Here is a 56,157-nt window from a genome sequence, read left to right as displayed (position 1 = left end):
GCGCTGCGTGAGCACGCGATCGCCCGGGCCCAGGAAGGCCTGGCACAGCATCTGGAGGATGTCCTCCGAGCCGTTGCCGATCACCAGTTCCGACGGCTGCGCGCCGCAGCGTTCGGCGATCGCGGCGCGCAGCGCGGTGCAATGGGCATCGGGGTAGGTGCCCGCGCGCGCCGCCAGGTCGACCAGCGCGCGCGCCACCGCGGAGCTCGCGCCGTAGGGGTTCTCGTTGCTCGCGAGCCGCGCGATTTCGTCGACGCCGTAGCGCGCGCGCACGGCCTCCGAGGACAGGCCGGCGTTGTAGGCCGGCAGCGGCGCGACTTCGGGCCGCGCGAGGGCATGGATGGCGGTCGTGTTCACAGGTCGAATACCTTGCCGGGGTTGAGCAGGTGGAGGGGATCGAGCGCCTGCTTGATGGCGCGCATCGCAGCGAGTTCGTCGGGGCTGCGGCTTGCGCCCAGGTAGGGCTTCTTGTGCAGGCCGATGCCGTGCTCGGCCGAGATGCTGCCGCCGCGGGCCTCGACCTGCGCGTAGACCATGCGCTCGAAGGCCTCGGCCTCGCCGCCGATGGCCTGGCCATCGGTGGTCACGTGCAGGTTGCTGTCGCCCACATGGCCGAAGAACAGCGAATGGTGCCCGGGCCAGCGTGCATCGAGCGCCGCGCGGCAGTCGTCGGCGAAGCGGCCGATGGCGGCCATCGGCAGGCTCACGTCGAGGTTGATCGGCGGATGCATGTGCACCGGCAGCTCGGCCGTGGCCTCGCGGATCTTCCAGAAGGCGCGCGCCTGCGACTGCGACTGGGCGATGGCGGCATCGACCGCCGCGCCCTCCTCCATCGCGCCGGCCAGCGCCGCCTCGAGCGCCTCGCGCAGCGCGGCCTCGTCCTCGCCGGTCACGTCGACCAGCGCCACCAGCGGATGCACCGCGTCGAAGGGCTCGCGCAGCTGCTGCCAGCGCAGCGAGGTCTGCACGAAGTCGCGCCACATCAGCTCGAAGGCCGCCAGCGCGCCCGGAAAGCGCGCGCCGAGCCGGCGCAGCAGCACCAGCGCGGCCTCGAAGTCCGGCAGCGCGACCAGCGCCGTGGCCTTGGCGCGCGGTGCCGGATGCAGCCGCAGCAGCGCGCGCGTGATCACGCCCAGCGTGCCCTCGGCGCCGATGAAGAACTGCTTGAGGTCGTAGCCGGTGTTGTTCTTGAGCATGGGCCGCAGCATCGGCAGCACGCGGCCGTCGGCCAGCACCACCTCCAGGCCCAGCGCCTGCTCGCGCATCATCCCGAACTGCAGCACGCCGTTACCGCCCGCGTTGGTCGACAGCGCGCCGCCGATCTGGCACGAACCGCGCGCGCCGAAGTCCACGCCGAACAGCAGGCCCTGCGCGGCGGCCGCCTCCTGCACCGACTGCAGGGTCGCGCCGGCCTGCACGGTCAGCGTGCCGGCGGCGGCATCGAGCGACTCGATGGCGTTCATGCGTTCGAGCGAGAGCGCGATCGCATCCGCGCACGGCACCGCCGCGCCGGCCAGCCCGGTGAGCCCGCCCTGCGGCACCACGGGCACGCGGTGCTCGCTGCAGAGGCGCAGCACGGCCGCCACCTCGCGCGTGTCGCGCGGGCGCACCAGTGCCAGCGGCAGCACCGGCGCCACGCCGCTCCAGTCGCTGCGGCGGCGCTCGGCGATGGCCTCGCCGCGCAGCACCTGGCCGGCGCCCAGCGCCTCGCCGAGCGCGGCGAGAAAGGCCTCCTCGCTCATTGCCGGCTCACCCGCGGCCTTCGACGAAGTCGAGCACCGCCTCGAGCATGCGGCGCACCTGCGGCTGCACACCGGCCGCCACCTGGGGCAGGTAGGCGAAGGGCAGCGTTTCCTGCATGTAGCTCGACTGCGTCATCTCGAGCTGCACCGCATGCACGCCACCCGCGGGGTTGCCGTACTGGCGCGTGATGTGGCCGCCCTTGAAGCGGCCGTTGAGCACGCCGGTGTAGCCGGGATTCGATGTCGCGATGCCCAGCAAGGTGGCGGCGAGCGCGGGGTCGCAGCTCTTGCCGTCGGCGGTGCCGAGGTTGAGGTCGGGCAGCTTGCCCTCGAAGAAGCGCGGCAGCACCGAGCGGATCGAGTGCGCGTCCCACAGCGCGATGGTGCCGTGCGCGGCCTGGAGCCGGGCCAGCTCGGCCGCGAGCTGCGCGTGGTAGGGCTGCCAGATCGCCTCGCGCCGCGCGGCGATCTCGGCCTCGCCGGGCAGGTCGCCCGCGGCGTACAGCGGCGTGTCGTCGAAGGTGTCGACCGGGCACAGGCCGGTGACGCTCTGGCCCGGGTAGAGGCTGGCGCCGTCGGGCGGACGGTTGAGGTCGATCACGTAGCGCGAGTGCGTGGCCACCAGCACCGAGGCGCCGAGCGCGTCGGCGAAGTCGTAGAGCTGCTCGAGGTGCCAGTCGGTATCGGGCACATGGCGCGCCTCCTCGGTGAAGCGCGCGAGCAGCGCGCCCGGCACGTGGGTGCCCACGTGCGGCATCGAGATCAGCAGCGGGCGCGTGCCCTGGCGGAAGCGGAAGGCCGGTTCGGTGGTGGTGAAGCTCATGGCGTGGGTTCCTCAGTCTTGAAGCAGTTGGGTGCGCGCGGCCACGAAGGCGGACGCGGCCTCGGCATGCAGCGCATGGCGCCCGGCGGCAACGCGCGGGCGGCCCGCCACCCATACGGCGTCGATGGCGCGGGTGCGGTGGCTCGCGAAGACGTGCGCCGACAGCATGTCGGGCGCCGACAGCCCCTGCAGCGCGAGCCGTTGCGCATCGAGCACCACGAAGTCGGCCTGCTGGCCCGCCGCGAGGCCGCCGATGGCGCGGCCCGCGGCCTGCGCGCCGCCCTGCACCGCCTGCAGGGTGAGCGCGGTCGCCACCTGCGGCTGCGCCGCGGTCGCGCCCACGTTGCGCTGGCGCGTGCGCAGGCGCTGGCCGTACTCGAGCATCAGCAGCTCCTCGGCCGCATCGACACAGGCGTGGCTGTCGGAGCCCAGGCCCCAGGCGCCGCCGTGCTGGCGCCAGGCCGCGAAGTCGAACAGGCCGTCGCCGAGGTTGGCCTCGGTGGTCGGGCAGAGGCCGGCGACCGCGCCGCTGCGGGCACCGCGCCGGTATTCGTCGGCGTCCATGTGCGTGGCATGCACCAGGCACCAGCGCGCGTCGATCGGCGCATGGTCGAGCAGCCACGCCACCGGGCGCTGGCCGCTCCAGGCGACGCAGTCGTCGACCTCCTTGGTCTGCTCGGCGATGTGGATGTGGACCGGCGCGCCGGCCTCGATCGCATCGAGCCCCGCGAGCGCCTCGCGCAGCGCGTCGGGCGGCACCGCGCGCAGCGAGTGCGGCGCGAGGCCGAGCCGCGCGCCCTGCGCGTCGCAGGCGGGCTTCAGCGCCTCGAGCAGCCGCAGCATCGAGTCGGTGGAACGGATGAAGCGCCGCTGCCCCTCGTTGGGCGGCAGGCCGCCGAAGCCGCTGGTCTGGTAGAGCACCGGCAGCAGGGTGAAGCCGATGCCGGTCTTGTGCGCGGCGCGCAGCAGCGCGCGGCTCAGCGTGGCGTCGTCGGCATAGGGCTTGCCGTCGGCGTCGTGGTGCACGTACTGGAACTCGCAGACGCTGGTGTAGCCGGCCTCGAGCATCTCGGCATAGAGCCAGGTCGCGATGTCCTCCATCTGCCACGGGCCGAGGCGCGCGGCGAAGCGGTACATCAGCGTGCGCCAGCTCCAGAAGCTGTCCTGCTGTTCGGCGCGGTGCTCGGTCAGGCCCGCGAAGGCGCGCTGGAAGGCGTGCGAATGCAGGTTGGGCATGCCGGGGATCACGGGACCGTTGGCCGTGTCGGCATCGGCGGGCTTGTCGGCGCCGGCCCTTGCCTCGACGAGCTGGCCGGCCGCGTTCCATGCCAGCAGCACGTTCTTCGCCCAGCCGGTGGGCAGCAGCGCGTCGGCCGCGAACAGCGCGCGGGTCATGCCGAGGCTCCCACGGCTTTGACGGCGATATGGCCCTGCCGCACCACGGTGCGCACGGGCCGCTGGCCGAACCAGTAGGCGAGCTCGGCCGCGTCGCGCACCGACCAGAGCACGAAGTTCGCGGGCCGGCCCGCGGCGATCGCGCCGTGCGTGGCCTCGAGGCCGAGCGCGCGCGCCGCATGCACGGTGACGCCGGCCAGCGCCTCGGGCACGGTGAGGCGGAACAGGGTGCAGGCCATGTTGACCATCAGCAGCAGGCTCAGCGCGGGCGAGGTGCCGGGGTTGTGGTCGGTGGAGATCGCCATCGGCACGCCCGCGGCGCGCAGCGCCTCGATCGGCGGCAGGTGGGTGTCGCGCAGCGTGTAGTAGGCGCCGGGCAGCAGCACGGCCACGGTGCCGGCCGCGCGCATCGCCTCGATGCCCTCGGCCGACAGGTGCTCGATGTGGTCGCAGGACAGCGCGCCGTAGCGCGCGGCCAGCGCGGCGCCGCCCATGTCCGAGAGCTGCTCGGCATGCAGCTTGACCGGCAGGCCCAGCGCCCGGGCGGCCTGGAACACGCGCTCGGTTTCGTCGAGCGAGAAGGCGATGCGCTCGCAGAACACGTCGACCGCGTCGACCAGCCCCTCGGCCGCGAGCGCCGGCAGCATTTCGCGGCAGACCAGTTCGATGTACTCGCCGCTGCGGCCCGCGTATTCGGGCGGCAGCGCGTGGGCGCCGAGGAAGGTGGTGCGCACCGTCACGCCGTAGTGCTCGCCGAGCCGCCGCGCCACGCGCAACTGCTTGCGCTCGTGCGCGAGCGCGAGGCCGTAGCCCGACTTGATCTCGATCGCGCAGACGCCGTCGGCCAGCAGTGCCTCGAGCCGCGGCGCGGCCTGGGCGAACAGCGCGTCTTCGTCGGCCTCGCGCGTGGCGCGCACCGAGGAGACGATGCCGCCGCCGGCCTTCGCCACCTCCTCGTAGCTCGCGCCCGCGAGCCGCATCGCGAACTCGTTGGCGCGCTGGCCGCCGTAGACCAGGTGGGTGTGGCAGTCGACCAGGCCCGGCGTGGCCAGCGCGCCGCCGCCGTCATGCACGGGCAATGCGGCGTACTCGGCCGGCAGCGCCGCGCGCGCGCCGACCCAGCGGATCGTGCCCTGCGCGACGACGAGGGCGGCATCGTCCGATTCGATGCCGGGTGCGGCGCCCGGCGCGAGGCGCAGGCCGGTCCAGAGGCCGTCGGCGGAAGGATGGGAGAGGGTCATGGGTCTGTGGTCTCGGGTTGCGGCCTCAGGCGGGAACGATGCGCACGGCCACGAGGCGTGCCGTCGCGTCCTCGGGCTCGAGCTGCCAGCCGCGCGGTGCATCGGACCAGCACAGGCCCTCGCCCTCGCGGCACGCCGCGCCGCCGGCATCGAGCCGCCAGCCGCCGCGCAGCGCGAGCAGCACGCCGTGCGGCGCGGCCTCGAGCGCCGTGGCGCCCTCGAGCACGCGCACCTCGGCGCGCCAGGCGCCGCGGCGGGTCATCACGTTGAAATCGCTCGAGGCGCCGCCCAGCAGCGTGCAGTCGAGCGCGATGTCGCCGCTGAAGGCGAAGGGCCGGTGCGGCGCGTCGAGCCGGTGGTCGATGGCGCCGTCGGCCGAGCGCAACCGCACGCCGTCGCCCTCGAGCAGCATGATGCTGCGGTCGATGCCCGCGAAGCGCGAGAACGGCCCGGCCTGCGCGATGCTGGCGATGCTCACGCGCCAGCCGAAGTCCTCGAGCCCGGCGCCGGCCGGCCAGCAGGCGATCTCCTGCGTGGTGCCGCCGCCGTTCTTCCACGGCGTGACGGGCAAGTTGGCGCGCGAGAAGCGCTGCGTGCCGCCGGCCATGCTCAGCCCTTGATCATCGGCAGCTTCAGGCCCTGCTTCTTCGCGGTGGCCACGGCGATGTCGTAGCCCGCGTCGGCATGGCGCATCACGCCGGTGGCGGGGTCGTTGAACAGCACGCGTTCGATGCGTTTGGCGGCGGCGTCGGTGCCGTCGCAGACGATCACCACGCCCGAATGCTGCGAGTAGCCCATGCCCACGCCGCCGCCGTGGTGCAGGCTGACCCAGGTGGCGCCGCCCGCGGTGTTGAGCAGCGCGTTGAGCAGCGGCCAGTCGCTCACGGCATCGGTGCCGTCCTTCATCGCCTCGGTCTCGCGGTTGGGGCTGGCGACCGAGCCGGTGTCGAGGTGGTCGCGGCCGATCACGATCGGGCCCTTGAGCTCGCCCGACTTCACCATCTCGTTGAAGGCCAGGCCGGCCCTGTGGCGCTCGCCCAGGCCGAGCCAGCAGATGCGCGCTGGCAGGCCCTGGAAGCTGATGCGCTCGCGCGCCATGTCGAGCCAGCGGTGCGTGTGGGTGTTCTCGGGGAATAGCTCCTTGATCTTGGCGTCGGTCTTGTAGATGTCTTCCGGATCGCCCGAGAGCGCGACCCAGCGGAACGGGCCCTTGCCCTCGCAGAACAGCGGCCGGATGTAGGCCGGCACGAAGCCCGGGAAGTCGAAGGCGTTCTTCACGCCCTCGTCGAAGGCCACCTGGCGGATGTTGTTGCCGTAGTCCACGGTCGGGATGCCCATGGCCTGGAAGTCGAGCATGGCCTGCACGTGCACCGCGCACGACTGCGCGGCCGCCTTCTTGAGCGCGGCATGCTGCGACTCGTCCTTCATCGCGGCCTGCCATTGCGCCACGCTCCAGCCCGCGGGCAGGTAGCCGTTGATCAGGTCGTGCGCCGAGGTCTGGTCGGTCACGAGGTCGGGCTTGAGACCGCCGGCCTTCGCGCGCTTCACCAGCTCGGGCAGGATCTCGGCCGCGTTGCCCAGCAGCGCGATCGACACCGCTTCCTTGGCGTCGCAGTGCTGCTTGATCAGTTCGAACGCATGGTCGATGTCGCGCGCCTGCTTGTCGACATAGCGGGTGCGCAGGCGGAAGTCGATGCTCGACTGCTGGCACTCGATGTTGAGCGAGACCGCGCCCGCGAGCGTGGCCGCGAGCGGCTGCGCACCGCCCATGCCGCCGAGGCCGGCCGTGAGGATCCACTTGCCCGCGAGACTGTTGTCGTAATGCTGGCGGCCGGCCTCGACGAAGGTCTCGAAGGTGCCCTGCACGATGCCCTGGCTGCCGATGTAGATCCAGCTGCCGGCCGTCATCTGGCCGTACATGAAGAGGCCCTTGCGGTCGAGCTCGTTGAAGTGCTCCCAGTTGGCCCACTGCGGCACCAGGTTCGAGTTGGCGAGCAGCACGCGCGGCGCGTTCTCGTGCGTCTTGAACACGCCCACCGGCTTGCCCGACTGGATCAGCAGGGTCTCGTCGTCCTCGAGCTCCTTCAGCGAGGCGAGGATCTGGTCGAAGCATTCCCAGTTGCGCGCGGCGCGGCCGATGCCGCCGTAGACCACGAGGTCCTGCGGCCGCTCGGCCACTTCGGGGTCGAGGTTGTTCTGCAGCATGCGGAACGGCGCCTCGGTGAGCCAGCTCTTGCAGTTCAGCTGGCTGCCGCGCGGGGCGCGGATCACACGCGTGGGGTCGTGGCGCGGATCGGCGCCGGTGGCAGCGTTGGCGGCGATGAATTTGTCGGGTGCGTTCATGGCGGGAGTCCTTTCGATGGCAAGGAAGGTCGGACGAAGAATCGGGGAAGGTTCAGGCGCGGCTCGGCAGCACGGCGGCCAGCGGCGCGGCCCAGTCGCCGCGGCGGGCCCACAGGCGCATGGCTTCCACGTCGGGCGCCATGAAGCGGTCCTGCTCGATGAAGGCCACGCGCTCGCGGATGGCGGCGAACTCGGCCTCGACCAGCGCGGAGCTGCGCGGGCTGTCGGCGTTGCGCTTGAGCTCGATGCCCTGGCAGGCGCCCATGGCCTCGATGCCGACCACCACCGCGGTGTTGTCGACCATCTCGGCCAGGCGGCGGCCCGCGAAGGTGGCCATCGACACGTGGTCTTCCTGGTTGGCCGAGGTCGGCAGGCTGTCGACGCTGGCCGGATGGGCCAGCGACTTGTTCTCGGAGGCCAGCGCCGCGGCCGTGACCTGCGCGATCATGAAACCGGAGTTGACGCCGCCGTCGCGCACCAGGAAGGGCGGCAGGCCCGAGAGGCCCGAGTCGAGCAGCAGCGCGAGCCGGCGCTCGGAGATGGCGCCGATCTCGCTCACCGCCAGCGCGATGATGTCGGCCGCGAAGGCCACGGGCTCGGCGTGGAAGTTGCCGCCCGAGATCACGTCGCCGGTGTCGCTGAAGACCAGCGGGTTGTCCGAGGCCGCGTTGGCCTCGATGCGCAGCACCCGCGCCGCATGCGCGAGGTTGTCGAGGCAGGCGCCCATGACCTGGGGCACGCAGCGGATCGAGTACGGATCCTGCACGCGGCCGCAGTCGGCGTGCGAGGGCACGATGTCACTGCCCTCGAGCAGCGCGCGCACCGCGCCCGCCACCGCGATCTGGCCCGGCTGGCCGCGCGCGGCGTGGATGCGCGCGTCGAAGGGCTTGATCGAGCCCTGGATCGCCTCGAGCGAGAGCGCGCCCGCCATCAGGCCGGCCGCGAACACGTCCTCGGCGCCGAACAGGCCCGCCAGCGCGAGCGCGGTCGACACCTGCGTGCCGTTGAGCAGCGCCAGGCCTTCCTTGGGGCCGAGCACGAAGGGCGCGAGGCCGATGCGGCGCATGGCCTCGGTGCCGCCGATGGTCTCGCCCTCGGGCGTGCCGACCTCGCCCTCGCCGATCAGCACGCAGGCCATGTGGGCCAGCGGCGCGAGGTCGCCCGAGGCGCCGACCGAGCCCTTGCTCGGGATGCGCGGCAGCAGGCCCGCGTTGAACAGCGCGAGCAGCGCGTCGACGATCTCGGGCCGCACGCCCGAATGGCCGCGCGCCAGGCTCACGGCCTTGGTGGCGAGCACCAGCCGCACCACGCCGTCGGGCAGCGGCACGCCGGTGCCCACGCTGTGCGAGAGCACGAGGTTGCGCTGCAGCTCGGCCAGGCGCTCGGGCGGAATGATGGTCTGCGCGAGCTTGCCGAAGCCGGTATTGATGCCGTAGACCACCTCGCCGGCCTCGACGATGCGGCGCACGGTGGCCTGGGCGGCCAGCAGGCCGGCGCGCGCGGCGCCGGCGAGCTCGAGCCGCGCGCCGCCCGCATGGATGCGGCGCAGCGCGGGCAGGTCGACCTCGCCGGGCGAGAGCACGAGCGGTTCGGTGGCGGCGTGGGGAGCAAGCTTCATGGTGCGATCCTGTATATACAAGTAGGTGCGAAAAAAATCGAAGGCCGGTATGGCGAGCGTGGGTTCAGCCGAAGGCCTGGTTGCCGTCGACGCGGAAGCGGCTGCCGAGCCGGTAGCGCGAGGCCGGGTGCAGGCAGCGCACCAGCGTCACGGGCAGGTCGCGGGTCCAGGTGCGGCGGGTCAGCAGCAGGCAGGGGTCGGCCGGCGGCATGTCGAGGCGCTCGGCCTGTTCGGCGGTGGGCAGCACCGCGTCGACCACGTGCTCGATCTGGTCGAAGGGCACGTTGCGCACCAGGTACTCGCCGGGCGAGACGACCGAGAAGTCCTGGTCGAGGAACTCGGGCACGGCGCGCGGATTGACGTAGCGGTCCTCGATCTGCACCGGCGTGCCGTTCTCCAGGTGCAGGCAGACGGTGTGGAACACCGACTCGCCGGGCCGCAGGTCGAGCCACACGGCGATGTCGGGCGAGGCGGCGATGCGCTCGAGCGCGATGAACTCGCAGTGGTAATCGTGGCCGCGCTGGCGGATCTCGCTCGCGATGTTGGCGATCTGCAGCAGCGTGGACTGCGGCTTGTTCTCGGCCACGAAGCTGCCCACGCCGGCCACGCGCACGATGCGGCCCTGCTCCGAGAGCTCGCGCAGCGCGCGGTTGGCCGTCATGCGCGAGATGGCGAACTGCGCCACCAGCTCGTGCTCGGACGGCAGCCGATGGCCGGGCGGCCAGGTGCCGTCCTGGATCTTGCGCGAGATGTGGTCCTTGACCTGCGCATAGAGCGCGAGCGACGGCGCGGCCGCAGGGGCGCCGGCGGGGTTCGGTGCGGAGGACGGCAGGTCGCGCTTCATGGTCTCAATGCTCCGCCGCCGCCATCGATTCGGCGCGGATCTCCTCGGTCAGCCGGGCCTTGATCTCCATGAACTCGGGCGAGGTCTTGATCGTGTAGTGGCGCGGATGCGGGAAGTCGACCGCGATCTCGGTCTTGATGCGGCCGGGCCGGGCGCTGAACACGGCCACGCGGTTGGCCATGAAGATGGCCTCGTCGATGTCGTGCGTGACGAACAGCACCGTCTTCTGCGCCGACTCCCAGATGCCCAGCAGCAGCTCCTGCATCAGCACGCGGGTCTGGTTGTCGAGCGCGCCGAAGGGCTCGTCGAGCAGCAGCATCTTGGGGTCGTTGGCCAGCGCGCGCGCGATCGCGGTGCGCTGCTGCATGCCGCCCGAGAGCTGCTTGGGATAGTGGTGCTCGAAGCCGCGCAGGCCGACCTTGGCGATGAAGAACTCGCTGCGCTCCTTCTGCTCGGCCTCGCTCATGCCGCGCTCGCGCAGGCCGAAGCGGATGTTCTGCGCGATCGTGAGCCAGGGGAACAGGGTGTAGCTCTGGAACACCACGCCGCGGTCGGCGCCCGGGCCCTCGATCGGCTGGCCGTCGAGCAGCACCTCGCCGGTGGTCGGGAAGTCGAGCCCCGCGACGATGCGCAGCAGGGTGGACTTGCCGCAGCCCGAGGGGCCGAGGATGGTGACGAAGTCGTTCTCGCGCACCTCGAAGTCGACCGGCAGCAGCGCCTGCGTGCGCTGGCCACGCGTGCCGGTGAAGGTGCGCGAGACGCCGCGGATCGACAACTGGGCCGGCTTGACGATGGTGCTCACAGCGTGCTCCAGGCGAAGAGGCGGCGGTTGACCGCCTTGAAGGCGAAGTCGGACACGAGGCCGATCACGCCGATGACGATGATCCCGAAGATGATCTGGCCGGTGTTCAGGAGCGCCTGGCTGTCGGTGATCATGTGGCCGATGCCCGAGGAGGAACCGATGAGCTCGGCCACGATGACGTAGGTCCAGGCCCAGCCCAGCACCAGGCGCAGGGTCTCGGCGATGCCGGGCGCGGCGCCCGGGATCAGCACGCGGCGCACGATGCCCCGGCTGCTGGCGCCCAGCGTGTAGGCCGCCTCCACCAGGTCCTTGCGCGCGCTGCCCACGGTCACGGCCACCATCAGGATCACCTGGAACACCGAGCCGATGAAGATCACCAGCAGCTTCTGGCTCTCGCCGATGCCGGCCCAGAGGATCAGGAGCGGAATGAAGGCCGAGGCCGGCAGGTAGCGGCAGAACGAGACGAAGGGCTCGAGGAAGGCCTCGATCGGCTTGTAGGCGCCCATCGCGATGCCCAGCGGCACCGCGATGACCGAGGCCAGCACGAAGCCGCCGACCACGCGCCACACCGTCATGCCGATGTCCTGGATGAAGTTGTACTCGGTGAACAGCAGCCAGCCTTCGCGCAGCATCGTGACCGGGCTGGCCAGGAAGGTCGGCGAGACGAAACCGCCGAGCGTGAAGAAGGCCCAGACGGCGAAGAACAGCACGAAGAAGCCGACGCCGAGCATCCAGCGCGCGCGCGGGCTCACGGGTTCGAGCGGCGCCATCGCGCGGCGGCGCCGCGCGGCGGCGGGCACGGCGGCGGGGAGCACGGCGGCGGGGGGAACGGAGGCCGCCGCGGGAGCGGCTGGCGCGGAGGGGATGACGGTCGTCGCTTCCATGGCGGGCGATGCGTGGCGCTTCGTCGTTGTGGCTGGGTGGCTTACTTGATGAAGCTCGCGTCGAAGGTCACGGCCAGGTCCTCGGGCGCCTTGCGGATCACGCCGGCCTCCAGCAGGATCGGCACCGACTCCTTCATGAACTGGGTCAGCTCGGCGCTGAAGAACTTCTGGTTCGCCGCCTTGTCCTGCCAGCGCAGGTAGGCCGAGGACTTGGCGAACTGCTCGCCGCTCTGCTTGACCGCGCTGCCCATCAGCTCGTTGGACTTGGCCGGGTCGGACTTGATCATCTCGAGCGCCTCGAAGTACGAGTCGGTCAGCGCCTGCGCGGCCTTGGCGTTGGCCTTGAGCCAGGTCGGCGCGCAGCCCACGGTGTCCATCACCATCGGGTAGTCGAGCGTGGTCGCGAGGATCTTGCCGGCCTGCGGGTTGGCGCGCACGGTCGACAGGTAGGGCTCGTAGGTCATGGCGGCGTCGTTCTGGCCCGCGACGAAGGCCTGCGCGGCCGGCTGGGGCTCGAGCGAGACGGTCTTCACGTCCTTGATGCTCATGCCGTTCTTCGACAGCATCCAGGCCAGGCCGAAGTAAGGCGCGGTGCCGGGCGCGCTCACGCCCACGGTCTTGCCCTTGAGGTCGGAGAAGCTCTTGACGTCGTTGCGCACCGCGATGCCGTCGGCGCCGTAGGACTTGTCCATCTGGAAGATCTGCACGATCGGCACGCCGTTGGCGTTCCAGGCCACGTGCGTCTCGATGGTGGTGGCGGCGCACTGGATCGCGCCCGCGGCCAGCGCCAGGTGGCGGTCCTTCTGCGGAATCATCTTGAGCTCCACGTCGAGCCCGTTCTTCTTGAAGATGCCGGCCTTGTCGGCCAGCGACAGCGGCGCGAAGCCGGTCCAGCCCGACATGCCGAGCGTGATCTTGGTCTGGGCGGCGGCGCCCCCGGCCGCGCCCGCGATGCATGCACCGGCTGCCAGCAGCGTGGCGATCTTTGCGACTGTCTTGGCCATCGAGGCCCTCCTGTTCGTGTGAAGCGTCAATTGAATCGGCTGGCAGCGCCCGTCGGAGCTTTCCGTGGTGCGCGGCCGCAGTGTCATTCGCCTGAACACCCCTGTATATACAGGATAACCCGAAAAAGCCGCGGCGAGAACGGTGCAAGCCGGCGCGGAGCGCACCTTGTATTGGTGCGAACCGCCCGACGCATGCACCAGTATGCTGTCTATACAGGCGTTTCAGGCGAATGCCGACCGCTTGCAAACGGCGTGCCAGCCGGGCTTGGCACCCAGGCCGACGGGCGGTCGCGCCCGGCCCCGCGACCGCGGCGGCGCGCGTGCTGCGCTGCGGCGACAATCGACCCCTTCCGTCGCCACCCAGCCCGCCGCCTTGTCCAATTCACCTTCCGCCGACCCCGCGCAGATCCTGCACGAGGTCTTCGGCTACGCCGCCTTCCGCGGTCCGCAGGCCCCGATCGTCGACCACGTGACCGGCGGCGGCGACGCCCTGGTGCTGATGCCCACCGGCGGCGGCAAGTCGCTGTGCTACCAGATCCCCGCGATCGCGCGCCAGCGCGCCGGGCACGGCATCGCGGTGGTGGTGTCGCCGCTGATCGCGCTGATGCACGACCAGGTCGGCGCGCTGCACGAGGCCGGCGTGGACGCCGCCTTCCTCAATTCCACGCTCGACTGGCAGCAGACGCAGGACGTCGAGCGCCGCATGGCGCGCGCCGAGGTCACGCTGCTGTACGCCGCCCCCGAGCGCGTGACCACGCCGCGCTTCCTCGAGCTGATGGATGCGCTGGCCGCGCGCGGCAAGCTGTCGATGTTCGCGATCGACGAGGCGCATTGCGTGAGCCAGTGGGGCCACGACTTCCGTCCCGAGTACCGCGCGCTGACCGTGCTGCACGAGCGCTACCCGGGCGTGCCGCGCATCGCGCTGACCGCCACCGCCGACGCGCTCACGCGCGCCGACATCGTCGAGCGGCTGCAGCTCGAGCAGGCGCAGCAGTTCGTCTCGAGCTTCGACCGGCCGAACATCCGCTACACCATCGTCGAGAAGAAGGAAGCCACCACGCAGCTGCTGCGCTTCATCGAGCGCGAGCACGAGGGCGATGCCGGCGTGGTCTATTGCCAGTCGCGCAAGCGCGTGGAAGACGTGGCGGTGGCGCTGCGCGACGCGGGCATCAACGCCCTGCCCTACCACGCGGGGCTCGACGCCTCGGTGCGCCAGGCGCACCAGGACCGCTTCCTGCGCGAGGAAGGCATCGTGATGTGCGCCACCATCGCCTTCGGCATGGGCATCGACAAGCCCGACGTGCGCTTCGTGGCCCACCTCGACATGCCCAAGAACATCGAGGGCTACTACCAGGAGACCGGCCGCGCGGGCCGCGACGGCGAGCCGGCCCAGGCCTGGATGGCCTACGGCCTGCAGGACGTGGTGAACCAGCGCCGCATGATCGACGAGAGCCCGGCCGGCGAGGAATTCAAGCAGGTGATGCGCGGCAAGCTCGATGCGCTGCTCTCGCTGGCCGAGGCCAGCGACTGCCGGCGCGTGCGCCTGCTGGGCTACTTCGGCGAGCAGAGCACGCCCTGCGGCAACTGCGACAACTGCATCGCGCCGCCGCAGGTCTGGGACGGCACCGACGCGGCGCGCAAGCTGCTGTCCACCGTCTACCGCGTGCAGCAGCAAAGCGGCATCAGCTTCGGCGCCGGCCACGTGATGGACATCCTGCGCGGCAAGGAGACCGAGAAGGTCAAGCAGTTCGGCCACGAGCGCATCAGCACCTTCGGGCTCGGCGCGGAATTCAGCGAGGTGCAGCTGCGCGGCGTGCTGCGCCAGCTGATCGCGATCGGCGCGGTGGCGGTCGACGCCGAGGCCTACAACACGCTCAAGCTCACCGAGGGCTCGCGCGCGGTGCTGCGCGGCGAGACCACGGTGTCGCTGCGCGAATCGATCTCCTCGCCGACGACGCGCGGCGGCAAGGCACGGCGCGAGAAGACCGCGCGCGGCGCGCCCTCGCCGGCCGCGGCCACGCTCGACGCGCAGGGCCAGTCACGCTTCGACGCGCTCAAGGCCTGGCGCGCCGAGGTGGCGCGCGAGCACAACCTGCCGGCCTACGTGATCTTCCACGACGCCACGCTGGCCGCGATCGCCGAGCGGGCACCGGCCACGCTCGAGGACCTGAAGGGCATCAGCGGCATCGGCACGAAGAAGCTCGAGGCCTACGGCAGCGAGGTGCTGCGGGTGTGCTCGGCCTTCTAGCCGGCCCACCCACCGCGCGCTACGGCCTCAGTTCGTGACCGGCAGCTTCACCGGCACCGGCCGCGTGAGCAGGTCGACGTAGAGGTCGTAGAAGCGCGCGTTGTCGAACTTCTTCACCACCTTCATCTTCTGCAGCGGCACGCCCGCGGGCGGCGTGGCATAGCCGACCGAGCGGCCGTTCTCGGGATCGCCGGGCTTGGCGATCACGTCGACGTACTCCTCGCTGACCTCGGTCGCGTAGCTCGGGTCGAGCAGGTAGGCGATGGTCAGCGTGTCCCAGATGTTCGAGGTGTAGCCCGGCTTGGTCTCGAACGAGTCCGCGAACCATTCCTTGCGGAAGACCTCGGTGACCGGCGTGGGCGTGGCCGGGTGCGCGATCTTGTCGTAGATGGCCTTGGTCATCAGCACGGTGTCGGTCACGTCCAGCGGCAGCACCACCTGCGGGATCGGCAGCCGCACCACGTACTGCGCCGCGTCGGGATCGAACCACCAGTTGAACTCGGCCGTCTTGGTCGTGTTGCCGGCCACGTGGACCGCGCCGCCCATGTAGATGATCTCCTTGATCAGCGGCACGATCTCGGGCGCGCGCTTGGCGGCCAGCGCGATGTTCGTGAGCGGGCCGATCGCGAGGATGCTGACCTCCTTCGGGTTCGCCTTGATGGCGTCGATCAGGAAGTCGACCGCGCCCTTGGCCTGCACCTTGGTGTGGGTGGCGAAGCCGTCGGGGATCGGCACCAGGTCGGCGTCGCTCTTGGGCTCGGGCGAGCTCCAGGCGCCCAGGTAGCCGTCGCCGCCGGCACCGGCCTTCATCTCGGCGTCGATGTCCGCCTTGGTGTGGTTCAGCGCGTAGTTCTCGCCCACGTAGACGCCGATGCGCTCGCCCACGCCGAGCCGCTCGACCGACTTCAGCGCCTCGGCCACGCCCTGGCGCAGCCACTTGTTGCCCGACACCACGCTGATGCCCAGCACGTCGACCTTGCCCTCGGCCTGCAGCTGCGCGGCCATGGCGCCGAGCTGGCCGTCGTCGCTCATCGTGTTGTAGTCGCTGTCGATGATGATCTTGCGCGCCGGCGGAGGGGGTGGCGGCGGAGGCGGCGGGGGTGGGGGCGGCGGTGCGCTGCCTGTCGGCACGAACGCGAAGCCGTTGCTGCCACCGCCGCCGCAGGCGGTGAGCACCGCGGCCGACAGGGCCGACACGATCCATCGTCTTCTGGGCATCTGCATTTCTCTCTCTCCTTGGAATAGTGGTGTCTTTTCAGGGGGAAGCCGTCGAACGGACGCTCGAACGAAAACGTTTGCGCAAACGTTTGCCGAATTCTGGGCGCGAGGGCACGGCGCAGGCAAGGCCCGGGGCCTAGGGGTTTTCCGCGAGGCGGATGGCGCGCGGCGGGCGCGCTCGGACACGTGAAAACGGGCCCGTCGGGCCCGTTCTCGGTTCGGCAAGGAAGGCGCCGGTGAAGCGGCGCCAGCCGGTGGATCAGTCGGTCTCGATCAACCGGTTCTCGCGCAGCGGCGAGCGCAGCAGCAGCGTCGGACCCGCGTCCGGCGCCGCCTCCGCCTTCTCGAGCCCCGGTGCGGCGCGCGCCGCGGCCGCGACCGGCACCGGGCAACTGCCGGTGCTGCGCAGCGCGAGCGCGGCCGAGAAGCGGGCCTCGCTCGGGTCGCCCAGCGCATGCGCGAAGTCGTCGGCCACCGTGCAGTTGGGCGTGAAGCCGTCGCCGTAGTCGCCGAAGCCCTTGTTGTTCACGCCCTGGAACTGGATCGCGAAGTAGGTGGTGCCGCAGTTGTCCTGCGGATAGAAGCCATAGGGCTTGCCGCAGGTGGCGCCGCCCACGAGGTTGACCCGGACGTCCACGCCGCGCAGGCCGTTGATGACCGACTCGCTGGCCGAGCAGGTGTCGGGGCTGGTGAGCACCGTGACCTGCGACAGGCCGAGCTGCGGCAGCGGCTGGCTGTTGCGCGAGGTGCCGAGGAAAGGCAGCGGCGGCTGGAGGCCGAACGGGCTCTTGTTGTTGAAAGCCAGCCGCTCGAAGGTCTTGCCCGCGGTCGCGGCCGGCGAGGCCACCATGTAGGCGAGCCGGCTCGCGATGTTGAGCTGGCCGCCGCCGTTGTAGCGCATGTCGAGCACGAGGTCCTGCACGCCGTCGGCCTGGAACTTGTTCATGGCCGAGATCAGCTGCGCCTCGGAGGTCGTGATGTGGTCGTTGAACAGCAGGTAGCCGACGCGCCCGCTCGGCGTGTCGACGGTTTTCACGTTCTGCACCGGCGTGCGCGTGATCCGCGCCGAGGTCAGCGTGACGGTGCGCGTGGCGCCGCCGGCCTCCTCGAGCTTGAAGCTGTGCGACTCGCCGAGGTCGTCGGGCGAGAGCGCGTTGTTGATGGCGGTGGTGTTGGTGCTGTTGACCACGCTGATGCCGTCGACCTCGAGGATCTTGGCGCCGCGCGCGATGCCGGCGTTGGCGGCCGGCGAGTTCGGTTCGGTGAAGGCCACGCGCAGGTCGCGCGGACGCGAGTTGCGCACGAACGCGAACTCGATGCCGTAGCCGGCCGAGACCCCGGCCTCGGACAGCTGGCGGTAGACCTCGGTGTCGTAGATGTAGTGGAAGCGGTCCTTGGCCCGGCCCGAGGACGTGGTGAGCGGGGTCTTCAGCACGTTGAAGTAGGCCACCGGCGTCGCATAGTCGGCCGCCTTCAGCGTGGTCGGCACCTCGTTGTACCAGAGGTAGGTTTCGTCGATCCAGGCGCGCACCCAGCGCTTCTCGATCGCCAGCGAACCGGCGCGGTCGGGGTAGCCGATGCCGGTGGCCGGGTTGATGCCGCCGCGCGGCGCCGCGCACTGGCCGGCCACGCTCGAGGAGGCGACGATCGCGTCGTCGTCGCCGGGCGTGCCGCCGCCCGGGCCCGGAATGAACGGCAGGCCACCGCCTCCGCCGCCGCCCCCACCGCCGCAGCCGGCGAGCAGCCCCGCGAGAGCCAGGGCACCGGCCAGGGCCCAGGGGGTCAAAGCCCCGGCGTGTTGCCGCGCGCGGCCTGCGTTGCGAAACCTCATCGAACATCTCCCTCATGCGGGCCCGCGAACGCGGGCGGACGTCTGGAACCCGGAAGCGCGTGTCTCCCGGCCTGTTGGCGGCTTCCCCTCCGCCTTTTTTCTTGCTGCGCCCCGGCGGCGGCGCGGGGCCGCTACTGCACGAAGCCGATGCCGCGCGATTCGCGCACTTCGGGCTTGATGCGGTGCTCGGCCTCGAGCTGGTCGAGGAATTCGGCCGCCGAGAACTCGGTCGCCAGGATATCGGTCTGCCGTTTCACCGCCGCGAAATCGCCGGGACACAGCTGCGAAAGCTGCGCCAGCCGCGCGCGGACCTCGCCCGTGAGCAGCGACGCGTCGCCCGCGAGCGCCTCGGTCACGAACATGCGCTCGCGCTGCGCCGCGGTCAGCGGCATGAACTTGATCTTGAAGGTGAAGCGCCGCAGCGCCGCCTGGTCGAGCCGCTCGAGCAGGTTGGTGGTGCACACGAAGATGCCGTTGAAGCGCTCCATGCCCTGCAGCATCTCGTTGACCTCGGTGACCTCGTAGGTGCGCTGGGCGCCGCGGCGGTCCTGCAGGAAGCTGTCGGCCTCGTCGAGCAGCAGCACGGCCTTCTCGCTCTCGGCCTCGCGGAACATGGCGGCCATGTTCTGCTCGGTCTCGCCGACGTACTTGCTCATGAGGTCGCTGGCCTGGCGCACGATCAGCGGTCGCGCGATGGCCTTGGCGATGTGCTCGGCGAGCGCGGTCTTGCCGGTGCCGGGCGCGCCGTAGAAGCACAGCGTGCCGTGGCCGCGCGCCTTCAGCGCCTCGACGATGCGCGGAATCTCGAAACGGGTCTCGACGTTGAGCATGTCGAGGTCGTAGGTGGTCACGGTGCGGCGCTCGCCGCGGCCGGTGTCGCTGGTGCCCAGCGCAAGGTCGGCATTGCGCAGCTGGCGTTCGATCAGCGCCTCGACCGAGGCGCCGTCGGTCCGGGCCAGGCCCGCGAAGCGCACCGCGGTGCGGATCTGCGCCGGCGTCAGGCCCTTGCGTTCGGCCAGCTTGGCGGTGAAGGCCTCGGACACCGTCACGCCCTCGAGCGTCTTCTTCACGAGCTGCTCGCGCGCGCCCGGCGGCGGCGACTTGAGCTCGAGGTGGTAGGCGAAGCGGCGGCGGAACGCCGGATCGATCTGTTCGATGCGGTTGGTGACCCACAGCGTGGGCACCGGGTTGGCCTCGAGGATCTGGTTGACCCAGGCCTTGCCACTGACGCTGCCGTTGGCCGGCGCGGGAATCTGTTCGGCGCGCGCCATGTACTGCGCGGCCTCGGTACTGATCGGCGGGAACACGTCCTCGACCTCGTCGAACAGCAGCGCGGCCTGGGCGCTGCCCTTGAGGAACACCTGCGCGATCTGCAGCGAGCGGTAGCGGTCGCGGCCCGACAGCGAATTGCCGTCGCGGTCGGCGTACTCGACCTCGAACAGCTCGAGCCCCGCGGCCTGCGCCACCACCTTGGCGAGCTCGGTCTTGCCGGTGCCGGGCGGGCCGTAGAGCAGCACGTTCACGCCGAGCTCCTTGCGCGCGACCGCCGCGCGCAGCAGCGTGACGAGCACGCGCACCTCCTCGTCGACGAAGGAGAAGTCGTTCGGCAGCAGCGCGCTCTTGGCCGAGGGCCGCGTGAACACGGCCATCAGCTCGTTGTGGTCGCGGTACTCGCGCATCAGCACCGGCGGCAGCTTCTCGCTGACCTTCATCAGGTCGGCGAGGTCGGTGATGTTGTGTTCGGAGATCAGGTTCTCCACCAGCCCGATGCGCTCGAGCCGCGAGCCGGCGCGCAGCGCCTCGCCGACCTCGCTCGCGTTGACGCCCGCGATGTCGGCGATCGCGGCATAGGCCTCGGGCGCGTTGTTGACCTTGAACTCGACCAGCAGCGAGCGCAGGTCGCGCTGGTAACGCGCGAGCGTGCCGTACAGCAGCAGCGCGCGCTCGGCCTTGTTGAGCTGCAGCAGGCCCGCGAGCGCATCGATGTTCTTCTCGACCAGCGTGGACTGCTTGCGCAGCGCATGCGTGAGCCAGTCGCGCGTGACGGCCAGCACCGACAGCAGGTCCTTGGGCTGGTCCTTCGCGTACTCGTCGAGGTAGAAGAACAGCGTGCCTTCCTCGTACGGGCCGCGCCAGACGCCATGGCGCTCGAGCAGCGTGCGGCCGTCGAGGTTCTCGATGCCCTTCCAGGCCTCGTTGCCCGCGCAGCGGCGGCCGAGGAATTCGCGCAGCCGCTGCAGCACCGCGGCCGGCCACACCAGGTGGCGGCCGGTCAGCGAGAGCAGGCCGTTGATGTCGCGCCGCACGTTGAAGCGCGGCCCCTGCTTGGCGGCGAGCGTGAGCACGAAGTGCGAGCACATGAGCTCGAGCACCGGTGCTTCCTTGAGACCGGGCGACGGCAATGCCTGCCCGCGAACCGCAGCAGCCACTACATCGACACCCGCACGCTTGACCATCGGACGAACCTCCAGAGAGGGGAATTACCGGCCAGACCATAACGCAGACTTTTGGCTTCGGGAAGACGCCGAAAGGGTAAAAACCCTGGTGTCCGATTCCGTCCACAATGCGCGCCATGGTCGAAATCGAAGAAATACGCCGCGCCGCGGCACGCCTCGCGGGACAGGTGCTCGACACGCCCTGCGTGGAATCGCGCACGCTGTCGGAGATCGTGGGCGCGCAGGTGTTCCTCAAGTTCGAGAACCTGCAGTTCACCTCCTCCTTCAAGGAGCGCGGCGCCTGCAACAAGCTGGTCGACCTGTCGGAGAGCGGCACCCGCGGCGTGATCGCGATGTCGGCCGGCAACCATGCACAGGGTGTGGCCTATCACGCGCAGCGGCTCGGGCTGCGCGCGCTGATCGTGATGCCGCGCTTCACGCCCGGCGTGAAGATCGAGCGCACGCGCGGCTTCGGCGCCGAGGTGGTGCTGTACGGCGACACGCTCGACGCGGCGCGCGCCCACGCGGTCGAACTGGCGCAGCGCGAGGGCCTGGCCTTCGTGCATCCCTACGACGACGAGGCCATCATCGCCGGCCAGGGCACGGTGGCGCTCGAGATGCTCGCGGCCGAGCCCGAGCTCGACACCCTGGTGGTGTCGGTCGGCGGCGGCGGCCTGATCGCGGGCATGGCCGTGGCCGCGCGCGCGCTCAAGCCCGGCATCGAGATCGTGGGCGTGCAGACCACGCGCTTCCCGGCCATGGTCAACGCGGTCCAGGGCACGCAGCATCCGCAGGGCAAGAGCACCATCGCCGAGGGCATCGCCGTCGGCACGCCGGGCGTGCTGACGCGCGAGATCATCGCGCGCCATGTCGACGACCTGGTGCTGGTGGACGAAGGCGACATCGAGCAGGGCGTGCTGATGCTGCTCGAGATCGAGAAGACGCTGGTGGAAGGCGCGGGCGCCGCCGGGCTGGCCGCGCTGATCCGGCACCCCGAACGCTTCAAGGGCAAGCGCGTGGGCCTGGTGCTGTCGGGCGGCAACATCGATCCGCTGCTGCTCGCGGCCATCATCGAGCGCGGCATGGTGCGCGCCGGCCGGCTCGCGCGGGTGCGTGTCAGCGCGCGCGACGTGCCGGGCTCGCTGGCCCAGATCACGGCCACCGTGGCCGAAGCGGGCGCTAACGTCGACGAGGTCCACCACCAGCGCGCCTTCACCATGCTGGCGGCGCAGAACGTCGACATCGAGCTGGTGCTGCAGACCCGCGGCCGCGAACACCTGGCCAGCGTGCTGGAAGCGCTGGCCACGGCGGGCTTCGAGGCGCAGGAGCAGCACTGAGCCAGGCCGGGCCGGCTCGGCCGGTTACGTCTGGTTCCAGGGGTCTGGCAACCCCCTAGACCGCGGGCCTGCACCCCACCGGTAAAATGCCATCAGTTCGTGTCATTCAAAGTATCAGAGGTATTTCCGATGTCCCACCCCACTCCTGTCGAGCCCGCACACGGCGCCGCCGCCGAGCAAGACACGGTCGAGTCGATCGTTCACCTGATGCCGCTCGTGCTGCCGATCGCCGGCGGCGTGCTGATGCTGCTGCTGGCATCGATCGCCGTCTTCCTGGCCTGACAGGCATTTGCGCTTTCGTCCGCGGGTCGTGCGGCCCGCGCTGACGCATCCTCCTCTCCCGAGCCGAAACGTTTTCTCAAACGGACCTCCACGCCCCCCGCGGCGTGGCGCACCGTTCGGAAAGACGATTTTTCAACTTAGGAGATTTCCGATGAACGCACCCACGACGAAGGGCCTTGGCATTCAGGCGCCCGCCTACGTCAAGAACGCCAAGCTGATTGCCTGGGTGGCCGAGATGGCCGCGCTGTGCAAACCCGAATCCATCTACTGGTGCGACGGCAGCAACGAAGAGTACGACCGCCTCTGCCAGCAGCTGGTGGACGCCGGCACCTTCCAGAAGCTCAATCCCGCCAAGCGCCCGAACTCGTTCCTCGCCTCGTCCGACCCGAGCGACGTGGCGCGCGTCGAGGACCGCACCTACATCTGCTCCGCCAACAAGGAAGACGCCGGCCCCACCAACAACTGGATGGCCCCGGCCGAGATGCGTGCCACTCTGCAGCCTCTTTTTGACGGCTGCATGAAGGGCCGCACGATGTACGTCGTGCCCTTCAGCATGGGCCCGCTGGGCTCGCCGATCGCGCACATCGGCATCGAGCTGTCGGACAGCCCCTACGTCGCGGTCAACATGAAGATCATGACCCGCATGGGCAAGGCCGTGTACGAGGTGCTGGGCGCCGACGGCGAGTTCGTGCCTTGCGTGCACACCGTTGGCGCGCCGCTCGAGGCCGGCCAGAAGGACGTCGCCTGGCCCTGCAACAAGACCAAGTACATCGTCCACTACCCCGAGACGCGCGAGATCTGGAGCTTCGGCTCGGGCTACGGCGGCAACGCGCTGCTGGGCAAGAAGTGCTTCGCGCTGCGCATCGCCTCGAACATGGGCCGCGACGAAGGCTGGCTCGCCGAGCACATGCTGATCCTGGGCGTGACCAGCCCCGCGGGCAAGAAGCACCACGTGGCCGCCGCCTTCCCGAGCGCCTGCGGCAAGACCAACTTCGCGATGCTGATCCCGCCGGCCGGCTTCGACGGCTGGAAGGTCACGACCATCGGCGACGACATCGCCTGGATCAAGCCCCAGGCCGACGGCACCCTGCGCGCCATCAACCCCGAAGCCGGCTATTTCGGCGTGGCTCCGGGCACCAACGACCTGACCAATCCGAACTGCATGGCCAGCCTCGACCGCGACGTGATCTTCACGAACGTGGCGCTGACCGACGACGGCGACGTCTGGTGGGAAGGCATGGGCGACGCGCCCGCGCATTGCATCGACTGGCAGGGCAAGGACTGGACGCCGCAGATCGCCAAGGAAACCGGCGCCAAGGCCGCCCATCCGAACGCGCGCTTCACCGTGGCCGCCACCAACAACCCCGCGCTCGACGACGCCTGGGACGATCCGAAGGGCGTGAAGATCGACGCCTTCATCTTCGGCGGCCGCCGCTCGACCACCGTGCCGCTGGTGACCGAGGCCCGCAACTGGGTCGAGGGTGTCTACATGGCCGCAACCATGGGCTCGGAAACCACCGCCGCGGCCGCCGGCCAGCAGGGCGTGGTGCGCCGCGATCCGTTCGCGATGCTGCCGTTCATGGGCTACAACATGAGCGACTACTTCCAGCACTGGCTCGACCTGGGCAAGAAGCTGCAGGCCTCGGGCGCCACGCTGCCGCGCATCTACACCACCAACTGGTTCCGCAAGGGCGCCGACGGCAAGTTCGTCTGGCCCGGCTACGGCGAGAACATGCGCGTGCTCAAGTGGATGATCGACCGCATCGAAGGCAAGGCCGACGGCGTCGACCACATCACCGGCGTGAGCCCGCGCTACGAGGACCTCAACTGGACCGGCCTGGACTTCAGCGCCGAGCAGTTCGCCACCGTCACCAGCATCGACAAGGCCGCCTGGCAGGCCGAACTCAAGCTGCACGACGAGCTGTTCGAGCAACTGGCCCATCACCTGCCGAAGGAACTGCCCGCGACCAAGGCGGCGATCGAGCAGCGCCTCGCGGCCTGATGTCAAAGCGCCCCGCGAGGGGCGTTCCAGACGCAAAAAAGCCGCCCGAGGGCGGCTTTTTCGTGGGCGCGATCGCCCGCTCCGATCAGTAGTAGCGCGAGCTGTTCATGCGGCGCATCGCTTCGTACAGCGTGGGCATGCGGGCCGCTTGCGTACGGGCGGCGGCACCGGCCAGCGCGTCGATCCTGGCCACGTCGGCCACGCTCGCCGTGCCTTCGGACTGCTGGCGCCAGACGGCGGCTTGCAGTTCGGCCATCACGCGCGGGTCGCTTTGCGCGGTGTCGAGGAAGCGGGCGTCGGCACGGGCCGAAGCGCGGCGCTGTGCGGCGGCGAGCCAGAGCGCGCCCAGCTTGTTGGCACCGTTGGCCAGCGAGCCGGCGAACAGGGCGATGACCGCGAAGGCACCGGCGCAGACCAGGGCCCAGGCCGCGAGCAGCGCGCCTTCGTCCCAGTGGGCGACGATGGTGTCGGCCACCACGAGCACCGCCGAGACGATGGCGACGATCAACAGCAGGATCAGCGGACGGGCGCTGTTGCCGCCGCGTGCGGCCTTCAGGTGTCCGAACAGGACTTCGGCGCGTTGGACGCCGGGGTGGACGGTGGGTTGGTCGACGTGAATGAAGCTGGTCATGGTGCCCTCCAAGGCGTGTTTCTATTTCCGATGCCTCGATATTAGGGTTTGCCCTGGTAAGTTTCCACTTTATCTTTCTGATGTTTATCATTCACAAGACTGATGGATGTCAATTTCCGCACACTTGACCTCAACCTGCTTCGCGTCTTCGACGAGGTGATGGCGGAACGCAACCTCACGCGCGCCGCGCGCAACCTGTCGATCACGCAGCCGGCCGTGAGCAACGCCCTCCGGCGGCTGCGCGAGGTGCTGGGCGACGAGCTGGTGCGCCGCGCCGGTGCCGGCGTGGAGCCCACGCCGCGCGCGCTGGCGCTGTGGCCCACGGTGCGCGACGCGCTGCGCCAGCTGCAGCACACGCTGGCGCCGGGCGAGTTCGATGCCGGCACCGCCGACACCACCTTCCTGCTGGCGATGGCCGATGCCACCGCGGCCGAGCTGATGCCGGGCCTGGTGCGGATCGCCGAGACCGAGGCGCCGGGCATTTCGATGCGGGTGCTGCCGCTGACCACGCGCGACCCGCGCCGCATGCTCGAGCACGAGGAGGTCGACATGGCGATCGGCTACTTCCCGGCCGTGATCGCGAGCCTGGCGGCGCGCGGCCAGTCGGGCGTGGGCGTGCCCTTCGAGACCCAGCGGCTGTACCTGGGCCAGTACGTGTGCGTGATGCGCCGCGGCCATCCGCTGGCCGAACGGCCGCTCACGCTCGACGACTACTGCGCCGCGCGGCACCTGCTGGTGAGTTTCTCGGGCCGGCCCTATGGCTTCATCGACCAGACGCTGGGCGCGCTCGGGCGCGAGCGGCGCATCGTGGTCACGGTGAACCAGTTCTTCACGGCCGGCCAGGTGGTCGCGACCACCGATCTGCTGACCGTGCTGCCGCGCCATTTCGTGACGGTCACGGGCATCGGCGACCAGCTGGTGCTGCGCGACCTGCCCTTCGACCAGCCGCCGGTGCACGTGGATGCCATCTGGCACCGGCGCGCCCAGCACGCCCATTCGCACGAATGGCTGCGGCAATCGCTGCTGCGCTCGGCGGCGGCCGCTTTCGCGGGCTCGATACTCGGGCAGCAGGTGCCGGGCTGAAACGCCCGGCGGTTGGAATCGCTCGCGGGTCAGCGAACGACGCGCAGCCAGGCGGCTGCCGCGCCGCGCAGTTCCTGCGCGTGGTGGGCGTCGAGGCCCGCGCGCACATCGGCGCTTTCCATCAGCGCCGCGGCGTGGCTGGCCGGCGCAGAATTGGCGGAGGAACGGAAGAAACGTGCCACTTGGGCAATGAGGCTGAACATGATGGTGCGCGGCTCTTGGCTGCGCTGCAGTGGTTGATGCCCCATAGATTAGGGGTTAACCCTAGTTAAAAAATGCCACATCTATGCGTGATACGCATAGGCTGATCCACCTAGATAGAAACCCTGATGAAACTGCAGCTGCTCTCGGACCTGCATCTCGAGTCCCACCCGCGCTTCCACGCCGAGCCCGTGCCGGGCGCCGACCTGCTGGTGCTCGCGGGCGACGTGGGCTCCTACCAGGAGGGCTCGCGCCTGGAGGAGCCCGACTTCGGCCTCGGCCGCTTCTCGCCCAAGAAGGGCTGGCCGACGCCGGTGATCTACGTGCCGGGCAACCACGAGTACGACAACCTCGATTTCGACGAGACCCACGTTCGGCTGCGCGCGCTGTGCGAGGAGCTCGGCATCCTCTGGCTCGAGCGCGAAACCCTGGTGATCGAGGGCATCCGCTTCATCGGCACCACGCTGTGGGCCGATTTCGACGCCCTCGTGACGCCCACCGACGGCCTCGCCGAAGCGCTCAAGAAGCGCGGCAAGGCGATGCGCGCGGCCGACTTCTATCTCGAGAAGATGTCCTCGCGGCGCAATGGCGTGCCCTTCCTGTCGGCCGAACTTCGAGAGCAAGGGCTCACATGCCAGGCCTGGCTGCGCGAAGCGCTGGCCCGGCCTTTCGACGGCACCACGGTCGCCATCACCCATTTCGCGCCTTCGCTGGCCAGCGCCGACCCGCGCTACGGGCTCACGCCCGGCACCGCGGGCTTCTGCAATTCGCTCGACGAGCTGCTGCCGCAGGCCAGCCTCTGGCTGCACGGCCACCTGCACTGCGCCTTCGACTACGTGAAGGACGGCTGCCGCGTGGTCGCCAATCCGCTGGGCTACCGCAGCAAGGGCGAGCAGGAGGGCTTCCGGCCCGAGCTGCTGATCGAGATCCGCTGAGTCCGACAAGCCGCCGCGATGCCGCCGATATGATGGCCCGCACTCCTCCAACCACCGCCCTTCGGCCTCTTACCGCCCGCGCATGCTCGACAACCTCGCACCCTTCCTCATCCACTGGGCCATCACCGCGCTTTCGCTCTGGGTCGCCAGCCGCATCTTCAAGGGGCTGAGCTTCGAGAGCACCGGCGCGCTGATCATCTCGGCGCTGCTGCTGGGCCTGGCGAACGCGGTCGTGAAGCCGCTGCTGATCGTGCTGACCCTGCCGCTCACGCTGGTGACCTTCGGCCTGTTCCTGCTGGTGATCAACGCGCTGATGATCCTGCTGGTGGCGGCGCTGGTGCGCGGCTTCCGGGTCTCGGGCTTCTGGACCGCGCTGTTCGCGAGCCTGTTCGTCTCGATCCTCAGCATCCTGATCGGCGCCTTCGTCGGCGGCAGCGATCCGGCCACCACGATCCAGATGCCGCAAGGCACCGGCAACTGGCTCTAGCCAGCACCGCGCTTCAGCGCGCGGCCAGCCCGTCGAAGCAGGTCGAGAGCACGAGTTCGACGATCTGCGCGTCGCTGTGCTGCCCGCCGCCCTGGAGAAAACCCAGCACCGGATCGCAGCCGCGCGCATAGAGCGTGTAGAGCACGCCGATCGCGGGCAGCTTGGGATTCATCGAGCCGTCGGCCTGGGCCGCCTGGATCCAGCCGCCGAGGGTGTCGCTGATGGTCACCAGCCGGTCGATGTAGCCGCGGTTGCCCAGCAGGGTCGCGCGCAGGCTGGAGTTCTGGTGCGGCAGCGTGGGCATCTCGCCCGCGAGCTGCAGCTCGAGCGCCCAGCGCACCGTGGCGCGCAGCTTGCCGATCGGCGGCTCCTCGGCCGGCAGCGCCGCGAGCATGTCGAGCGTGCGCTGCATCAGCCGCACCATCGCGGCGGCCGCCAGGTCTTCCTTGCTCGGGAAATGCTTGTAGAGGCTGGCCTTGGCGATGCCCACCGCGGCCGCGACCTCGTCGACCGTCATCGACTCGAAACCCTTCTGCGCCAGCAGCCGGTTGGCGGTCTGCACGATGGCCTCTTCCCGCGCAGCCAGCATCTGCGCCTTGAAGGAAGGCTTGGCGGTCGAAACGGTCATGCCGAAATTCTAGTCTCGCGCGTCATCCGGCATACGGCGCGCGTGCCGAATTACCAAGCAGTCTGAAGTTCCACCCCGGGGCTCAGGCGCCGCGGCGCTCGTGCGCGCTGTCCTTGTAGTGCTGTGCCTTGTCCGCGTACATCGCGCGGTCGGCGCGCTGCAGCGCGGCCTCGAGCGAATCGCCCACGTGGCAGGTCGCCAGCCCGATCGCCAGGCTCAGCGCATGGCCGCTCTGGCCGGCATGGAACTGGTTGTTGAGCTCCAGCAGCGCGAGGATGCGCTCGCGCATCGCCTCGGCGCCGCGCTCGTCGGTCTGCGGCATCAGCACCGCGAACTCGTCGCCGCCGATGCGCGCGGGCCAGGACGGCGTGTCGACCGCCTTGTCGAGCACCTCGCCCATGCGGCGCAGCATGGTGTCGCCGGCGGCGTGGCCTTCCTGGTCGTTGAGCTGCTTCAGGCCGTTGAGGTCGATCGCCACGATCGACACCGGCCACGGCCCCTTGCGCGCCAGGCGGTTGAGCTCCTCGGTGTAGAAGGTGCGGTTGCACAGCTGCGTGAGCACGTCGTGCTTGCCCAGGTACTCGAGGTAGGCCTCGGCCTTCTTGCGCGCGGTGATGTCGACCAGCGAGACCAGCACCAGGTCCCAGCTGTCGAGCCGGTCTTCCTGCACCGCGAACTGCATGTGGATGTTGAGCAGCTCGCCCGAGAGCGAATAGTTGATCACCTCGCGCTGCTGCAGCGTCTTGTGGTTCCACAGGTCGTTGAGCTGCTCGGCGAACGATTCGCGCATCTCGTCGCGGAAGATGCGCGACAGGCTGCCCAGCAGGGTGCGCAGGTCGGGCGCGCCGAACATGCGCAGGGTCTCGTGGTTCACGTCGATGACGCGGATCTCCTGCATGCAGCGGGTCACGAACTCGGGATGCACCTTGAGGAAGGTGGCGAAGTCGGTGATGCCGCGCGCGCGCAGGTTGTCGAGCAGGCCGCGCACCGCGCTGAAATCCTCCACCCACAGCGACACCGGCGAGTGGTCGAACAGGCTGCGCGCATAGCGCTCGCTCTCGGCCTGCCGGCGCTGGGCCGCCACGCGCTCGGTCACGTCGTCGAGCGCGACCAGCACGCGGTCCCAGTGCGCTTCGTGGCCCGGCAGCACGCGCGCGCGCACCCGCACGTCGAGCCGGCGGCCGTCGAGCGCGTAGTTCACGGTCTCGCTCTCGAAGCGCATCTGGCCGCGCCAGAGCTGGTCGAGCTCGTGCACCACGGTGGCCGACATGTCGCCGCGGAACACGCTGTCGAGCGACCCGAGCAACTGCGCCTGGCTCTCGGCCGCGAACAGCTCGAGCGTGTGGCGGTTCACGCGCAGCACCTTCAGCGAGGCCATGCAGTCGCGCACCCGCTGCGGGTCCTCGGCCAGGAAGGCGACGAGGTCGGTCACGCCCTGCGCGCGCCAGCCGTCGAGCATGCGCCGCAGCGCGCTGTAGTCCTCGATCCAGAGCGAGACCGGCGCCAGGTCGAAGGTGGCGTCGAGGTCGTCGACGGGAGCGGCATCGGTCGCGTCGGTCAGGTCCATCCGTGAAGCTTTCGAAAGAAGAGGCGGGACAAGCGGGGCAGCGCGGACTAAAACCTAATTATTACCCTGCCAAGACACCATGGCGCATCCCGCAACCGGGGATTCTGCCTGCCGCTCGTCCAGAAAAGCCCCGCTCAGCTCAGCATCTGGCCGCGGCTTCCGATCACCGCCACGTCCACGAAATTCCCGCCTTCGCGGTTCGCGCGGCCGTAGTTCAGCTTCAGGCCGCCGAGGTCGAAGCCCTCGATGCGCTCGAGCCCCTGCAGCACCGAGGCGCGATTCAGCGACGGCCCGGCGCGGCGCATGCCCTCGGCCAGCACGGCGGCATTCACGTAGCCCTCGAGGCTCGCGAGCGAGAACTCGCGCGTGCCGTTGGCGACCATGTCGGCCTGGTAGCGGCGCACGATCTCGAACTTGGTCGCGTTCGGCGACGGCACCACGATCGTGAAGCCCAGCCCGCGCGACAGCTCGCCGAGCGCGCCGAGAGAACTCGCCGTGATCGACAGCCCGTAGGCCGAGCTGTTGCCGCCCGCCTCGCGCAGCGCCTTGAGGAACACCGGCGCCGTGCCCGCGAGGCCGACGATCACCACCTGCGGCTTCGCCTGGGCGATGGCCGTGGCGGCCGGGCCGACCTCCATGCTGGTGGTGTTGGGCGTGGTCACGACCACGGCCGGCTCGAGCTTCGCCTTCGCGAGCGAGGCCTTGAAGGCCGCCAGCAGCGACTGGCCCAGCGGGTCGTCGGAATGCACGAGGCCGATGCGGTCCTGGCCCAGCACCCGGGCCGTGCTCACCAGCTTCTCGATCTCCTGCGCGTAGTTGACGCGCACCCAGAAGGTGTTGGGCGCGTTCTTCTTGCGCAGCGCGAGGGTGCCGGTCAGCGGCCCCACCACCGCCATGCCCGGCACCGCGTCCATCACCTCCGAGGACGGGCGCGTGCCCAGCGGATGCAGCAGCGCGAGCACCGAAGCGTCCTTCTCGAAGGCCAGCGCATTGGCCTTGGCCAGTTCGGGCTTGAACTGGTCGTCGGCCATCACGAGCTCGACCCTGGTGCCGTTGAAGCCGCCCGCGCGGTTCATCGCCGCGAAGAAGGCCGAGGAGCCCTGGAACAGCCCCTGGCCGTTGACCTTCTCCACGCTGCTGTTGTCGAAGGTCGCGCCGATGCGCAGCGGCCGGTTCTGCGCGAAAGCCGGCAGGCCCAGGCTCGCGGCGAAGGCCGTGGCCGCGATACGGCCCAGGGCCCGGCGGCGGCTGGTGGGCAGGACGGGGGATGGCGGCACGCGCGGCGTCGCGACGGTCATGGTTCGGGGCTCCCTGGCGACATCCTGGCGATGTCTTGGTGACAAAACTTCACACTTTTGCCAGAAATGTAACTCACACCGTTCGCACCGGAATGACAGGCCGGCCGCCCTGCCCGCCGCGGCGTGTCAGAGCAGCTCTTCGCCCACGATCGGCAGCAGCAGCCAGTTCTTGAAGCGCAGCCAGATGAACTCGCCGGGCTCGTCCTCGTGGACGATGTCGCCGCCCGCGTCGTCGTACTCGAGCCACTGCACGCGGCGGCCGTCGGGCCCCAGCCGCAGGCGGTAGCCGATGTTCACGCGCGCAGTGGTGCGCATCAGCCGCTCGTAGTCGTTGACCATGTCGGGGCTGTCGATCACCAGCCCCATCTCGGTGTTGACCGCGGCCGAGCGGTGGTCGAGGTTCATCGAGCCGACGAAGAAGCGCTCCTCGTCCACGATCGCGAGCTTGGCGTGCAGCCGGCTGATGGTCTTGCCGAAGTCGCCGAACTGGCCCGAGCGCCCGCTGAGCAGCGGCGCGATCTCGAAGATGTTGACGCCGATCTTCAGCATGTCGGCGCGGTAGCGCTCGTAGCCCGCGTAGGCCAGCGGTTCGTCGGTGGCGCCCAGCGAATTGGTGATCACCGTGATGCGCACGCCGGAGGCCACGTTCTTCTTCATCTGCGCCATGCCGCGCGCGCCCGGGATGAAATACGGCGAGGCGATCTTCACGTCGTGCTGCGCCGAATCGATGACGCCGAGCGCGCCCTCGGTCACGCTGCCGCGGTAGGCCAGCTCGGGCTTGCGCGTGATCTTCTCGGGGTCGTCCACGAACAGCGTGAACGGCGCCCAGTAGCGGTCGAGCTTGCCGGTGATCAGCTGCTCGCCCACCGGCGACTTGTCGAGGATGTCGCGCGGGCGGATCGGCACGTCGGGCACCGCGGTGCGCGCGATCTCGTCGAAGCGGCGCTGCGCCGCCTCGGGCGTCATCGCCAGCGGCGCGATGTTCTCGATCGGGCGCACGTGCGGGCTGTTCCAGTAGCGGTCGAAGCCGTCGGACATCTTGCGCACCACCGGGCCGCACGAGATCACGTCCATGTCGATGAAGTTCGCCGCGGTGCTGCGCATGAAGTACTCGTTGGCGATGTTGCGCCCGCCCGAGACCGCGAAGCTGTTGTCGGCGATCAGCAGCTTGTTGTGCATGCGGTGGTTGATGCGGCCGAAGTCGGTGATCGACAGCGCCAGCCGCGTGGCCAGCGAGCTCGAGCGCGAGGGCAGCGGGTTGAACAGCCGCACCTCCACGTTCGGGAAGGCCGAGAAGGTGCTGAAGACCTCGTCGGCGCCGCCGGTGTAGAGGTCGTCGACCAGCAGGCGCACGCGCACGCCGCGCGCGGCCGCCTCGCGCAACTCCTTGAGGAACAGCAGGCCGACGTCGTCGTTCTGGATCAGGTAGTACTGGACGTCGAGCGACTTCTCGGCGTGGCGCGCCAGCGAGATGCGCGCGTCGAAGGCGAAGGCCGCCTCGGGCAGCAGCCGGAAGCCCGACAGCGGGGTTTCGCTGCCGCCGGGCGCGTCCTTGTAGGCGAGCTGGCCCAGCTCGGTCTGCGTCACGTCGGTGAAGGCCAGCGTCGGCGGCTTGTCGGGCGGCGGTGGCGGCAGGCTCGCGCAGCCCGAAATCCATGCGGCCGCGGCGCACAGGGCGAGCGCGGCAAGGCGGCGGAGCGAGGTGGCGGGCATGGCTCGAAATGTAGCTCGCGGCGATGACGAGCGGCACACCTATGATCGGCGCGGCGATACCGGCCCGTGCGGGGTAAGAGAAGGCTAAGAAAAGAGGTAAGAAAAGGGTGCTCAACGGCTTGTGGCTGGGTTTCTTCCTGGTGGCGGCGCTGGCCGCCTTCGGCCGCTGGCTGCTCGGCGGCGACCCGGCCGTCTTCGCGGCGCTGGTCGAGAGCCTGTTCGCGATGGCCAGGCTCGCGGTCGAGGTCATGGTGCTGCTGTTCGGCACCCTCACGCTGTGGCTGGGCTTCCTGCGCATCGCCGAAGCGGCCGGCCTCGTGGGCTGGCTCGCGCGCATGCTCGGCCCGCTGTTCCGCCGGCTGATGCCCGGCGTGCCGGCCGGCCATCCGGCGCTGGGCCTGATCACCATGAACTTCGCGGCCAACGCGCTGGGCCTGGACAACGCCGCCACGCCGATCGGCCTGAAGGCGATGCGCGAGCTGCAGCGGCTCAACCCCGATCCGGTCACGGCCACCAACGCGCAGATCCTGTTCCTGGTGCTCAACGCCTCCTCGCTCACGCTGCTGCCGGTCACCATCTTCATGTACCGCGCGCAGCAGGGCGCGGCCGATCCCACGCTGGTGTTCCTGCCGATCCTGCTGGCCACCAGTGCTTCGACGCTGGTCGGGCTGCTGTCGGTGGCCGCGGTGCAGCGGCTCAAGCTGTGGGACCCGGTGGTGCTGGCCTACCTGCTGCCGGGCGCGCTGCTGCTCGGCGGCTTCATGGCGCTGCTGGGCACGCTCTCGGCCGCGGCCATCGCCTCGCTCTCCTCGCTGCTGGGCAACCTCACGCTGTTCGGCGTGCTCGTCGCCTTCCTGCTGGCCGGCGCGCTGAAACGCGTGAAGGTCTACGAATGCTTTATCGAGGGCGCCAAGGAAGGCTTCGACATCGCGAAGAACCTGCTCCCCTACCTGGTCGCGATGCTGTGCGCGATCGGCGTGCTGCGCGCCTCGGGCGCGCTCGATCTCGCGCTCGAGGGCGTGCGCTGGCTGGTCCATGCGGGCGGCTTCGACGCGCGCTTCGTCGACGCCCTGCCGACCGCGCTGGTCAAGCCCTTCTCGGGCAGCGCGGCACGCGCGATGCTGATCGAGACCATGAAGAGCCAGGGCGTCGACAGCTTCCCCGCGCTCGCGGCCGCCACCATCCAGGGCAGCACCGAGACCACCTTCTACGTGCTGGCCGTGTACTTCGGCGCGGTCGGCATCCAGCGCGCGCGGCACACGGTGGCCTGCGCGCTGCTGGCCGAGCTGGCGGGGGTGGTCGCGGCGATCGCGGTCTGCTACTGGTTCTTCGGCTGAAGACCGGCGTCCGGCAGGTGCGCCGCGATCTCCTCGCGCATGATGCGCGCCAGCTCTTCACGGCGCGGCTGGATCCTGAACATCGGACCGCCCACCAGCAGCGCGAACTGGCGCTGCCCCACCTGCAGCGGCAGCGCCACGCCGCCGAGGTCGGCCGTGAACTCCGCGGCGCCCTCGAACCATCCGCGCTGGATCGAGCGCGCGATCTCGATCTCGACCGCCTCCACGCTCATCAGCGTGGTCGGCGTGTAGCGCTCGAACACGGCCTTGCGCAGCACGGTGGCGCGGTCGGCGTCGGACAGCTGCGACAGCAGCGCGCGACCGGTGGCGGTGACGTGCAGCGGCACCAGCTTGCCGGGCGCGGCCGAATAGCGCACGGCATGCGGCGACTCGACCGCATCGATGAACAGCGCCTGGCCGCCGCTGATGGCGCCGAGCACGGCCGTCTCCTGGGTGCGTTTCGACAGCGCCTCCAGCAGCGTGCGCAGGCTCGGCGGCAGCGGCGCGGCGCGCTCGATCGCATCGATGAGCTGCTGCCAGCGCGGCGAGGGATAGACGCCTTCGCGCGCGCGCGGCTCGTACAGGTAGCCGCGATTGGCCAGCGTGCCCAGCAGGTTGAAGGTGCTCGAGCGCGGCCAGCCGAAATGCTTCGAGATCTCGGCCAGCGTGGCCGGCCGTCGATGCGTCGCGAAGAACTCGATCAGCTCCAGGGCGTTGACGACCTGCTTGACATCCACGGATGAAAATTTCCTTCTGACTGACGACGGAGTGGGGCCCGGTACCGGCGGGAAGTCTAGCCGGAGCCCACCGGCCCGCCCGGAGCGGCCAGGCCGAGGATGCGGCGCGCCTGCACCTCGTGCGGCCGGTCGATCATCCGGCCGTCGAGGCTCGCCACGCCCGCGGGCGTGGCGGCGAGCGCGTCCAGCACGGCGCGGGCCCAGCGGCGCTCCGCCTCCGAGGGTTCGAAGGCCGCGTTGACGACGGCGCACTGGTCCGGATGGATCGCCGCCTTGGCGCGAAAGCCGTCGACGCGCGCCGCCGAGGCCTCGGCGCGCAACCCCTCGGCATCGGCGAAGTCGGTGTAGACCGCGTCGATGGCCATCACCTCGGCCGCCGCGGCGCCGAGCAGGCACAGGTTGCGCGCGAGCTCGAACGGCGCGCGGTAGCGCCCGTCCGTGCGGTTCGACGACGCGCCCAGCGCACCCGCCAGGTCCTCGGCACCCCACATCAGGCCGCACAGCCGCGCGCTGCTTCCCGCATAGCCGGCGAGCCCCAGCACGGCGGCCGGCGTCTCGGTCGCCACGGCAATGATCGAGGTGCGGCCCGGCGGCAGCGCGAGCGCCGCCTCCATGCCGTCGAGCACGTGGTCGAGGCGAACGATGTCCTCGCGCCCCGCGCACTTGGGCAGCACCACGCCGTCGGGCGCGCCGGGCATCACGGCGCCGAGGTCGGCGAGCGTGAGGCCGGTGTCGAAGGCATTGACGCGCACGAACACCCGGCGCCCGGCCCGCTCGCGGCCCAGGGCCTCGCGCGCCAGCCGCCGGGCCTCGTCCTTGCGCTGCGGCGCCACCGCGTCCTCGAGGTCGAGGATCAGCGCGTCGGCGGCGCTCGTGAACGACTTGTCGATCTTGCGCGGGCTGTCCGCGGGCACGAAGAGGAAGGAGCGCATCAGGGCATCTCTTTGGATTGGGAATCGAGGGCGCCGGCGATCGCGCCGGCCTGCAGGAGGCCATCGAGCCGGTCGCCACCGATGCCCCAGGCGCGCGCGACGGCGAGGCCGCCCACGCCGGTCTCGGGTGGCGGACGCTGGATGGCGCCCGGCGTGCGCGACAGCCGCGGCGCCGGCGCGGGCTGCGCGACGCCGTCGACCTGCACGAAGCTCGCGCGCGCCCGGTTGTGTGGATGCGCCACCGCCTGCTCGTGCGACAGCACGGGCGTGACGCAGGCATCGCAGTCCTCGAACAGCGCGCACCAGTCGGCCTGCGTGCGGCTCGCGAACAGCGCGCCGAGCATGGCCTTGGCCGCGGGCCAGGTGGCAGGATCGTCGAGCCCCGCGAGCGCATCGGGCGCAAGGCCGGCGCGTTCGGCGAACACCGCGCGAAACTTGCGCTCGATCGCGGCGAACGCAACCCAGGCGCCGTCCGCGCAGCGGTAGACCTCGTAGAACGGCGCGCCCGAATCGAGCAGGTTGCAGCCGCGCGGCGCCGCGTGCATGCCGGCCGCATAGAGGCCGAAGAACGAGGTCATGAGCAGGGCCGCGCCCTCGACCATCGACGCATCGATGACCTGGCCGCGGCCCGAGCGGCCGCGCTCGACCAGCGCGCAGGCGATGCCGAAGGCCAGGTTCAGCGCTCCGCCCGCATAGTCGCCGACCAGGTTCAGCGGCGGCGTGGGCGCCTGCCCGGCCCGGCCCATGGCATGCAGCGCGCCGGCCAGCGCGATGTAGTTGAGGTCGTGGCCCGCGGCGCGGCTCATCGGGCCGTGCTGCCCGTAGCCGGTCATGCGGCCATAGACCAGCGCCGGCTGGCGCGCCAGGCAGGGTTCGGGGCCGAGCCCCAGCCGCTCCATGGTGCCGGGCCGGAAGCCCTCGACCAGCACGTCGGCCGCGCCGGCGAGATCGGCCGCGAGCGCCACGCCCTCGGGCGCCTTGAGGTCGATCGCGATCGAGTGCTTGCCGCGGTGCGGCAGTTCGAAGCGCCGCGGCCGCAGCAGCCCGATGTCGACCGCCTCCTTGCGCTCGACCAGCAGCACCTCGGCACCCATGTCCGCGAGCAGCATGCCGCACAGCGGCCCCGGGCCGATGCCCGCGAACTCGAGCACGCGGATGCCCGCGAGCGGTCCCTGTGTCAGTGCCATGCCCTTCTCCCCCCGATGGATGCGCGCCAGCCGCGGGCCAGCGCTTCGCGGAATTCAGGCGCGGCGATCGCGATCAGCCGCTCGGCCCGCTGGTCCAGCGTGGCGTGGCGCAGGTCGGCGGCGCCGAATTCGGTGACGACCAGGTCCACGTCCGCGCGGCCGATGGTGGCCGGGTTGCCCGCGAGGTCGAGCACGATGCGGCTGCGTCGTCCGCCGTCGGCGGTGGCCGGCAGCACGGTGATGGCACGCCCGCCCGGCGACTGGCGCGCGGCGCGCGCGAAATCCAGCAGGCCGCCGACACCGCCGCGCTGGCGTCCGCCGATGGCCTCGCAGTTGACCTGGCCCGACAGGTCGACCTCGAGCGCGCCATTGATCGCGCACAGGCGATGCAGCCGCGCCATGACCTCGGCCGCGTGCGTGTAGCAGGCGGGGCGCACCTCGACGGCCCGGTTGTCGTCGACCCAGCGATAGAGCTCGGCGCTGCCGATCACGGTGTTGGTCACCGAGATGCCGGCGTCGATGCCCTTGCGGCTGTTGTTCGCCGCGCCCGTGCGCACGAGCCGCGCGCCGGCGTCGCCGAGCACGCCCGAATGGATGCCGAGGTCGCGGTGCCCGCCGAGTTCGGCCAGCGCGGCATCGGGCAGGCTGCCGATGCCGGTCTGCAGCGTGGCGCCCTCGGGGATGGCGGCCGCGACATGGCGCGCGATCGCCTGCTCCACCGCCCCGAAACGTGCCGGCGCCAGCTCGACCGGCGGGCCGTCGGCTGCCACCCAGTGGTCGACGCGCAGGTCGGCCGGCAGCGCCGCGCCATGGGTCCAGGGCACGGCGGGATTCACCTCCGCGATCACCACGCGGGCACGCCGCGCGGCGGCCAGCGTGTAGTCGTTGGCCAGACCCAGGCTCGGCGGCCGGTGCGCTCCGCCCGGCGCCACCTGCAGCAGCACCACGTCGGCGCGCAGCGTGCCCTCGGCGAACAACCCGGCCAGCAGGGCGTAGCGCTCGGGCAGCACCTCGAGCAGGCCGCGGTCGGCCAGGCCGCAGGTGCGCGCCATCGCGCCGTACGAGACGAAGCGCAGGCCCCGCGGCACCGGGCCGTCGAAGCTCGCCGACAGGGTGGTGCCGAGGAACACCGTCGACGGCAGCGCCGCGCCGTCGTCCGCCATCAGCCGCCGCGTCAGCGTCAGCGGCTCGGCCGCGGCCTGGCCGCAGACGATCCAGTCGTCCGCGCGCAGCAGGCCGCGCAGGTCGAAGTCGCGCGCATCGACCGGCGACGAGCCGCCCGTCATGCGAGGGCCGGTTCGGGCTGCCGGCGCATGAAGGCGGCGCGCTGGCAGACGCAGACGATCTCGCCGCGCTGGTTGTAGCCGCGATGCTCGAAGTCGACGATGCCCGCGTCGGGCCGCGACTTCGAGACGCGCTTGCTCTTGACCGTGGTCTCGATGCGCAGCGTGTCGCCCGCGAACACCGGCTTCGGGAACGTGACCTCGCGCATGCCGAGGTTGCCGATGGTGGTGCCCAGCGTGGTCTCGCTGACCGACAGGCCGATGACCAGCGCCAGCGTGAAGGTGCTGTTGACCAGCGGGCGGCCGAACTCGGTCTTGGCCGCGAACTCGACGTCCAGGTGCAGCGGCTGCGGATTCATGCTGAGCACGGTCGCCAGCAGGTTGTCGGTTTCGGTGACGGTGCGCGTGGTCGCGTGCTGGAAGATGTGTCCGATCTCGAACTGCTCGAAGTAGAGGCCTGCCATGGTGGGTCCTGTGCGTGGGTGGAAGCGGAGGGAAAGAAATTCAGTCGCGCGGCCCGGGGCGGCCGTCGACCGTGCTGCCTTCGGCCAGCATCGCTTCGATGCGCGCGGCATCGAAGCCGGCCTCGGCCAGCAGCTCGACGCTCTGTTCGCCGATGCGCGGCGCATGCCGCCGGATCGAGACGTCGGCGCTGCTCCAGCGCGTGCTGGGCCGCATCTGCACGATGCGGCCTTCGGACGGATGCTCGCCGCGCTCGAAGAAACCCACCGCCTCGAGGTGCGGATCGACCAGCAGGTCGTCGATCGAGTTGACGCGCGCGCACGGCACCTCGTGCGCGCGGCACAGCGCGAGCCACTCGTCGGTGGTGCGGGTGGCGATGATCTCGGCGAGCTGCGCGTAGGTCGCGTGGTAGTTGCTGGCGCGCGCGCTCTGGCTGCCCAAAAGCGGATTGCTGTCGATCTCGTCGGCGCGGCCGATCGCGGCGTAGAAGGCCCGGAACTGCTTGTCGTTGTAGGGCGTGGCGGCGATGTAGCCGTCGAGCGTCCTGTAGGGCCGGCGGTGCGGCGTGAGCAGGCGGCTGTAGCCCGACTCGCCGATCGGCGGCTCGAAGGCCTGTCCGTTGAGATGGTCGCCGAGCACGGTCTGCACCAGCGTCTCGAACATCGGCACCTCGATCGCCTGGCCGATGCCGGTGCGCTCGCGCATCAGCAGCGCGGCCAGCGTGGCGTGCGCCGCCGTCAGCCCGGTCACGCGGTCGGCGACGGTCATCGGCACGAACACGGGCTCGTCCAGGCCCGCCCGCACGAACAGGCCCGACACGCCGGCGCCGGCCTGGATGATGTCGTCGAAGGCCGGCTGGTTGGCATAGGGGCCGTGCTCGCTGTAGCCCACGAGCGCGACGTAGACGATCGACGGATTGATCGCGCGCAGGTCCTCGTAGCCGAGCCCGGCGCGCTGCATCGCGGCCGGACGCACGTTGTGGATGAACACGTCGGCCGAGCGGCAGAGCGCGAACAGCGCCTCCTTCGCGGCCGGCTGCTTGATGTCCAGCACGATGCTGCGCTTGTTGCGGCCGTTCGCCAGATACATCGCCCCCATGCGCGGCGTGCGCGCCATGCCGGCGTGGCGCATCACGTCGCCCTCGGGCGGCTCGACCTTGATGACGTCGGCGCCGTAGTCGCCCAGCACCTGGGTCGCGACCGGGCCCATGAGCACCGTGCTCATGTCGACGATGCGGAAGCCCGCGAGCGGCGCGGGCGTGGGGGGAACTGTCATGCGTCTCCTGATGATTGTTCTTTGTCGTGCACGAATAGTACACATACATGAACAATATCGCCAAGCTCCTGAAACGCTTTTGCTGACTCGACAAACTCTTTTGACTTCGGGTTTTTGCTCGCCCCCAGGGGAAAATCATCTCCATCGGCGATCAGTCTAGGTGTTCTCCCCCATGTCAATATTGAACACATAGATGAATGATTGGGTTTTCAACCTGTCGCCCGTCCATGAATTTCCAGCTCAGCGCCGAACAGGAATCCATCCGCGATTCCATCCAGAAGATCTGCCGCCGTTTCGACGATGCCTACTGGCTCGAACGCGACCGGGAAGGCGGCTTCCCCACGGCGTTCGCCGACAGCCTGGCCCAGGACGGCTGGCTGGGCATCTGCATTCCCGAGCAATACGGCGGCTCGGGGCTCTCGATCGCGGATGCGGCCGTGATGATGCAAACCATCTCGCGCTCGGGCGCCGGGATGTCGGGGGCCTCGGCGGTGCACATCAACGTGTTCGGGCTCAACCCCGTGGTCGTGTTCGGCAGCGAGGCCCAGAAGCAGCGCATGCTGCCGCCGATGGCGCGCGGCGAGGTCAAGACCTGCTTCGCCGTGACCGAGCCGAACACCGGCCTCAACACCACCCAGCTGCGCACGCGCGCGCAGCGCCGCGGCGACCGCTACGTGGTCAACGGCAGCAAGGTCTGGATCTCGACCGCCCAGGTCGCGCAGAAGGTGCTGCTGCTCGCGCGCACCACGCCGCTGGAGGAGGTCGAGAAGCCCACGCACGGGCTCACCCTGTTCTACACCGACCTCGACCGCAGCCGCATCGAGGTGCGCGAGATCGAGAAGATGGGCCGCAAGTGCGTCGACTCGAACGAGCTGTTCATCGAGGACTTCGAGATTCCCGTGGAAGACCGCATCGGCGAGGAAGGCCGCGGCTTCGAATACATCCTGCACGGCATGAACCCCGAGCGCGTGCTGATCGCCGCCGAGGCGGTCGGCCTGGGCCAGCTCGCGCTCGAGCGCGCCACCGCCTATGCCAACGAGCGCGTGGTCTTCAACCGCCCGATCGGCCAGAACCAGGGCATCCAGCATCCGCTGGCCCGCAACTGGATCGAGCTCGAGGCGGCCTGGCTCATGGTGATGCAGGCGGCCTGGCAGTACGACAGCGGACTGCCCTGCGGCGCGGCCGCGAACGCCGCCAAGTACCTGGCCGGCGAGGCCGGCTTCAACGCCTGCCAGCAGGCGGTGATGACGCACGGCGGCTTCGGCTACGCGAAGGAATACCACGTGGAGCGCTACCTGCGCGAGATCATGATTCCGCGCATCGCGCCGATCAGCCCCGAGCTGGTGCTGTGCTTCATCGCGGAGAAGGTGCTGGGGCTGCCCAAGTCCTACTGAGACACACGGCACGCACGCCACGCATCGACCGACCGGACCCACAACAAGCCCTCAGCGGCAGGAGACACGCATGCAGATTCTGGATTCCTTCCTGGCGAAGGCGCTCGCGGCGGGCGCGCTCGCCCTGGCCTGCGCCGCGGCCTCGGCCCAGCCCTATCCCGCCAAGCCGATCCGCGTCGTGGTGCCCTTCGCCGCGGGCAGCGGCACCGACGTGATGACGCGCGTGCTCATGGAGGACGTGCACAAGGGACTGGGCGCCCCGATCGTGATCGACAACAAGCCCGGCGCCAACGGCTCGATCGCCGCCGAGGCCGTGAGCAAGGCCGCGCCCGACGGCTACACCCTGCTGCTGGGCACGAGCTCGGCCCACTCGGCCAATCCCTGGCTCTACAAGAAGCTCAACTACGCGCCGATCAAGGACTTCACCGCGATCGCGCGCACCACCAACTTCCCGTTCGTGCTGGTGGTCAATGGCACCTCGCCCCTGACCAACGTCGCCGACTTCCTCAAGGCCGTGCGCGGCGGCGCGAAGAACACCATGGGCTACGGCAACGCCACCGGCCAGGTGGCGGGCGCCCACCTGATGAACGTCGGCAAGTTCTCGGCGATCGCGGTGCCCTACCGCAGCACGCCGCCGGCGCTGGTCGACCTGGTGGGCGGCCAGTTCGACTTCATGTTCGTGGACCTGGCCTCGTCGCAGGGGCTGGTCAAGGACGGCAAGGTGCGGCCGCTGGCCATGATGGCCGACAAGGGCTCGGTCCTGATGCCGGGCCTGCCGGCGCTGGGCGAGACCTTTCCGGGCTTCTCGTACATCGCGTGGGGTGGACTGATGGGGCCGGCCGGCATCCCGCCGGACATCGTCGCGAAGCTCAGCGCCGAAGTCGTCAAGTCGCTCAACAAGCCCGCGATCAAGGAACGCTTCGCGGCGCTGGGCCTGGAGCCCTATCCCGCGCCGCCCGAGGAGTTCGCGCGCTTCATGGTCGAGCAGGAAGCGGCCTGGGGCACGCGCATCAAGGACGCCGGCATCCAGGCGGAGTGAGGCGGCGTTGAGCGCATCCGAAGTCCAGACGCTCGCGCACCTCGCGTCGCGCCGCCGCAGCTGCCGGGCCTTCCTGGACGAGCCGCTGCCCGACGCCACCATCGAGCGCCTGTTCGAGACCGCGCGCCACACGGCCTCGTGGTGCAACACGCAGCCCTGGCGCATCGTCGTGACACGCGGCGCGGGCACCGAGCGCTTCCGCGCGGCCATGCAGGCCGCGGCGCGCGCGCAGCCGCCGGCCGGCGACTTTCCCTTTCCCGCCGGGTACCGCGGCGTGCACCTCGAGCGGCGCCGCGAAGCCGGCCTGCAGCTCTACGACGCCGTCGGCGTGCGCCGCGGCGATCGCGACGCCTCGGCGATCCAGGCACTGCGCAACTTCGACTTCTTCGGCGCCCCTCACGTGCTGGTCGTCACCGTGCCGGCCGAGCTCGGGCCCTATGCGCTGGTCGACGCCGGCGGCTGGGTCGCGAACTTCCTGCTGGCGGCCGAGGCGCACGGCGTCGCGGCCATCGCGCAGGCCGCGCTGGCGCGGCACGCCACGGCGATCCGCGCGCATTTCGGCCTGCCCGCCGACCAGCAGGTCGTGTGCGGCATCTCCTTCGGCCGTGCCGATGCGGACGATCCGGCGAACGGCTACAGGACCTCGCGCGCGCCCATTGACGCGACCCTGCAGTGGTCGCGCGATTGAAGGGGGCGGCGCGCGCCTAGGATTCCTGCGGCGCCGCCTCGCGGCCCGCGAGTCCCACCCTCGCCCCCGCGCGCAGCGCCTGCCGGTAGGCCGTCGGCGAACTCCCGGTGACGCGCTTGAAGGCATGGCTGAACGCGCTCTCGGAGGTGTAGCCCAGGCTCTGCGCCACGAGCGCGACCGGCGTGTCGTCCTCGCCCAGGGCGCGCTCGGCCAGGCGCATGCGCCACTCGGTCAAATAGCCCAGCGGCGCGATGCCGGCCACGGCCTTGAAGTGCGAGGCGAAGGTGGTGCGCGACATGGCGCAGGCGCTGGCCAGCTCCTCCAGGTGCCAGGCACGCGCCGGATCGTCGTGCATCGCCCGCAGGGCCGGCGCGATGCGCGGCTCGCTCAGCGCGCGCAGCCAGCCCGCGACCAGCGGCCCCGAGGTTCCCAGGTGCGCGCGCAGGATCTGGATGAACAGCAGCTGCGCGAGCTGGGCCGCGGCGAGTTGCGCACCCGGCTGTGCCTGCGTGCGCTCCTCCATCAGGTGATCGAGCAGCCAGCGGAACACCGGGGCCTGCGGCGCCGACGCGCGGACATGGATCCACGGCGGCAGCGCATTCAACAACAAGGGCCCGCTGACCGGGTCGAGCAGCACATGGCCGCCGATGTGCGCGAACTCGCTGCCGTCGCCGAGCTGCGCCGAGGAGCGGCCCGCGCCCGAGAACAGGCCCATGGCATCGACCGGCTCGACCTCGGGATCGCTGGACAGGATCGACCAGCGGTGCGCCGACAAAAGCCCCACGTCGCCGGTCTCGAAGCGCGCGGGTTCGGGCTCCCCCTCGATGCGGACCCAGCAGTGGCCCTTCACGACGGCGAAGAACTTGATCTTGTCGGGCGCCGGAAAACGGAGAGCCCAGGTACCGCCGGCCGTGAAGCCGCCGGTCACCAGGCTCTGCGCATGGGTCAGCTTGAGGATGTCGGAGAAAGGATCGGCGCTCATCTTCGTACTATCGCGCAAGCAAAGCGTACGCCCAAGCATTCACAGTCCGAGCCCCTCGAAATATCGTTCCCCATCTCGCATCACACACGAACAAGGAACGGACATGGAACAGGCTTTGGTATTGGTCACCGGCGGCACCGGCTTCATCGCGCAGCACTGCATCCTCGCGCTGCTGGCCCAGGGATTTCGCGTCCGCACGACCGTGCGCACGCTCGCGCGGGAAGCGGAGTCCGCGAGCACCTCAGAACGGGCGGCGCCGAGCCGGGCGAGCGGCTGGGCTTCGTGGTCGCGGACCTGGGCGCGGACGCCGGCTGGGCCGAGGCCGCAAAGGGATGCACCTACGTGATCCACGGCGCCTCGCCCACGCCATCGGGCACCTACGCCACCGACGAGGACTGGGTCCGGCCGGCCGTCGACGGCAACCTGCGCGTGCTGCGTGCCGCGCGCGACGCGGGCGTCCAGCGCGTGGTCCTCACCTCGGCCTTCGGCGCGGTCGGCGTCGGCCATGGGCCGATGGACCGGCCCTTCAATGAAGAGGACTGGAGCAACCTCGCGGGCGATGTCGCGCCGTACCAGAAGTCGAAGACGCTGTCCGAGCGCGCCGCGTGGGCCTTCGTCGAGAAGGAAGGCCGTGGCCTCGAGCTCGCGGCCGTCAATCCGACCGCGGTGCTGGGCCCCGCGCTCGGCGCCGACTTCTCGCACTCGATCCAGATCATCAAGGGAATGATGGACGGCCAGCCCGGCTCGCCGAAGATCAACTCGGGCTTCGTCGACGTGCGCGATGTCGCGGACCTGCACCTGCTCGCGATGACCCATCCGGCCGGCAAGGGCGAGCGCTTCCTCGCGATCGCGGGCGAGAGCCTGTGGCTGGCCGACGTGGCGGGCATCCTGCGCGAGCGCATGGGCGCGGCGGCACAGAAGGTGTCGACGCGAGCCCTGCCGAACTGGCTGGTGCGGCTCGGCGCGAAGACCGACCCGCGCATGAAGGCCGTCGTGCCGATGCTCGGCGTGAACATGAACGCCACCAGCGAGAAGGCCCGGCGGCTGCTCGGATGGAATCCGTGCTCGGCCGAGGAGGCGATCGTCGCCACGGCCGAGAGCCTGGTGCGGCTCCAGCTGCTGAAGGCGTGAGCGGCGCACGCCGCCGCCTCATTCCCTCCCGCGCGCCCGGTAGCTGCCGGGCGCGATGCCGGCGAAGCGCCGGAACGCGCTCGACAGGTGGCTCTGGCTGCTGAAGCCGCACTGCAGCGCGATCTCGACCAGGCTCAGCTCGGTGCGCAACAGCAGCGTCCTCGCGCGCGCGATCCGCGCGGCCATCAGGTAGCGGTGCGGCGGCATGCCGAAGGCGCGCTTGAACCAGCGCGCGAACGAATAGACATCGAGTTGCACGAAGGCGGCCATCTCGGCGAGCGTGAGCTTCTCCTGCAACTGGTCGAGGATGAACTGCTGCACGCGCCGGCGCAGCGCGTCGCCGGCCTCGATGCGCTCGACCTGCAGCCGCGGATCGGCCGCGTGGTGCCGCCGCAGGTAGGCCGCCAGTGCCACCGCGATGCTTTCGCCGTAGATCGCACCGCCCGGATAGCCCTCGCGGATGTCGGCGGCGAGCGCGAGGCTGGCCTGCCAGACGAAGCCGTCGCGGATGCCGTTGCCCGGCACCAGCTCGACCGTCCTCGCGCCCGGCGAGCTCGAGACGGCCTGCACCAGGCCCGGCGTCAACCCCAGCACCACGCCGCGCCAGCGGCCGCGCGCATGCCCGCTGTACGACAGCCCGGCGGGAAAGATGCCGAAGCTGCCCGGTGCGAAGTCACCCGTCACCGGCCGGTGCCCCGACCAGTGGATGCGCGCGGAGGTCAGTGCCTCGTGATGCAGCATCACGCCGTGCTGGAACAGCACGGTCTCGGGCATCTCGCCGCCCGAGCCGCGCCACTCCTCGAGCCGCAGCCCGGGCCAGAGGCCCTGGTCCTGCAGCAGGACCGCCTCGGGTTCGAACTTCGTGCGGGACGCGGTCGTGGTGTCGAATCGCTCGGCGAAGGTCTGCACGGGCGTCTGGTCTTTCTGTCGGGGAAGGAAGGCACGAGTGTCCGACGCGCGGCCCGCCGCGGGCATGCAGGTTTGCCCGCAGCGCCCGCAAGCAATTGCAAGATTCTGAAAAGCCGCGCCGTTTCGTGGAAGCCATGGCCGCGCGCGCTGCCTAGCATCGCGCCGCCAATCAATACCTGGAGACACGATGAGCGAGAAGACATGGAGCGGCCGCGGCGGCGTGCTGCTGGCGGCGTGGTGCATCGGCGGCGGCGCGCTGCTCGCCGGCTGCGGCGGCGGCGATGGCGGCGCGCGCTTCGCGGGCCTTCCGCCCGCGAGCACGGGCAACCCCGCGCAGCCGCCCGCAACGACGACCGCGGCAGCAGACATCAAGGTGCTGTCGAACCGCGCGGACCTCGTCAGCGGCGGCGACGCGCTGGTCGAGATCGTGCCGGCCGCGGGCATCGCGGCGAGCGCGCTGCGCATCGAGCTCGACGGCACCGACGTGTCGTCCGCGTTCGCGATGCGGCCCGGCGAGCGCTTCATGGGGCTGGTCACCGGCATGAGCGAGGGCCGCCATCTGCTGAGCGCGCGCGCCGGCGACACGGCGCTGTCGTCGCTAGTGATCACGAACCACGCCAACGGCGGGCGCATCCTCTACGGCCCGCAGATCCAGCCCTGGGCCTGCGATGCCGGCGCGCAGGACGCCGACTGCAACCGCCCCGTGAGCTACGGCTTCAAGTACCTGTCGAGCGATCCGGCCGTGGCCGGCTTCCAGCCCTACGACCCGGCCCGGCCGCCGGCCGACATCGCCACCACCACCACCGACCAGGGCCGCACCGTGCCCTTCGTGGTGCGCATCGAGACCGGCGTGCAGGACCGCGACTACTACGACGTGGCAGTGCTGTTCGACCCCGCGAAGCCCTGGGCGCCGTGGCAGCCGCAGGCCGCGTGGAACCGCAAGCTGCTGATCCAGCATGGCTCGGGCTGCGGCAACGGCTACGGCCAGTCCAACGCCCTGTCCTCGCAGCGTGTGCTCGACCGCGATGCGCTCTCGCGCGGCTTCGCGGTGCTGGCCGTGTCGCTCAACGACTCGGGCCACAACTGCAACATCGCCGTGCAGGCCGAGGCCACGATGATGGCCAAGGAGCGCATCGTCGAGGCCTACGGCGAGCTGCGCTACACCTTCGGCTACGGCAGCTCGGGCGGCGCCATCGCCCAGCAGTGGATGGCCAACGCCTATCCGGGCCTCTACCAGGGGATCATCGTCGGCGCCTCCTTTCCCGATGCGGGATCGACCGGCAACGAGGTCGAGGACTGCGCGCTGCTGCGCAACTACTTCGGCCGCACCGCCACCGCGTGGACGCCCGACCAGCAGGCGGCCGCCTCGGGCCACCTGAACACCGCCGTGTGCACCGAGTGGATCGACTTCTACAAGTTCAACAACAACCTGAACCCCTACGCGACCAACATCGCGAACCTTCCCGGCACCTCGCCCACCGCGCTCGGCGGCTGCGACGCGCCCCCGGGCGCGCGCTACGACGCCACCTTCAACCCCGGCGGCGCGCGCTGCACCTCGGCCGACTCGGCGATCTCGATCTTCGGCAAGCGACCCGACGGCTTCGCCAACCGGCCCTACTCGAACGTGGGCCTGCAGTACGGCCTGCTCGCGCTGAAGGCGGGCCGCATCAGCGCCGAGCAGTTCGTGGACCTCAACGCGAACATCGGCTCGCACACCATCGACTACGCGCTGCAGGCGCCGCGCGTGGCGGCCGATCCGGGCGCGATCGAGGCCTCGTACCGCTCCGGCTCGTTCAACCAGGCCAACGGCCTGGGCCAGGTGGCGATCATCGACATCCGCACGCTCGACATCAGCGGCATCCATCACCAGCACCGCTCGTGGACCCTGCGCGCACGGCTCGACCGCGCCAACGGCGGCCACGCCAACCAGGCGATCTGGTACCAGGCCGGCAGCCAGCGCGAGGCCTACGACACGATGGATGCCTGGCTCGGTGGGATCGAGCGGGACGGCGGCGCCACGCCGCTCGCACGGAAGGTGATCGCCCATCGCCCGGCCAGCGCCAACGACCGCTGCGGCAACGCCGATGGCACGGGGCTCTCGATGCTCGAATGCACCGGCCTGGCCGACGGCTCGACGCGCATGGCGGCCGGCGAGGCCATCACGGGCGACGTGCTCGAGTGCCAGCTCGCGCCGCTCGACCGCGCGAGCTACGGCACGGTGGTGTTCTCGGACGCGCAATGGTCGCGCCTGAAGGCCGCCTTCCCCACCGGCGTGTGCGACTTCGGCCGGCCCGGCAAGGGCCAGCAGCCCACGCGCTTCTGGCAGACCTACCTGGACACGCTGGGCCAGGTCGTCGTCGGCGGCATGCCGCTGCCCGACCTGCCCTGAGCCGCGTTCATCGCGGCTCCACCACCGGGAACATCGGCTCGAAGCTGTCGAGCATCGCCATCAGCTCGGCCAGCTTCGCGCGGTCGCCCTCGATGCGCACCTTGCCGGCCAGCACCGCGGCCGGAAAGCTGGTCTGCTTCAGCGTCACGGCGTCGAGCGTGGCGCGGCTCAGCGTCACCGTGGCGTCGGCATCCGGCTGCCGCCCGGCGATGTGGGTCAGGGCCGAGTTCTCGAGCGTCAGCACGAACTGCTGCTTCGAATCCGTGAAGTTCCAGTTGATGACCAGCCGCTTGCCCTCGGCCTTCGCGGCATCGAGGCGCACGCCGAGGTAATCGAAGAACAGGTCGTTGCTCACGGCCTTGAGCGTGTCGGCGTTGGCGGTGCCGCCCGACGGGATCTTCGGCACGCCGTTGCGCAGCTCCATCGCGCCCACCAGGTAGGCGCTGCGCCAGGTGCCGGCCTCCGACTGGTAGCCCAGCTGCTCGAGCGCGTCGGCGCCGAGCTCGCGCGCCGCGCGGTTCGAGGGATCGGCATACACCACCTGGCTCATCGCGCTCGCGACCCAGCGGTACTCGCCCCTGGCGAAATCGCCGCGGGCGCGCGCGATCACCGCCTCGGCGCCGCCCATGTACTCCACCGTCTTGCGGGCCTGGGCCACGGGCGGCAGCGGATTCAGGTTGGCGGGATTGGCGTCGTACCAGCCCAGGTACTTCTGGTAGACCGCCTTCGCGTTGTGCCGCAGGGTGCCGTAGTAGCCGCGCGCCGACCATTCCTGTTCGAGGCTCGCGGGCATGCGCAGGGTCTCGGCGATGTCGGCCGCGGTGTAGCCGTGGTTGAGCAGCCGCAGCGACTGGTCGTTGATGAACTTGTACATGTCGCGCTGCTTCTTCAGCAGCTCGACGATGCGCTCGCGCCCGGTGGTGGGCCAGTGGTGCTGGGCGATCAGCACGTCGGTCCTGTCGCCGAAGGCCACGCGCGCCTGGTCGATGTACTTCGACCACAGGCTGCCGTCGCGCACCTCGGCGCCGCGGATGGTGTAGAGGTTGTGCATGGTGTGCGTCACGTCCTCGGCCATGTTGAGCACGCGGAACTGCGGCAGGTACATCAGCATCTCGGACGGCGCCTCCGAGCCCGGCACGAGCTGGAACACGAACTGCACGCCGTCGATGGTGCGCTCCTCGGTCGGCTTGTCGATGGTGGCGGTGGGCGCGATCAGCGTGACGGTGCCGCGTGCCAGCGCCTTGCCCAGCCCGGTGTCGACCTGGCCGCGCACGCCGGGCGGCAGCAGCGAGCCGAACTGGTACTGCGAGCGCCGGCTCATCGCGTTGCCCGCGAGGATGTTCTCGGCCACCGCGGTCTCCATGAAGCCCGAGGGCGCGATCAGCTGCACCTTGCCGGCCGCCACGTCGGCCTCGTCGACCACGCCCTTGACGCCGCCGAAGTGGTCGGCGTGGCCGTGCGTGTAGACCACGGTGCCGACCGGCTTGCGCGGCCGGTGCTGGTAGTACAGCGCGAGCGCGGCGCCCGCGGTCTCGGCGGCGAGCAGCGGGTCGATCACGATCAGCGTGCTGTCGCCCTCGACGATGGTCATGTTCGCGATGTCGAAGCCGCGCACCTGGTAGACCCGGTCGGTCACGCGGAACAGCCCGTGGATCGCATTGAGCTGCGCCTGGCGCCACAGGCTCGGGTTGACGCTGTCGGCCGGCGCGTCGGCCTGCAGGAAGCCATAGGGCTTCATGCTCCATGCCGGGCGCTCGCCGGCGCCGGGCACCAGCGCGTCGGGCACGGTGCCGATGAAGCCGCGCATCGCGTCCTCGAAATCGCGCCGGTCGGCGAAGGGCAGCGTCTTCGCGAACTCGGCATTGGCGGCCAGCGTGGCGGGCTCCGGCGGCTTGGGCGCGAGGGGCGTTGCCGGCTGCGCAAAGGCCATGGCGCAAGCCAGCGCGGCGCAGGCGGCGGCGGCGCGATGCGCGCGTGAAAGGACGGGGAGGAGATGCATGGTGCGGCCTGGCGCGAAGCTGGAAGCTGGAAAGTGGCGCGATTCTGGGCAGCCGCCAAACCATTGGCAAATGCAAAATACGTCGATCGATTTGAAGAAAAACACAAGATCACGATGCAGCTGCGCCAGCTCCAGCACCTCGTCGCCCTGGCCGAGCAGGGCAGCTTCGGCCGCGCGGCCCAGGCCTCGCACCTCTCGCAGCCCGCGCTCTCGCGCAGCATCGAGGCGCTCGAGGAAGGCCTGCAGGTCCGGCTGATCGACCGCGCCTACGGCACGGTGCGCTTCACGCAGGCCGGCGAGCTGGTGCTCGCGCGCGCCCGCGAACTGCTCATCGACGCGCGCCAGCTCAAGGAGGACGTGCTGCAGCTCGAGGGCCTGGCCGCCGGCAGCCTGCAGGTGGGCCTGGGGCCGTTCGCGGCCGGCATGCTCGGGCGCGCGGCGCTGACCTTGCTGGTGCAGCGGCATCCGCAGCTCTCGGTGCGCACCGAGGTGGCCGACACCGCCACCCTGGCCGAGCGGCTGCACCGGCGCGAGATCGACCTGTTCATCGCCGACACGCGCGACCTCGCGCGCCAGGGCGGCCTCGAGACGATGCGGCTGCCCGACGTGCCGGTGTCGTTCTTCGTGCAGCCGCGCCATCCGCTGCGCAGGCTGGCGTCGGTCACGCTCGAGCAGGCGATGGACTACCCGGTCGCCGGACCCAGGCTGCCCGCGCGCGTGGCCACTCAGTTCGAGCGCCAGGCGAAGCACGCCGGCCGCGGCGTGTTCAACCTGGTCTGCGACGACACCGGCACCCTGCGCCATCTCGCGCTCACGGCGCGCGCCGTGGTGCTGGCGCCCGATGCGCCGGCCTTCCGCCACGAGACCCAGCCACTGGTGCCGCTGCCCATCGCGGGCCTCGAAGGCATGCGCACCCACTACGGCCTGGTCACGCTCGCGGGCCGCACGCCCTCGCCGGCCGCGGCGGCCTACACCCGCTTCGTGACCGAGGTGATGTCGGCCGCGCCGGGGGCGGGAAAGACGGGTGCGCCAGAATAGGCCCCTGCCCTCCACCGTTCCCGCTCCCTCGTGACCACCTTGCGCCGCGCCCAGCCGCCCACCTTCTCGTCCGCTGAATTCCGCGCGGCGCTCGGCATGTTCGCCACCGGCGTGACCATCGTCACGGCGCGCGCGGCCAACGGCACGCTGGTCGGACTCACCGCCAACTCCTTCAATTCGGTCTCGCTGTCGCCGCCGCTGGTGCTGTGGAGCCTGTCGCGCAGCGCCGCCTCGATGGCCGCGCTGCGGGCCGGCTCGCACTACACGGTGAACATCCTGGCGGCCAGCCAGAAGACGCTGGCCGAGCGCTTCGCCACCAAGGACATCGACCGCTGGGCCGACGTGGACTTCACCGAGGGCCTGGGCGGCGCGCCGGTGCTCGCGGGCGCCGCGGCGAGCTTCGAGTGCTTCAACCGCAGCCGCTACGACGAGGGCGACCACGTGATCTTCGTCGGCGAAGTGGAGCGCTGCAGCCACGACGCCGGCGCCTCGCCGCTGTTGTTCCACGGCGGCCGCTTCTACACGGAACATCCTTTGTGAAGTACGCGGCGCCGGTGCTAGCCCTGCTGTGCGCCGTTGCCGCGCCGCATGCGGCGAGCGCGCAGGACGCCGCCGCGCCACTCAAGCAGAACTGGTTCGACGATCCCTTCTTCCGCGTCTCGGCCGGACTGCCGGGTTGCCCCGAACCCGAAGGCCCGTTCTACACCGCCGAGGAGCGCCGCATCCAGATCCATTCGCGGCTCGAGCGCGGCACCAGCTGCTGGCTCGCAGGCAAATGCAGCGACAGCAACGCCTACCGCTACGACAAGCCGCTCGCGCCCAAGGTGCGCGCCGCGCTCGAGGCGGTGCCGGGTGTGCGCCGGGGCAGCGTGTGGGTCATGGTGCAGCGGCGCTGGGTCTACCTGCAGGGCTGCGTGCCCTCGCCCGCGCTGGCGCGCCAGCTCGAACGCGCGGCGCGCGCGCTGCCCGACGTCGAGGCAGTGGTGCCCGACCTGATGGTGGGCACGCGCGGCAAGCCGCCGTACCCGGTCGCGGGGCGCTGAAGCCTCAGCGCGGGTCGAGGTGGAGCACCACCACGCCGAGCACGATCATCGCCACGCCGAGGCAGCGCGCGAGCGAGACCGCTTCGCCGAACAGCAAGACGCCGCAGACGGCGATCAGCGCGGTGCCGGCGCCGGCCCAGACCGCATAGGCCAGGCCGACCTCGAGCTGCCGCACCGCCAGCGCCATGAGCCAGATCGCGAGCGCATAGGCCGCCGCCACCACGGCCGAGGGCAGTGCGCGCGTGAAGCCGTCGGCATGGCGCAGCGCGAGGGTTCCGACGACCTCCGCCGCGATGCTGGCCGCGAGCAGCAGCCATGAAAGATTCCGCATGCCCATGCATGCCTCCCGGGCCCCGCATCTATACCGGATGCGGAACCAGGAACGGGAGGGGCGGTACCCGGGAACGAAACCCGGATGGTAGCGGGGAAGCGCCCGCGCGCTAGGATCGTCGGCGCCGCCGCGCGATGCGGGCGGGCCCGCCTTGCGAAGAACGAACAACAGATGATCCAGAGAAAAACCCACCTCGACGCGCTCGCCATCGGCCTGCTCGTCGTCTGCTGCGCCTTCTGGGGCCTGCAGCAGATCCTCATCAAGACCACCGTGGCCGAGGTGCCGCCGATGTGGCAGGCCTCGATGCGCATGGCCGGCGCGGTCGTGCTGCTGGGGCTGTGGTGCGCCTGGCGCAAGGTGCCGCTGTTCGAGCGCGACGGCACGCTGCCCGGCGGGCTGCTCGCGGGGCTGCTGTTCGCGGGCGAGTTCGCGGGCATCTACCTGGGCCTGCAACTCACCAGCGCCTCGCGGCTCACGGTGTTCCTCTACACGGCGCCGTTCTGGGTCTCGCTGTTCCTGCCGCGCTGGGTGCCGGCCGAGCGGCTGCGCGGCCTGCAGTGGGCCGGGCTCGCGATCGCCTTCGCGGCCGTGGTGCTGGCCTTCAGCGAAGGCTTCGGCCACACCTCCTCGTCGCAGCTGCGTGGCGATGCACTGGCGCTCGCCGCCGGCATGCTGTGGGGCCTGACCACGCTGACCCTGCGTGCCACCAGACTCGCCACCGCGAGCGCCGAGAAGACGCTGTTCTACCAAGTCGCGGTGACGGCCGCGGTCTGCCCCGTGATCTCGCTCTTGCTCGGCGAGACCTGGGGCACGCACTACTCGACCTGGGCCTGGACCTCGATCGCGCTGCAGACCGTGATCGGCGCCTTCGCGAGCTACCTCGCGTGGATGTGGATGCTGCGCCACTACCCGGCCACGCAGATGTCCTCCTTCACCTTCCTCACGCCGCTGTTCGCGCTGGTGTTCGGCGTGCTGCTGCTGTCCGAGCCGCTCACGCCGCAGTTGGTGGTGGCGCTGGCCGGCGTGGCGGTGGGCATCGTGCTGGTGAACCGCGGCGGCGCGCGCCGCGCCTGAAGGAACGAGCGACATGGCGACATCCACCCGATTCCAGCCCGTGCTCGACGAGATCGCGGCCGCGATGCAACCGCTGCTGGGCCAGGCCGGCACGGTGGCCAGCTACATCCCGGCGCTCGCGCGCGTCGACGCGCGGCAGTTCGGCATCGCGCTGCGCACCTGCGACGGCGAGGAGGCCGCGGCCGGCGATGCCGACACGCCGTTCTCGATCCAGAGCGTGTCCAAGCTGTTCACGCTCACGCTCGCCATGCAGGCCGTGGGCGACGCGCTGTGGGAGCGCATCGGCCGCGAGCCCTCGGGCAATCCGTTCAACTCGCTGGTGCAGCTCGAGAACGAGCAGGGCAAGCCGCGCAATCCCTTCATCAATGCCGGCGCGATCGCGGTCGCCGACCGGCTCGTGAGCCATGCGCGCGCCGAGGGCGGCAGCGCCAAGGCGCGCATCCTCGCGCTCATGGCCAGCCTGGCGGGCGAGCCCGTGGGCTTCGACGAGGAGGTCGCGCGCTCGGAGGCCGAGACCGGCTTTCGCAACGTGGCGCTGGCCAACTTCATGAAGAGCTTCGGCAAGCTCGACAACGACGTCACCGAGGTGCTCGACACCTACTTCCACCAGTGCGCGCTGCGCATGAGCTGCCGCCAGCTCGCGCGCGCCGCCGGCTACCTGTGCCGCGACGGCGCGCACCCGATCGACGGCGAGGCCGCGATCACCAGCGAGCGCCAGACCCGGCGCATCAACGCACTGATGCTCACCTGCGGCACCTACGACGCCGCGGGCGACGTGGCCTTCTCGATCGGCCTGCCCTGCAAGAGCGGCGTGGGCGGCGGCATCGTGGCCGTGGTGCCCGACCGGCTCACGCTCAGCGTGTGGTCGCCCGCGCTCGATGCCACCGGCAACTCGCTGCTGGGCATGAAGGCGCTCGAGATGTTCGTGGCGCGCACGGGGCTGTCGGTGTTCTGAGTGGCCTCATGCGCGGAGGGCGCGCAGTACGTCGTGGCAGGCGCCCATCGTGTGGTAGTCGGTCTTGCCGGCCGGGCTCTTCTCGTCGCTGAGCTTGCGGTTGTCGCGCGACAGGATGCGAAACCAGGCGCCATGCTCGTGGTCAATCATGTGCCGCCAGGCGTAGTCCCAGATCCGGTCGTACCAGTCCCAGTAGCGCGGCTCGCCGGTGCGCACCGCGAGCAGCGCGGCGGCCGCGAAGCTCTCGGCCTGCACCCAGAAGTACTTGTCGCCGTCGTAGAGCGCGCCCTCGGGATCGAAGCCGTAGACCAGGCCACCGAACTCGGCGTCCCAGCCGTGGCGCATCGCCGCCTCGAACAGCGACTGCGCGCGCGGCAGCATCCAGCCGGTCTCCACGCCCCGACCGGCGAGCAGGCCCTCGAGTTGCAGCAGCAGCTTGGTCCATTCGGTCAGGTGGCCGGTCTGGAAGCCCCAGGGCTTGAAGATGTCGGCGCGGTTGCCGCGGTTGTGGTCGGCATCGACCGACCAGTCCTCGCGGAAGTGCTCCCAGACCCTGCCCCCGGTCATGTCGGCCTGGCGCAGCGCGATCGCCTGCGCCAGCGTCGCCGCGCGGTCCAGGTACTTCGCATCGCCCGTGGCCTCGAAGGCCGCCATCATCGCCTCGCAGGCATGCATGTTGGCGTTCTGGCCGCGGTAGGGAGACACCGCCCAGTCGGCAGTGGCTTCGTTCGCATAGAGCTGGTGGCGCGGCTCCCAGAAATGCCGCTCGAGCAGCTGCCAGGTCGATTCGATGCCCGCGCGTGCCTCGTCCACGCCGGCCATCGCCGCATGCGCATGCGCGAGCAGCACGAAAGCCAGGCCATAGCAGTAGTGGGTGCCGTCGCGCACCTGCGCGCGGCCCTCGTGCCAGTCGAGCTCCCACAGGTAGCCGCCCTGCGGATGCGCATGGGCGCGCTGCAGGAACGCGAGGCCGTGGCGCGTCGCCGCCAGGTGCTCGGGCCGGCCGAAGCGGCGCCAGGCGGTGGCGTTGTTGAAGACGAAGCGCGTGCTGCTCACCAGGTGGCGCGTGCGGCGGTCGTAGACCGTGCCGTCGTCCTTGAAGAAGTGGAAGAAGCCGCCGCTCGGATCGAGGCTGCGGCCGTCGTAGAACGCGAGCGTGTGCTGCACGTGGCCGATCAGGAATTCGGGCGAGCGGAAGTCGGGCATGGCGAGAAGGGCTGGGTTGCGATGGCTGAGCGCGGCACCTCAGGCTATCAGCATCCCGGCCCGACCGTCGAGAAAACGACGCCCTCACGCAGTGCTCAGAGGGTGTATTTGAAATGATCTACGCGGCCAGCCTAGTAGCGAGGATACGTGCTTCAGCGAGCCAGACCCAAGCGA

49 protein-coding genes and 1 pseudogene (1 of these 50 only partly in view) are annotated in these 56,157 nt (G+C 70.5%); 18 read left to right on the top strand and 32 right to left on the bottom strand.

The features are described 5' to 3' along the window. The 12 genes from AC07PU_RS14705 to AC07PU_RS14650 all read right to left on the bottom strand — a co-directional run. On the bottom strand, positions 1-357 hold the 5' end (the start) of the coding sequence (locus AC07PU_RS14705) for a histidinol-phosphate transaminase (protein ID WP_495318395.1). Its footprint begins 783 nt before the window's first position; only the first 357 of its 1,140 coding nucleotides appear in the window; the start codon lies at positions 355-357; its stop codon lies off the left edge, out of view. Continuing rightward, positions 354-1,742 (bottom strand): FAD-binding oxidoreductase, encoded by a 1,389-nt coding sequence (locus tag AC07PU_RS14700; protein ID WP_495318394.1) that lies wholly within the window; start codon positions 1,740-1,742, stop codon positions 354-356. The genes AC07PU_RS14705 and AC07PU_RS14700 overlap by 4 nt, the downstream gene beginning before the upstream one ends. Positions 1,743-1,749: 7 nt before the next feature. Continuing rightward, positions 1,750-2,565 carry an N-formylglutamate deformylase gene (gene hutG / locus AC07PU_RS14695; RefSeq protein ID WP_495318392.1) on the bottom strand — a complete coding sequence of 272 codons (816 nt, stop codon included), beginning with the start codon at positions 2,563-2,565 and terminating at the stop codon, positions 1,750-1,752. Positions 2,566-2,577: 12 nt separating this feature from the next. Then, a complete protein-coding gene (locus AC07PU_RS14690) occupies positions 2,578-3,960 on the bottom strand; it encodes a formimidoylglutamate deiminase (RefSeq protein ID WP_495318390.1) in 1,383 nt (460 codons plus the stop codon). Then, positions 3,957-5,201 (bottom strand): imidazolonepropionase, encoded by a 1,245-nt coding sequence (hutI, locus tag AC07PU_RS14685; RefSeq protein WP_495318388.1) that lies wholly within the window; start codon positions 5,199-5,201, stop codon positions 3,957-3,959. The genes AC07PU_RS14690 and hutI overlap by 4 nt, the downstream gene beginning before the upstream one ends. A gap of 25 nt (positions 5,202-5,226) precedes the next feature. Then, on the bottom strand, positions 5,227-5,808 hold the full coding sequence (locus AC07PU_RS14680) for a HutD/Ves family protein (protein ID WP_495318386.1): 582 nt from the start codon (positions 5,806-5,808) through the stop codon (positions 5,227-5,229). A gap of 2 nt (positions 5,809-5,810) precedes the next feature. Continuing rightward, positions 5,811-7,544: a urocanate hydratase gene (gene hutU, locus AC07PU_RS14675; RefSeq protein ID WP_203203652.1), complete on the bottom strand. Its 1,734-nt coding sequence runs from the start codon at positions 7,542-7,544 to the stop codon at positions 5,811-5,813. A 52-nt stretch (positions 7,545-7,596) separates the two neighbouring features. Further along, the gene (gene hutH / locus AC07PU_RS14670) at positions 7,597-9,162 is read right to left on the bottom strand and encodes a histidine ammonia-lyase (RefSeq protein WP_495318384.1); all 1,566 of its coding nucleotides are present in this window, start codon (positions 9,160-9,162) and stop codon (positions 7,597-7,599) included. A 64-nt stretch (positions 9,163-9,226) separates the two neighbouring features. After that, complete coding sequence (gene hutC, locus AC07PU_RS14665; protein ID WP_495318382.1) at positions 9,227-10,006, bottom strand: histidine utilization transcriptional repressor HutC; 780 nt, start codon at positions 10,004-10,006, stop codon at positions 9,227-9,229. 4 nt (positions 10,007-10,010) lie between these two features. After that, positions 10,011-10,799, bottom strand: a complete 789-nt coding sequence (locus AC07PU_RS14660; RefSeq protein WP_495318921.1) for an ABC transporter ATP-binding protein — start codon at positions 10,797-10,799, stop codon at positions 10,011-10,013. 5 nt (positions 10,800-10,804) lie between these two features. After that, positions 10,805-11,692, bottom strand: a complete 888-nt coding sequence (locus tag AC07PU_RS14655; RefSeq protein WP_495318380.1) for an ABC transporter permease — start codon at positions 11,690-11,692, stop codon at positions 10,805-10,807. 41 nt (positions 11,693-11,733) lie between these two features. After that, positions 11,734-12,696, bottom strand: a complete 963-nt coding sequence (locus AC07PU_RS14650; protein ID WP_495318377.1) for an ABC transporter substrate-binding protein — start codon at positions 12,694-12,696, stop codon at positions 11,734-11,736. A 373-nt stretch (positions 12,697-13,069) separates the two neighbouring features. Here AC07PU_RS14650 and recQ point away from each other — a divergent pair, with 373 nt between their 5' ends. Continuing rightward, the gene (gene recQ / locus AC07PU_RS14645) at positions 13,070-14,944 is read left to right on the top strand and encodes a DNA helicase RecQ (protein WP_495318375.1); all 1,875 of its coding nucleotides are present in this window, start codon (positions 13,070-13,072) and stop codon (positions 14,942-14,944) included. 27 nt (positions 14,945-14,971) lie between these two features. Here recQ and AC07PU_RS14640 read toward each other — a convergent pair whose 3' ends face one another. The 3 genes from AC07PU_RS14640 to AC07PU_RS14630 all read right to left on the bottom strand — a co-directional run bounded on the left by AC07PU_RS14640 (position 14,972) and on the right by AC07PU_RS14630 (position 20,449). Then, complete coding sequence (locus tag AC07PU_RS14640; RefSeq protein ID WP_495318373.1) at positions 14,972-16,162, bottom strand: nucleoside hydrolase; 1,191 nt, start codon at positions 16,160-16,162, stop codon at positions 14,972-14,974. Between the two features lie 259 nt (positions 16,163-16,421). Then, positions 16,422-17,993, bottom strand: coding sequence for a S41 family peptidase (locus AC07PU_RS14635; protein WP_495318371.1), 1,572 nt, complete (start codon positions 17,991-17,993; stop codon positions 16,422-16,424). Positions 17,994-18,124: 131 nt separating this feature from the next. Next, a complete protein-coding gene (locus tag AC07PU_RS14630; protein WP_093343839.1) occupies positions 18,125-20,449 on the bottom strand; it encodes an ATP-binding protein in 2,325 nt (774 codons plus the stop codon). A 116-nt stretch (positions 20,450-20,565) separates the two neighbouring features. Between AC07PU_RS14630 and AC07PU_RS14625 the strand changes: the two genes are divergently transcribed. The 3 genes from AC07PU_RS14625 (at position 20,566) to AC07PU_RS14615 (ending at position 24,049) form a co-directional block, all read left to right on the top strand. Beyond that, positions 20,566-21,765, top strand: a complete 1,200-nt coding sequence (locus tag AC07PU_RS14625; protein ID WP_177239349.1) for a threonine ammonia-lyase — start codon at positions 20,566-20,568, stop codon at positions 21,763-21,765. 129 nt (positions 21,766-21,894) lie between these two features. Then, positions 21,895-22,047 carry a hypothetical protein gene (locus AC07PU_RS14620; protein WP_177239348.1) on the top strand — a complete coding sequence of 51 codons (153 nt, stop codon included), beginning with the start codon at positions 21,895-21,897 and terminating at the stop codon, positions 22,045-22,047. Positions 22,048-22,198: 151 nt separating this feature from the next. Beyond that, positions 22,199-24,049: a phosphoenolpyruvate carboxykinase (GTP) gene (locus tag AC07PU_RS14615; RefSeq protein WP_208511002.1), complete on the top strand. Its 1,851-nt coding sequence runs from the start codon at positions 22,199-22,201 to the stop codon at positions 24,047-24,049. 85 nt (positions 24,050-24,134) lie between these two features. Here the strand turns inward: AC07PU_RS14615 and AC07PU_RS14610 are convergent, their stop codons facing one another. Next, positions 24,135-24,680, bottom strand: a complete 546-nt coding sequence (locus AC07PU_RS14610; RefSeq protein ID WP_093344175.1) for a hypothetical protein — start codon at positions 24,678-24,680, stop codon at positions 24,135-24,137. A 102-nt stretch (positions 24,681-24,782) separates the two neighbouring features. On the opposite strand from AC07PU_RS14610, the gene AC07PU_RS14605 reads away from it, so the two are divergent. After that, positions 24,783-25,763 (top strand): LysR family transcriptional regulator, encoded by a 981-nt coding sequence (locus AC07PU_RS14605; protein ID WP_093343834.1) that lies wholly within the window; start codon positions 24,783-24,785, stop codon positions 25,761-25,763. A gap of 29 nt (positions 25,764-25,792) precedes the next feature. Here the strand turns inward: AC07PU_RS14605 and AC07PU_RS14600 are convergent, their stop codons facing one another. Then, complete coding sequence (locus tag AC07PU_RS14600) at positions 25,793-25,966, bottom strand: hypothetical protein (protein WP_177239347.1); 174 nt, start codon at positions 25,964-25,966, stop codon at positions 25,793-25,795. A 126-nt stretch (positions 25,967-26,092) separates the two neighbouring features. Between AC07PU_RS14600 and AC07PU_RS14595 the strand changes: the two genes are divergently transcribed. Together AC07PU_RS14595 and AC07PU_RS14590 are read left to right on the top strand one after the other, a co-directional pair. Continuing rightward, positions 26,093-26,899 (top strand): metallophosphoesterase, encoded by an 807-nt coding sequence (locus tag AC07PU_RS14595; protein ID WP_431510970.1) that lies wholly within the window; start codon positions 26,093-26,095, stop codon positions 26,897-26,899. Between the two features lie 82 nt (positions 26,900-26,981). Continuing rightward, on the top strand, positions 26,982-27,386 hold the full coding sequence (locus AC07PU_RS14590; protein ID WP_093343829.1) for a phage holin family protein: 405 nt from the start codon (positions 26,982-26,984) through the stop codon (positions 27,384-27,386). 13 nt (positions 27,387-27,399) lie between these two features. Here the strand turns inward: AC07PU_RS14590 and AC07PU_RS14585 are convergent, their stop codons facing one another. From AC07PU_RS14585 to AC07PU_RS14570, 4 genes are all read right to left on the bottom strand, one after another. After that, on the bottom strand, positions 27,400-28,014 hold the full coding sequence (locus AC07PU_RS14585) for a TetR/AcrR family transcriptional regulator (RefSeq protein ID WP_256222581.1): 615 nt from the start codon (positions 28,012-28,014) through the stop codon (positions 27,400-27,402). 82 nt (positions 28,015-28,096) lie between these two features. Beyond that, entirely contained in the window at positions 28,097-29,581 is a 1,485-nt protein-coding gene (locus AC07PU_RS14580; RefSeq protein ID WP_093343828.1) for a sensor domain-containing diguanylate cyclase, read from the bottom strand. A gap of 134 nt (positions 29,582-29,715) precedes the next feature. Next, complete coding sequence (locus AC07PU_RS14575) at positions 29,716-30,879, bottom strand: ABC transporter substrate-binding protein (protein ID WP_495318365.1); 1,164 nt, start codon at positions 30,877-30,879, stop codon at positions 29,716-29,718. A 126-nt stretch (positions 30,880-31,005) separates the two neighbouring features. After that, positions 31,006-32,592: a phospholipase D family protein gene (locus AC07PU_RS14570; protein ID WP_296781972.1), complete on the bottom strand. Its 1,587-nt coding sequence runs from the start codon at positions 32,590-32,592 to the stop codon at positions 31,006-31,008. A 107-nt stretch (positions 32,593-32,699) separates the two neighbouring features. Here AC07PU_RS14570 and AC07PU_RS14565 point away from each other — a divergent pair, with 107 nt between their 5' ends. Further along, the gene (locus AC07PU_RS14565) at positions 32,700-33,929 is read left to right on the top strand and encodes a nucleoside recognition domain-containing protein (RefSeq protein WP_495318363.1); all 1,230 of its coding nucleotides are present in this window, start codon (positions 32,700-32,702) and stop codon (positions 33,927-33,929) included. Here AC07PU_RS14565 and AC07PU_RS14560 read toward each other — a convergent pair. Genes AC07PU_RS14560 through AC07PU_RS14535 form a run of 6 tightly spaced genes read right to left on the bottom strand, consistent with a single transcriptional unit; the run spans position 33,911 to position 39,805 of the window. Next, entirely contained in the window at positions 33,911-34,666 is a 756-nt protein-coding gene (locus AC07PU_RS14560) for an IclR family transcriptional regulator (protein WP_203203635.1), read from the bottom strand. The two genes, AC07PU_RS14565 and AC07PU_RS14560, sit on opposite strands and share 19 nt — an antisense overlap. Before the next feature lie 56 nt (positions 34,667-34,722). Continuing rightward, complete coding sequence (locus tag AC07PU_RS14555) at positions 34,723-35,598, bottom strand: HpcH/HpaI aldolase/citrate lyase family protein (protein WP_296781975.1); 876 nt, start codon at positions 35,596-35,598, stop codon at positions 34,723-34,725. Beyond that, complete coding sequence (locus tag AC07PU_RS14550; protein ID WP_495318361.1) at positions 35,598-36,785, bottom strand: CaiB/BaiF CoA transferase family protein; 1,188 nt, start codon at positions 36,783-36,785, stop codon at positions 35,598-35,600. Before AC07PU_RS14550 ends, AC07PU_RS14555 begins: the two co-directional genes overlap by 1 nt. After that, complete coding sequence (locus AC07PU_RS14545; protein WP_495318359.1) at positions 36,776-38,071, bottom strand: acetyl-CoA hydrolase/transferase family protein; 1,296 nt, start codon at positions 38,069-38,071, stop codon at positions 36,776-36,778. Before AC07PU_RS14545 ends, AC07PU_RS14550 begins: the two co-directional genes overlap by 10 nt. Continuing rightward, a complete protein-coding gene (locus AC07PU_RS14540; protein ID WP_203203631.1) occupies positions 38,068-38,532 on the bottom strand; it encodes a MaoC family dehydratase in 465 nt (154 codons plus the stop codon). The genes AC07PU_RS14545 and AC07PU_RS14540 overlap by 4 nt, the downstream gene beginning before the upstream one ends. A gap of 40 nt (positions 38,533-38,572) precedes the next feature. Then, positions 38,573-39,805, bottom strand: coding sequence for a CaiB/BaiF CoA transferase family protein (locus tag AC07PU_RS14535; RefSeq protein WP_495318356.1), 1,233 nt, complete (start codon positions 39,803-39,805; stop codon positions 38,573-38,575). Positions 39,806-40,032: 227 nt separating this feature from the next. Here AC07PU_RS14535 and AC07PU_RS14530 point away from each other — a divergent pair, with 227 nt between their 5' ends. From AC07PU_RS14530 to AC07PU_RS14520, 3 genes are all read left to right on the top strand, one after another. Continuing rightward, entirely contained in the window at positions 40,033-41,199 is a 1,167-nt protein-coding gene (locus tag AC07PU_RS14530) for an acyl-CoA dehydrogenase family protein (protein WP_490878222.1), read from the top strand. A 70-nt stretch (positions 41,200-41,269) separates the two neighbouring features. After that, complete coding sequence (locus AC07PU_RS14525) at positions 41,270-42,238, top strand: Bug family tripartite tricarboxylate transporter substrate binding protein (protein WP_398495517.1); 969 nt, start codon at positions 41,270-41,272, stop codon at positions 42,236-42,238. A 7-nt stretch (positions 42,239-42,245) separates the two neighbouring features. Further along, complete coding sequence (locus tag AC07PU_RS14520) at positions 42,246-42,926, top strand: nitroreductase (RefSeq protein WP_495318353.1); 681 nt, start codon at positions 42,246-42,248, stop codon at positions 42,924-42,926. Between the two features lie 16 nt (positions 42,927-42,942). On the opposite strand, the gene AC07PU_RS14515 is transcribed toward AC07PU_RS14520, so the two are convergent. Continuing rightward, positions 42,943-43,908: an AraC family transcriptional regulator gene (locus AC07PU_RS14515; RefSeq protein WP_495318351.1), complete on the bottom strand. Its 966-nt coding sequence runs from the start codon at positions 43,906-43,908 to the stop codon at positions 42,943-42,945. 103 nt (positions 43,909-44,011) lie between these two features. Here AC07PU_RS14515 and AC07PU_RS14510 point away from each other — a divergent pair. After that, a pseudogene (locus tag AC07PU_RS14510) lies at positions 44,012-45,039 on the top strand (SDR family oxidoreductase). 18 nt (positions 45,040-45,057) lie between these two features. Here AC07PU_RS14510 and AC07PU_RS14505 read toward each other — a convergent pair. Further along, the gene (locus tag AC07PU_RS14505) at positions 45,058-45,948 is read right to left on the bottom strand and encodes a helix-turn-helix domain-containing protein (protein ID WP_177239346.1); all 891 of its coding nucleotides are present in this window, start codon (positions 45,946-45,948) and stop codon (positions 45,058-45,060) included. 187 nt (positions 45,949-46,135) lie between these two features. Here AC07PU_RS14505 and AC07PU_RS14500 point away from each other — a divergent pair, with 187 nt between their 5' ends. Next, positions 46,136-48,337: a DUF6351 family protein gene (locus AC07PU_RS14500; protein ID WP_495318349.1), complete on the top strand. Its 2,202-nt coding sequence runs from the start codon at positions 46,136-46,138 to the stop codon at positions 48,335-48,337. A 7-nt stretch (positions 48,338-48,344) separates the two neighbouring features. Here the strand turns inward: AC07PU_RS14500 and AC07PU_RS14495 are convergent, their stop codons facing one another. After that, complete coding sequence (locus AC07PU_RS14495) at positions 48,345-50,336, bottom strand: alkyl/aryl-sulfatase (protein WP_495318347.1); 1,992 nt, start codon at positions 50,334-50,336, stop codon at positions 48,345-48,347. Positions 50,337-50,450: 114 nt separating this feature from the next. Here AC07PU_RS14495 and AC07PU_RS14490 point away from each other — a divergent pair, with 114 nt between their 5' ends. Genes AC07PU_RS14490 through AC07PU_RS14480 form a run of 3 tightly spaced genes read left to right on the top strand, consistent with a single transcriptional unit; the run spans position 50,451 to position 52,417 of the window. Then, a complete protein-coding gene (locus AC07PU_RS14490) occupies positions 50,451-51,374 on the top strand; it encodes a LysR family transcriptional regulator (RefSeq protein WP_495318345.1) in 924 nt (307 codons plus the stop codon). A gap of 30 nt (positions 51,375-51,404) precedes the next feature. Further along, positions 51,405-51,914 carry a flavin reductase family protein gene (locus tag AC07PU_RS14485; protein ID WP_431510960.1) on the top strand — a complete coding sequence of 170 codons (510 nt, stop codon included), beginning with the start codon at positions 51,405-51,407 and terminating at the stop codon, positions 51,912-51,914. Further along, positions 51,911-52,417 (top strand): BON domain-containing protein, encoded by a 507-nt coding sequence (locus tag AC07PU_RS14480; protein ID WP_495318342.1) that lies wholly within the window; start codon positions 51,911-51,913, stop codon positions 52,415-52,417. Before AC07PU_RS14485 ends, AC07PU_RS14480 begins: the two co-directional genes overlap by 4 nt. Positions 52,418-52,421: 4 nt before the next feature. Here the strand turns inward: AC07PU_RS14480 and AC07PU_RS14475 are convergent, their stop codons facing one another. Continuing rightward, a complete protein-coding gene (locus tag AC07PU_RS14475) occupies positions 52,422-52,748 on the bottom strand; it encodes a DMT family transporter (RefSeq protein WP_495318340.1) in 327 nt (108 codons plus the stop codon). 171 nt (positions 52,749-52,919) lie between these two features. Between AC07PU_RS14475 and AC07PU_RS14470 the strand changes: the two genes are divergently transcribed. Next, a complete protein-coding gene (locus AC07PU_RS14470) occupies positions 52,920-53,822 on the top strand; it encodes a DMT family transporter (protein WP_495318338.1) in 903 nt (300 codons plus the stop codon). A gap of 13 nt (positions 53,823-53,835) precedes the next feature. Beyond that, on the top strand, positions 53,836-54,777 hold the full coding sequence (locus AC07PU_RS14465) for a glutaminase (protein WP_208511028.1): 942 nt from the start codon (positions 53,836-53,838) through the stop codon (positions 54,775-54,777). A 6-nt stretch (positions 54,778-54,783) separates the two neighbouring features. Here the strand turns inward: AC07PU_RS14465 and AC07PU_RS14460 are convergent, their stop codons facing one another. Then, the gene (locus tag AC07PU_RS14460; protein ID WP_495318335.1) at positions 54,784-55,983 is read right to left on the bottom strand and encodes an AGE family epimerase/isomerase; all 1,200 of its coding nucleotides are present in this window, start codon (positions 55,981-55,983) and stop codon (positions 54,784-54,786) included. Positions 55,984-56,157 lie beyond the last annotated feature (174 nt).

The organism is Variovorax sp. GW821-FHT10D07 (assembly GCF_059415325.1).
Note: the sequence above shows the minus strand (reverse complement) of the source record. Positions and strands in the feature narration are given on the sequence as shown.

Excerpts from the sequence above, each read along its gene's own strand:
- AC07PU_RS14550 (WP_495318361.1), bottom strand. The coding sequence starts at position 36,785 with ATGGCACTGACACAGGGACCGCTCGCGGGCATCCGCGTGCTCGAGTTC.
- hutC (WP_495318382.1), bottom strand. The coding sequence starts at position 10,006 with ATGAAGCGCGACCTGCCGTCCTCCGCACCGAACCCCGCCGGCGCCCCT.
- AC07PU_RS14595 (WP_431510970.1), top strand. The coding sequence starts at position 26,093 with ATGAAACTGCAGCTGCTCTCGGACCTGCATCTCGAGTCCCACCCGCGC.
- AC07PU_RS14635 (WP_495318371.1), bottom strand. The coding sequence starts at position 17,993 with ATGAGGTTTCGCAACGCAGGCCGCGCGCGGCAACACGCCGGGGCTTTG.
- AC07PU_RS14530 (WP_490878222.1), top strand. The coding sequence starts at position 40,033 with ATGAATTTCCAGCTCAGCGCCGAACAGGAATCCATCCGCGATTCCATC.
- AC07PU_RS14585 (WP_256222581.1), bottom strand. The coding sequence starts at position 28,014 with ATGACCGTTTCGACCGCCAAGCCTTCCTTCAAGGCGCAGATGCTGGCT.
- AC07PU_RS14540 (WP_203203631.1), bottom strand. The coding sequence starts at position 38,532 with ATGGCAGGCCTCTACTTCGAGCAGTTCGAGATCGGACACATCTTCCAG.
- hutH (WP_495318384.1), bottom strand. The coding sequence starts at position 9,162 with ATGAAGCTTGCTCCCCACGCCGCCACCGAACCGCTCGTGCTCTCGCCC.
- AC07PU_RS14500 (WP_495318349.1), top strand. The coding sequence starts at position 46,136 with ATGAGCGAGAAGACATGGAGCGGCCGCGGCGGCGTGCTGCTGGCGGCG.
- hutG (WP_495318392.1), bottom strand. The coding sequence starts at position 2,565 with ATGAGCTTCACCACCACCGAACCGGCCTTCCGCTTCCGCCAGGGCACG.
- AC07PU_RS14470 (WP_495318338.1), top strand. The coding sequence starts at position 52,920 with ATGATCCAGAGAAAAACCCACCTCGACGCGCTCGCCATCGGCCTGCTC.
- AC07PU_RS14475 (WP_495318340.1), bottom strand. The coding sequence starts at position 52,748 with ATGCGGAATCTTTCATGGCTGCTGCTCGCGGCCAGCATCGCGGCGGAG.
- AC07PU_RS14555 (WP_296781975.1), bottom strand. The coding sequence starts at position 35,598 with ATGCGCTCCTTCCTCTTCGTGCCCGCGGACAGCCCGCGCAAGATCGAC.
- AC07PU_RS14605 (WP_093343834.1), top strand. The coding sequence starts at position 24,783 with ATGGATGTCAATTTCCGCACACTTGACCTCAACCTGCTTCGCGTCTTC.
- AC07PU_RS14490 (WP_495318345.1), top strand. The coding sequence starts at position 50,451 with ATGCAGCTGCGCCAGCTCCAGCACCTCGTCGCCCTGGCCGAGCAGGGC.
- AC07PU_RS14590 (WP_093343829.1), top strand. The coding sequence starts at position 26,982 with ATGCTCGACAACCTCGCACCCTTCCTCATCCACTGGGCCATCACCGCG.
- AC07PU_RS14620 (WP_177239348.1), top strand. The coding sequence starts at position 21,895 with ATGTCCCACCCCACTCCTGTCGAGCCCGCACACGGCGCCGCCGCCGAG.
- AC07PU_RS14460 (WP_495318335.1), bottom strand. The coding sequence starts at position 55,983 with ATGCCCGACTTCCGCTCGCCCGAATTCCTGATCGGCCACGTGCAGCAC.
- hutI (WP_495318388.1), bottom strand. The coding sequence starts at position 5,201 with ATGACCCTCTCCCATCCTTCCGCCGACGGCCTCTGGACCGGCCTGCGC.
- AC07PU_RS14610 (WP_093344175.1), bottom strand. The coding sequence starts at position 24,680 with ATGACCAGCTTCATTCACGTCGACCAACCCACCGTCCACCCCGGCGTC.
- AC07PU_RS14625 (WP_177239349.1), top strand. The coding sequence starts at position 20,566 with ATGGTCGAAATCGAAGAAATACGCCGCGCCGCGGCACGCCTCGCGGGA.
- AC07PU_RS14690 (WP_495318390.1), bottom strand. The coding sequence starts at position 3,960 with ATGACCCGCGCGCTGTTCGCGGCCGACGCGCTGCTGCCCACCGGCTGG.
- AC07PU_RS14570 (WP_296781972.1), bottom strand. The coding sequence starts at position 32,592 with ATGCCCGCCACCTCGCTCCGCCGCCTTGCCGCGCTCGCCCTGTGCGCC.
- AC07PU_RS14680 (WP_495318386.1), bottom strand. The coding sequence starts at position 5,808 with ATGGCCGGCGGCACGCAGCGCTTCTCGCGCGCCAACTTGCCCGTCACG.
- AC07PU_RS14495 (WP_495318347.1), bottom strand. The coding sequence starts at position 50,336 with ATGCATCTCCTCCCCGTCCTTTCACGCGCGCATCGCGCCGCCGCCGCC.
- AC07PU_RS14465 (WP_208511028.1), top strand. The coding sequence starts at position 53,836 with ATGGCGACATCCACCCGATTCCAGCCCGTGCTCGACGAGATCGCGGCC.
- AC07PU_RS14535 (WP_495318356.1), bottom strand. The coding sequence starts at position 39,805 with ATGACAGTTCCCCCCACGCCCGCGCCGCTCGCGGGCTTCCGCATCGTC.
- hutU (WP_203203652.1), bottom strand. The coding sequence starts at position 7,544 with ATGAACGCACCCGACAAATTCATCGCCGCCAACGCTGCCACCGGCGCC.
- AC07PU_RS14600 (WP_177239347.1), bottom strand. The coding sequence starts at position 25,966 with ATGTTCAGCCTCATTGCCCAAGTGGCACGTTTCTTCCGTTCCTCCGCC.
- AC07PU_RS14640 (WP_495318373.1), bottom strand. The coding sequence starts at position 16,162 with ATGCCCAGAAGACGATGGATCGTGTCGGCCCTGTCGGCCGCGGTGCTC.
- AC07PU_RS14580 (WP_093343828.1), bottom strand. The coding sequence starts at position 29,581 with ATGGACCTGACCGACGCGACCGATGCCGCTCCCGTCGACGACCTCGAC.
- AC07PU_RS14650 (WP_495318377.1), bottom strand. The coding sequence starts at position 12,696 with ATGGCCAAGACAGTCGCAAAGATCGCCACGCTGCTGGCAGCCGGTGCA.
- AC07PU_RS14630 (WP_093343839.1), bottom strand. The coding sequence starts at position 20,449 with ATGGTCAAGCGTGCGGGTGTCGATGTAGTGGCTGCTGCGGTTCGCGGG.
- AC07PU_RS14615 (WP_208511002.1), top strand. The coding sequence starts at position 22,199 with ATGAACGCACCCACGACGAAGGGCCTTGGCATTCAGGCGCCCGCCTAC.
- AC07PU_RS14545 (WP_495318359.1), bottom strand. The coding sequence starts at position 38,071 with ATGACGGGCGGCTCGTCGCCGGTCGATGCGCGCGACTTCGACCTGCGC.
- AC07PU_RS14515 (WP_495318351.1), bottom strand. The coding sequence starts at position 43,908 with ATGAGCGCCGATCCTTTCTCCGACATCCTCAAGCTGACCCATGCGCAG.
- AC07PU_RS14525 (WP_398495517.1), top strand. The coding sequence starts at position 41,270 with ATGCAGATTCTGGATTCCTTCCTGGCGAAGGCGCTCGCGGCGGGCGCG.
- AC07PU_RS14655 (WP_495318380.1), bottom strand. The coding sequence starts at position 11,692 with ATGGAAGCGACGACCGTCATCCCCTCCGCGCCAGCCGCTCCCGCGGCG.
- AC07PU_RS14700 (WP_495318394.1), bottom strand. The coding sequence starts at position 1,742 with ATGAGCGAGGAGGCCTTTCTCGCCGCGCTCGGCGAGGCGCTGGGCGCC.
- AC07PU_RS14575 (WP_495318365.1), bottom strand. The coding sequence starts at position 30,879 with ATGACCGTCGCGACGCCGCGCGTGCCGCCATCCCCCGTCCTGCCCACC.